The sequence below is a fragment of the Sphaerisporangium flaviroseum genome (assembly GCF_039537005.1).
In the GTDB taxonomy this organism is placed as follows: domain Bacteria; phylum Actinomycetota; class Actinomycetes; order Streptosporangiales; family Streptosporangiaceae; genus Sphaerisporangium; species Sphaerisporangium flaviroseum.
Genome location: NZ_BAAAZR010000006.1, coordinates 1 through 57,671, shown reverse-complemented (window position 1 = coordinate 57,671; position 57,671 = coordinate 1). Strand labels below are relative to the sequence as shown.

The 57,671-nt window shown below is 70.1% G+C and carries 47 protein-coding genes and 1 tRNA gene (1 of these 48 running past the window's edge); 11 read left to right on the top strand and 37 right to left on the bottom strand.

Annotated elements, in window-relative coordinates:
* The 6 genes from ABD810_RS14735 to sucC all read right to left on the bottom strand — a co-directional run.
* Positions 1 to 1,022 carry the 5' portion of an aldehyde dehydrogenase family protein gene (locus tag ABD810_RS14735; RefSeq protein WP_344939230.1) on the bottom strand. It extends 556 nt beyond the left edge of the window, so the window shows 1,022 of its 1,578 coding nt (coding positions 1-1,022); it begins with the start codon at positions 1,020 to 1,022; the stop codon falls past the left edge of the window.
* Between the two features lie 43 nt (positions 1,023 to 1,065).
* The gene (gcl, locus tag ABD810_RS14730; RefSeq protein WP_344939227.1) at positions 1,066 to 2,790 is read right to left on the bottom strand and encodes a glyoxylate carboligase; all 1,725 of its coding nucleotides are present in this window, start codon (positions 2,788 to 2,790) and stop codon (positions 1,066 to 1,068) included.
* The gene (locus ABD810_RS14725; protein WP_344939224.1) at positions 2,787 to 3,656 is read right to left on the bottom strand and encodes a 2-hydroxy-3-oxopropionate reductase; all 870 of its coding nucleotides are present in this window, start codon (positions 3,654 to 3,656) and stop codon (positions 2,787 to 2,789) included. The genes gcl and ABD810_RS14725 overlap by 4 nt, the downstream gene beginning before the upstream one ends.
* A 16-nt stretch (positions 3,657 to 3,672) precedes the next feature.
* Positions 3,673 to 4,482, bottom strand: coding sequence for a hydroxypyruvate isomerase family protein (locus tag ABD810_RS14720; RefSeq protein ID WP_344939221.1), 810 nt, complete (start codon positions 4,480 to 4,482; stop codon positions 3,673 to 3,675).
* The gene (gene sucD, locus ABD810_RS14715; RefSeq protein WP_344939217.1) at positions 4,479 to 5,372 is read right to left on the bottom strand and encodes a succinate--CoA ligase subunit alpha; all 894 of its coding nucleotides are present in this window, start codon (positions 5,370 to 5,372) and stop codon (positions 4,479 to 4,481) included. Before sucD ends, ABD810_RS14720 begins: the two co-directional genes overlap by 4 nt.
* Before the next feature lie 88 nt (positions 5,373 to 5,460).
* Positions 5,461 to 6,633: an ADP-forming succinate--CoA ligase subunit beta gene (gene sucC / locus ABD810_RS14710; RefSeq protein WP_344939214.1), complete on the bottom strand. Its 1,173-nt coding sequence runs from the start codon at positions 6,631 to 6,633 to the stop codon at positions 5,461 to 5,463.
* 97 nt (positions 6,634 to 6,730) lie between these two features.
* Here sucC and ABD810_RS14705 point away from each other — a divergent pair, with 97 nt between their 5' ends.
* The 3 genes from ABD810_RS14705 to ABD810_RS14695 all read left to right on the top strand — a co-directional run bounded on the left by ABD810_RS14705 (position 6,731) and on the right by ABD810_RS14695 (position 9,253).
* Positions 6,731 to 8,026 carry an MFS transporter gene (locus ABD810_RS14705; protein WP_344939211.1) on the top strand — a complete coding sequence of 432 codons (1,296 nt, stop codon included), beginning with the start codon at positions 6,731 to 6,733 and terminating at the stop codon, positions 8,024 to 8,026.
* 117 nt (positions 8,027 to 8,143) lie between these two features.
* Positions 8,144 to 8,884, top strand: a complete 741-nt coding sequence (locus tag ABD810_RS14700; RefSeq protein WP_344939208.1) for a GntR family transcriptional regulator — start codon at positions 8,144 to 8,146, stop codon at positions 8,882 to 8,884.
* Positions 8,885 to 9,073: 189 nt separating this feature from the next.
* Positions 9,074 to 9,253 carry a hypothetical protein gene (locus tag ABD810_RS14695; RefSeq protein ID WP_344939205.1) on the top strand — a complete coding sequence of 60 codons (180 nt, stop codon included), beginning with the start codon at positions 9,074 to 9,076 and terminating at the stop codon, positions 9,251 to 9,253.
* Between the two features lie 49 nt (positions 9,254 to 9,302).
* Here ABD810_RS14695 and ABD810_RS14690 read toward each other — a convergent pair whose 3' ends face one another.
* The 6 genes from ABD810_RS14690 to ABD810_RS14665 form a co-directional block, all read right to left on the bottom strand.
* Positions 9,303 to 10,301: a TerC family protein gene (locus ABD810_RS14690; protein ID WP_344939202.1), complete on the bottom strand. Its 999-nt coding sequence runs from the start codon at positions 10,299 to 10,301 to the stop codon at positions 9,303 to 9,305.
* Positions 10,298 to 10,840: a hypothetical protein gene (locus ABD810_RS14685; RefSeq protein ID WP_344939197.1), complete on the bottom strand. Its 543-nt coding sequence runs from the start codon at positions 10,838 to 10,840 to the stop codon at positions 10,298 to 10,300. The genes ABD810_RS14690 and ABD810_RS14685 overlap by 4 nt, the downstream gene beginning before the upstream one ends.
* Positions 10,837 to 12,339 carry an Nramp family divalent metal transporter gene (locus ABD810_RS14680; protein ID WP_344939194.1) on the bottom strand — a complete coding sequence of 501 codons (1,503 nt, stop codon included), beginning with the start codon at positions 12,337 to 12,339 and terminating at the stop codon, positions 10,837 to 10,839. Before ABD810_RS14680 ends, ABD810_RS14685 begins: the two co-directional genes overlap by 4 nt.
* A 79-nt stretch (positions 12,340 to 12,418) precedes the next feature.
* The gene (locus ABD810_RS14675; protein ID WP_344939190.1) at positions 12,419 to 14,554 is read right to left on the bottom strand and encodes an acetate--CoA ligase family protein; all 2,136 of its coding nucleotides are present in this window, start codon (positions 14,552 to 14,554) and stop codon (positions 12,419 to 12,421) included.
* Positions 14,554 to 15,780, bottom strand: coding sequence for a formyl-CoA transferase (frc, locus tag ABD810_RS14670; RefSeq protein WP_344939187.1), 1,227 nt, complete (start codon positions 15,778 to 15,780; stop codon positions 14,554 to 14,556). Before frc ends, ABD810_RS14675 begins: the two co-directional genes overlap by 1 nt.
* Before the next feature lie 12 nt (positions 15,781 to 15,792).
* Positions 15,793 to 17,496, bottom strand: a complete 1,704-nt coding sequence (locus ABD810_RS14665) for a thiamine pyrophosphate-binding protein (protein WP_344939182.1) — start codon at positions 17,494 to 17,496, stop codon at positions 15,793 to 15,795.
* 212 nt (positions 17,497 to 17,708) lie between these two features.
* On the opposite strand from ABD810_RS14665, the gene ABD810_RS14660 reads away from it, so the two are divergent.
* From ABD810_RS14660 to ABD810_RS14635, 6 genes are all read left to right on the top strand, one after another.
* Positions 17,709 to 18,698 (top strand): 2-dehydropantoate 2-reductase, encoded by a 990-nt coding sequence (locus ABD810_RS14660; protein WP_344939179.1) that lies wholly within the window; start codon positions 17,709 to 17,711, stop codon positions 18,696 to 18,698.
* Between the two features lie 64 nt (positions 18,699 to 18,762).
* Entirely contained in the window at positions 18,763 to 20,688 is a 1,926-nt protein-coding gene (locus tag ABD810_RS14655) for a molybdopterin oxidoreductase family protein (protein WP_344939176.1), read from the top strand.
* Positions 20,689 to 20,694: 6 nt separating this feature from the next.
* Positions 20,695 to 22,575, top strand: a complete 1,881-nt coding sequence (locus tag ABD810_RS14650; RefSeq protein WP_344939173.1) for an NAD(P)H-dependent oxidoreductase subunit E — start codon at positions 20,695 to 20,697, stop codon at positions 22,573 to 22,575.
* Positions 22,572 to 23,483: a 2Fe-2S iron-sulfur cluster-binding protein gene (locus ABD810_RS14645; RefSeq protein ID WP_344939170.1), complete on the top strand. Its 912-nt coding sequence runs from the start codon at positions 22,572 to 22,574 to the stop codon at positions 23,481 to 23,483. The genes ABD810_RS14650 and ABD810_RS14645 overlap by 4 nt, the downstream gene beginning before the upstream one ends.
* The gene (gene fdhD / locus ABD810_RS14640; protein WP_344939167.1) at positions 23,480 to 24,334 is read left to right on the top strand and encodes a formate dehydrogenase accessory sulfurtransferase FdhD; all 855 of its coding nucleotides are present in this window, start codon (positions 23,480 to 23,482) and stop codon (positions 24,332 to 24,334) included. Before ABD810_RS14645 ends, fdhD begins: the two co-directional genes overlap by 4 nt.
* A 211-nt stretch (positions 24,335 to 24,545) precedes the next feature.
* Entirely contained in the window at positions 24,546 to 25,352 is an 807-nt protein-coding gene (locus ABD810_RS14635; protein ID WP_344939164.1) for an SSI family serine proteinase inhibitor, read from the top strand.
* A gap of 196 nt (positions 25,353 to 25,548) precedes the next feature.
* Here ABD810_RS14635 and ABD810_RS14630 read toward each other — a convergent pair whose 3' ends face one another.
* Together ABD810_RS14630 and ABD810_RS14625 are read right to left on the bottom strand one after the other, a co-directional pair.
* Entirely contained in the window at positions 25,549 to 26,934 is a 1,386-nt protein-coding gene (locus ABD810_RS14630; RefSeq protein WP_344939160.1) for an FAD-binding protein, read from the bottom strand.
* Positions 26,935 to 27,131: 197 nt separating this feature from the next.
* Positions 27,132 to 28,025 carry a LysR family transcriptional regulator gene (locus ABD810_RS14625; RefSeq protein WP_344939157.1) on the bottom strand — a complete coding sequence of 298 codons (894 nt, stop codon included), beginning with the start codon at positions 28,023 to 28,025 and terminating at the stop codon, positions 27,132 to 27,134.
* Between the two features lie 95 nt (positions 28,026 to 28,120).
* On the opposite strand from ABD810_RS14625, the gene ABD810_RS14620 reads away from it, so the two are divergent.
* The gene (locus ABD810_RS14620; protein ID WP_344939154.1) at positions 28,121 to 28,486 is read left to right on the top strand and encodes a YybH family protein; all 366 of its coding nucleotides are present in this window, start codon (positions 28,121 to 28,123) and stop codon (positions 28,484 to 28,486) included.
* Between the two features lie 130 nt (positions 28,487 to 28,616).
* Here ABD810_RS14620 and ABD810_RS14615 read toward each other — a convergent pair.
* From ABD810_RS14615 to nadD, 4 genes are all read right to left on the bottom strand, one after another.
* Positions 28,617 to 28,689: transfer RNA gene (locus ABD810_RS14615), tRNA-Ala, on the bottom strand.
* Between the two features lie 152 nt (positions 28,690 to 28,841).
* Positions 28,842 to 29,498 (bottom strand): histidine phosphatase family protein, encoded by a 657-nt coding sequence (locus ABD810_RS14610; RefSeq protein ID WP_344939151.1) that lies wholly within the window; start codon positions 29,496 to 29,498, stop codon positions 28,842 to 28,844.
* Positions 29,495 to 29,899: a ribosome silencing factor gene (gene rsfS, locus ABD810_RS14605; RefSeq protein WP_344939148.1), complete on the bottom strand. Its 405-nt coding sequence runs from the start codon at positions 29,897 to 29,899 to the stop codon at positions 29,495 to 29,497. The genes ABD810_RS14610 and rsfS overlap by 4 nt, the downstream gene beginning before the upstream one ends.
* 51 nt (positions 29,900 to 29,950) lie before the next feature.
* Positions 29,951 to 30,556 carry a nicotinate-nucleotide adenylyltransferase gene (gene nadD, locus ABD810_RS14600; protein WP_344939144.1) on the bottom strand — a complete coding sequence of 202 codons (606 nt, stop codon included), beginning with the start codon at positions 30,554 to 30,556 and terminating at the stop codon, positions 29,951 to 29,953.
* Positions 30,557 to 30,844: 288 nt separating this feature from the next.
* Between nadD and ABD810_RS14595 the strand changes: the two genes are divergently transcribed.
* On the top strand, positions 30,845 to 31,858 hold the full coding sequence (locus ABD810_RS14595; RefSeq protein WP_344939141.1) for a M48 family metallopeptidase: 1,014 nt from the start codon (positions 30,845 to 30,847) through the stop codon (positions 31,856 to 31,858).
* A gap of 230 nt (positions 31,859 to 32,088) precedes the next feature.
* Here ABD810_RS14595 and ABD810_RS14590 read toward each other — a convergent pair whose 3' ends face one another.
* From ABD810_RS14590 to ABD810_RS14500, 19 genes are all read right to left on the bottom strand, one after another.
* Positions 32,089 to 33,981, bottom strand: coding sequence for a serine/threonine protein kinase (locus ABD810_RS14590; protein ID WP_344939137.1), 1,893 nt, complete (start codon positions 33,979 to 33,981; stop codon positions 32,089 to 32,091).
* 164 nt (positions 33,982 to 34,145) lie between these two features.
* Positions 34,146 to 34,325 carry a hypothetical protein gene (locus ABD810_RS14585; RefSeq protein ID WP_344939133.1) on the bottom strand — a complete coding sequence of 60 codons (180 nt, stop codon included), beginning with the start codon at positions 34,323 to 34,325 and terminating at the stop codon, positions 34,146 to 34,148.
* Between the two features lie 293 nt (positions 34,326 to 34,618).
* Positions 34,619 to 35,905 (bottom strand): glutamate-5-semialdehyde dehydrogenase, encoded by a 1,287-nt coding sequence (locus ABD810_RS14580; RefSeq protein WP_344939130.1) that lies wholly within the window; start codon positions 35,903 to 35,905, stop codon positions 34,619 to 34,621.
* A complete protein-coding gene (proB, locus tag ABD810_RS14575) occupies positions 35,898 to 37,049 on the bottom strand; it encodes a glutamate 5-kinase (protein WP_344939127.1) in 1,152 nt (383 codons plus the stop codon). Before proB ends, ABD810_RS14580 begins: the two co-directional genes overlap by 8 nt.
* 752 nt (positions 37,050 to 37,801) lie before the next feature.
* Positions 37,802 to 39,151, bottom strand: a complete 1,350-nt coding sequence (gene obgE, locus ABD810_RS14570; protein ID WP_344939124.1) for a GTPase ObgE — start codon at positions 39,149 to 39,151, stop codon at positions 37,802 to 37,804.
* Between the two features lie 188 nt (positions 39,152 to 39,339).
* Positions 39,340 to 39,597 carry a 50S ribosomal protein L27 gene (gene rpmA / locus ABD810_RS14565; RefSeq protein ID WP_344939121.1) on the bottom strand — a complete coding sequence of 86 codons (258 nt, stop codon included), beginning with the start codon at positions 39,595 to 39,597 and terminating at the stop codon, positions 39,340 to 39,342.
* Positions 39,598 to 39,609: 12 nt separating this feature from the next.
* Complete coding sequence (gene rplU, locus ABD810_RS14560) at positions 39,610 to 39,924, bottom strand: 50S ribosomal protein L21 (protein ID WP_344939118.1); 315 nt, start codon at positions 39,922 to 39,924, stop codon at positions 39,610 to 39,612.
* A 185-nt stretch (positions 39,925 to 40,109) separates the two neighbouring features.
* Positions 40,110 to 43,007, bottom strand: a complete 2,898-nt coding sequence (locus tag ABD810_RS14555) for an Rne/Rng family ribonuclease (RefSeq protein WP_344939115.1) — start codon at positions 43,005 to 43,007, stop codon at positions 40,110 to 40,112.
* A gap of 104 nt (positions 43,008 to 43,111) precedes the next feature.
* Positions 43,112 to 43,885 carry a TIGR03936 family radical SAM-associated protein gene (locus ABD810_RS14550; protein ID WP_344939112.1) on the bottom strand — a complete coding sequence of 258 codons (774 nt, stop codon included), beginning with the start codon at positions 43,883 to 43,885 and terminating at the stop codon, positions 43,112 to 43,114.
* A gap of 197 nt (positions 43,886 to 44,082) precedes the next feature.
* Complete coding sequence (locus ABD810_RS14545) at positions 44,083 to 46,005, bottom strand: TIGR03960 family B12-binding radical SAM protein (protein WP_344939109.1); 1,923 nt, start codon at positions 46,003 to 46,005, stop codon at positions 44,083 to 44,085.
* A gap of 93 nt (positions 46,006 to 46,098) precedes the next feature.
* Complete coding sequence (gene rodA, locus ABD810_RS14540; protein WP_344939106.1) at positions 46,099 to 47,262, bottom strand: rod shape-determining protein RodA; 1,164 nt, start codon at positions 47,260 to 47,262, stop codon at positions 46,099 to 46,101.
* Entirely contained in the window at positions 47,259 to 49,307 is a 2,049-nt protein-coding gene (gene mrdA, locus ABD810_RS14535; protein ID WP_344939103.1) for a penicillin-binding protein 2, read from the bottom strand. The genes rodA and mrdA overlap by 4 nt, the downstream gene beginning before the upstream one ends.
* The gene (gene mreD, locus ABD810_RS14530) at positions 49,304 to 49,834 is read right to left on the bottom strand and encodes a rod shape-determining protein MreD (RefSeq protein ID WP_344939099.1); all 531 of its coding nucleotides are present in this window, start codon (positions 49,832 to 49,834) and stop codon (positions 49,304 to 49,306) included. The genes mrdA and mreD overlap by 4 nt, the downstream gene beginning before the upstream one ends.
* A gap of 4 nt (positions 49,835 to 49,838) precedes the next feature.
* Positions 49,839 to 51,014 carry a rod shape-determining protein MreC gene (gene mreC / locus ABD810_RS14525; RefSeq protein WP_344939096.1) on the bottom strand — a complete coding sequence of 392 codons (1,176 nt, stop codon included), beginning with the start codon at positions 51,012 to 51,014 and terminating at the stop codon, positions 49,839 to 49,841.
* 16 nt (positions 51,015 to 51,030) lie between these two features.
* Positions 51,031 to 52,062, bottom strand: coding sequence for a rod shape-determining protein (locus ABD810_RS14520; protein WP_363921266.1), 1,032 nt, complete (start codon positions 52,060 to 52,062; stop codon positions 51,031 to 51,033).
* Positions 52,063 to 52,358: 296 nt separating this feature from the next.
* Positions 52,359 to 52,769: a nucleoside-diphosphate kinase gene (gene ndk / locus ABD810_RS14515; RefSeq protein WP_344939093.1), complete on the bottom strand. Its 411-nt coding sequence runs from the start codon at positions 52,767 to 52,769 to the stop codon at positions 52,359 to 52,361.
* A gap of 71 nt (positions 52,770 to 52,840) precedes the next feature.
* On the bottom strand, positions 52,841 to 54,439 hold the full coding sequence (locus ABD810_RS14510) for a hypothetical protein (protein WP_344939090.1): 1,599 nt from the start codon (positions 54,437 to 54,439) through the stop codon (positions 52,841 to 52,843).
* A gap of 17 nt (positions 54,440 to 54,456) precedes the next feature.
* The gene (locus ABD810_RS14505; protein WP_344939087.1) at positions 54,457 to 54,792 is read right to left on the bottom strand and encodes a DUF4233 domain-containing protein; all 336 of its coding nucleotides are present in this window, start codon (positions 54,790 to 54,792) and stop codon (positions 54,457 to 54,459) included.
* A gap of 272 nt (positions 54,793 to 55,064) precedes the next feature.
* Positions 55,065 to 56,357 carry a bifunctional folylpolyglutamate synthase/dihydrofolate synthase gene (locus tag ABD810_RS14500; RefSeq protein WP_344939084.1) on the bottom strand — a complete coding sequence of 431 codons (1,293 nt, stop codon included), beginning with the start codon at positions 56,355 to 56,357 and terminating at the stop codon, positions 55,065 to 55,067.
* Between the last annotated feature and the right edge of the window lie 1,314 nt (positions 56,358 to 57,671).

Below are 57,671 nucleotides of genomic sequence, written 5' to 3'. Positions count from 1 at the left end.
AGCGGCCCGAAGTCCAGCTCGGGCAGTGGGTCGTCCGGGGACTCCACCGCGAGCGGGTGGCCGAAGCGGACCGAGCGGACGGCCGACAGGTAGGCGTCCAGGAAATCGTGGAACAGCGACCGCTGCACCACGAACCGGGGGTAGGCGGTGCAGCGCTGCTTGCCGTAGTCGAAGGTCCTGCGGATCTGGGCCGAGAGCCGCTCCCAGCCGCCGTACTCCCAGACTCCCCAGCAGTTGAGCCCTTCCTGCTCCAGGACGTGCCGCCGGTCGAGATCCGCCAGAGAGGTGGCCACCTGGGCACCGGAGCCACGCCCGCCCACGAACGACACGCACCCGAGGTCGGGCCCGCGTACCAGTGCCGCGGACAGCTCTCCTCCCCCACCGCTCACCAGCGTGATCGGCACGCCCTCGTGGGCGGCGAGCGCGCAGGCCAGCGTCAGGCACGCCAGCCCGCCGTCCGTGGGCGTCTTGGCGATGACGGCGTTCCCGGCCAGCGACTGGACCAGCATCCCGTGCATCAGCACGCTCATCGGGTAGTTCCAGCTCGCGATGTTGCTGACCGGGCCCTCCAGCGGGGTGCGGCCGGAGACCATGCCCTCGATCTCCGCCACGTACCAGCGGACGCCCTCGACACACCGGTCGACGTCCGCGCACGCCGTCTTCCACGGCTTGCCGATCTCCCACACCAGCAGCAGGGCGAGCAGGTCACGGTGGGCGCTGATCGCGTCCAGCGCCGCCGTGACCCGTGCCGCCCGTTCCTTCAGCGGCACGTGCCGCCACTGCCGGTGCTCGTCGACGCTCGCCCGTACCGCCCGGAACGCGGTGGACCGGTCGAGCCGGGGCGGGCCGGCGAGGACGGTGCCGTCGACGGGGGAGAAGTCCGGCGCCGGACGGCCGTCCCGCCGCCAGGCCCCTCCCCACCGGTTGAGCACGCGATCGTCGTGGAACGCCTCGGGCGCCACCGCGAGGCACCGGTCGTAGGCGTCGGACCAGGCGGTGGCGGGTTTGAGCGCGAGCGGCATGCGGGGCCTCCTCGATCAGGGGACGTGACGGACGTGGCCGGGGTCAGTCCGACCAGTCGATGGCGAGCGCCATCTCGGGCAGCGGCTCGTACTCGGTGATCGCGTCGAGCGACGGCCCCATGGCCGCGTTGGCCTCCCGCTCGACCATCACCTCGACGAGCACCGGGAGCCGCTCCCGCTCGGCCTCGGCGCCGGCCCACGCCAGGGCGTCCCGCAGGTCACCCGGCAGTTCGACCTTCCTCGCCGGGCAGCCGAAGGCCTCCATGACCTTGACGTGGTCGATGCCGCCCTCGCCGTAGTGGAGGTCGACCGCGTAGTTCATGTCGTACGGCATCTCGGCCTGGCGGATCAGCCCGAGGTACTCGTTGTTGATCATCACGATGACGAAGGGGATGCGGTACTGGGCGGCCACCGCGATCTCCTCCATCAGGAACTGGAAGGAGTAGTCCCCGACGACGGCCACGACCTGCCGTTCGGGATGGGCGCACTTGACGCCGATCGCCGCGGGCACCTCCCAGCCCAGCGGGCCGGCCTGCCCGCAGACCAGGTAGCGCCGGGGCAGGTAGGTCTTCTGGAACTGGCCCGACCAGATCTGGTAGAGGCCGATGGCCGTGACGAACGTGGTGTCCCTGCCGAAGAACTCGTTGATCTCCTTGAACACCCGGGGCGGCTTGATCGGCACGTCGTCGAAGTCCTCGCGCCTGGAGAGCGTGCCGCGCAACTCGCCGACCCGCCGCGTCCAGCCACCCGTGCCACGGGGCTTGACGGTACGGCGCGCCACCTCCGCCATCGCCTTGAGCGTGGGCCGCGCGTGGCCGACCACGCCGAGGTCGGGCTCGAAGACCCGGCCGATCTGCATGGGCTCGATGTCGACCTGGATGAAGCGCCGCCCGCGCCGGTAGACCTCCAGGTCGCCGGTGTGCCGGTCGCCGAACCTCGCCCCGACGGCCAGAACCAGGTCGCTTTCCAGGAACGCGGCGTTGCCCCAGCGCGTCTGCGTCTGGATGCCCGCCATCCCGGCGAACAGGGGATGGTCCTCGGGGAACGCGCCCTTGCCCATGAGGGTGACCTGAACCGGGATCTCGAGGTGCTCGGCGAGCGCGCGCAGTTCCTCCGCGGCGTCGGCGATCACGACGCCGCCGCCCGCCAGGATCAGCGGCCGTGCCGCCTCGGTCAGCATGCCGACCGCCGCCCGTACGGCCGCCGGGGCCGGTTCGGGCACGTCCACGGGGAAGGGCTCGTCCAGTTCCCTGTCGTAGAGGCACGTGCCGCGCTGCACGTCGATGGGCAGGTCGATGAGCACCGGGCCGGGGCGCCCGGACCGCGCGATCCTGAACGCCTCGCGGAACACCCAGGGGGCCTGGGCCGGCTCCTTGAGCTGCACGGCCCACTTGGTGACCGGCCTGGCGATCTCCACGATGTCGACCGCCTGGAACGACTCCTGGTGGAGCTTGTTCCTGACGGCCTGGCCGGTGATGCAGATGATCGGGATCGAGTCCGCCAGCGCGGTGTACAACCCCGTGATCATGTTGGTGCCCGCAGGGCCGGAGGTGCCGACGCAGACGCCGACGTTGCCGGTGACGCGGGACCACCCGTCGGCGGCGTGGGTGCCGCCCTCTTCGTGGCGGACGGTGATGTGCCGTATCGAGCTGTTCCGCATCGCGGCGTACAGCGGGAGGATCGCCGCCCCGGGGATGCCGAAGACGGTGTCCACGCCTTCGGACTCCATGACGGCGACGGCGGCTTCCATGCAGGGGATGCGCTTCACCCGTTGATCCTTTCGATGACCTTGAGCAGCGCGGAGTGGTCGAGGGAGCCGTGGCCCTGTGCCCTGGCCGCGGCCATCAGTTCGGCGACGAGGCCGGTGAGGGGAAGGGACACGCCCGCCCGGCGCGCGGCGGCGATGGCGATCCCCATGTCCTTGTGGTGCAGGTCGATCCGGAAACCGGGCGCGAACTCCCTTTTGATCATGGAGTGCCGCCGCAGTTCGAGGATGCGGGATCCGGCCAGCCCGCCCGCGAGCACGTCCAGCCCGCTCTCCGGATCGACTCCGGAGGCCTCCAGCAGGACGATCGCCTCCGCGACCAGGCCGTAGATCCCGCCGACCACGAGCTGGTTCGCCGCCTTGACGGTCTGTCCCGCGCCGGACGGGCCGACGTGCCGGACCGTCGTGCCGAGGACGCCGAGGAGCGGGCGGATCGCCTGGAAGTCGTCCGGGTGGCCACCGACCATGATCGACAGCGTGCCGTCGACCGCCCCGCGTTCCCCGCCGCTCACCGGGGCGTCCAGCGGCCGGATCCCCCTGATCGTCGCCGCCTGCGCCACCCGGCAGGAGGTCTCCGGCTTGATGGTGCTCATGTCCACGTGGAACATGCCCGGGGCGCCGTGCTCCAGCAGCCCCTCAGCCCCGAAGGCCACCTCCTCCACCTGCGGGGAGTCGGGGAGCATGGTGATCACCACATCGGCGCCCGCCACCGCCTCGGGCACCGACCCGGCGGCCCTGCCCCCGGCGGCGACGAGTTCCGCCACGCGCTCTCGGCTCGTGTCGTATCCGGTGACGTCGTACCCTGCCCGGACCAGGTTGGCCGCCATCGGGCTGCCCATGATCCCCAGCCCGACGAATGTCGTCTTCACTGCGCTCGCTCCGTGGTCATGTCGTCTCCTTCAGCCAGGTGAAGCTGTCGGCGCTCGGGCCGGTCGGCCGGTATTCGAGCCCGACGTGGCCGCGGTATCCCGCCGCGCCGAGGCGCTCGAAGATCAGGTCGTACGGCATCGCGCCGGTGCCGGGCCGCCCCCGGCCGGGGTCGTCGGCGACCTGGATGTGGCCGAACCGGCCCGCGCTCCGGTCGATGAGCGCCGGCACGTCTTCCCCCATGCGGTGCAGGTGGTAGAGGTCGGCGAGGAAGGCCATGTTGGCCGCGCCCGTCTGCTCGATGAGCGCGAAGGCGGCGGCGGAGGAGGTGATCGGGTACCGGGGGTTCTCATGGGAGTTGAGCGCCTCGACCACGACCGTGGCGCCGATCCCGGCCGCCGCCTCGGCCGCCCGCGACAGGGTGTCCAGCGCAAGCTCACGCTGGGCCCGCTCGGGCACGCCGGTGACGCGGTTGCCGTACAGCGCGTTGAGCACCCGGCAGCCGAGCGATCCGGCCAGTCCCACCGCGACGTCGATGTTGGCGAGGAACCGGGCCGCGTCCCCTGGACGTGACAGCAGCCCGCGCTCGCCGGCGGCCAGGTCGCCCGCGTCGAAGTTCAGGCCGGTGAGACGCACCCCGGCGTCCTCGATGGCCCGCCGCAGGGCGTCGAGCTCGGCATCGGCGGGGTCGGGCCGGTCGAAGGGCCACCACAGCTCGACGGCGCCGAACCCGGCCTTGGCCGCGGCCTGCGGCCGTTCCAGCAGCGGCAGCTCGGTGAACAGGATGGAAAGGTTGACGGCGAACCGGAACGCGCCGGATTCGATCATGCCCTTCCTCCCCGGGCGAGAAGCTCGCGCATGAGCCTGGCGGTGTCGCTGGGGGTCTTTCCGACGCGGACGCCGGCCTTCTCCAGCGCTTCCTTCTTGGCCTGGGCCGTGCCCGCCGAACCGGACACGATCGCCCCGGCGTGGCCCATTGTCTTGCCCTCCGGAGCGGTGAACCCCGCCACATAGGCGACGACCGGCTTGGTGACGTGCTCCTCGATGTAGGCCGCGGCACGCTCCTCGGCGTCCCCGCCGATCTCGCCGATCATCACGATCGCCTCGGTCTCGGGATCGGCCTGGAAGGCCTCCAGCGCGTCGATGTGCGTGGTCCCGATCACCGGGTCGCCACCGATGCCCACCGCGGTGGAGAACCCGATGTCCCGCAGCTCGTACATCAGCTGGTAGGTCAGCGTGCCCGACTTGCTCACCAGGCCGATGCGGCCCGCCGTGGTGATGTCCGCCGGGATGATCCCCGCGCTCGACTGGCCGGGGCTGATCAGGCCCGGGCAGTTCGGGCCGATGACGCGGGTCGTCCCGGTGGCGCGGGCGCGGGCCACGAAGCTGATCGTGTCGTGGACGGGGACGCCCTCGGTGATCACGACGCAGAGGCCGACGCCGGCGTCGATCGCCTCCTCGACGGCGCTCCGGGTGAACCTCGGGGGCACGAACACCACGGACACGTCCGCGCCGGTCCCGGCGACGGCGTCGGCCACCGTGCCGAAGACCGGCAGGCGCCGCTCGCCGAAGTCGACCGCCTGGCCGCCCTTGCCGGGGGTGACCCCGGCCACGATGTCGGTCCCGGCGGCGAGCATCCGGGCCGTGTGACGCGCGCCCTCCGAGCCGGTCATGCCCTGGACGAGCGCCTTGCTGTCCTTGGTCAGGAAGACGGCCATCGTCGCTGCTCCTCTCGGCGGCCCGCACGGCCGTCCTCGTGTGCCACCTCGCCGGGCCCGCTCATGCCTCCGGCCCGGCTCCGCCCGCTCACGCGGCGGCCAGCCTCGCCGCGAGCTCCGCGGCGTCGTCCATGGTGGTGACCACACGGACCAGCGGATGCCGGGCCGCGTCGAGGATGGCGAGGCCGGCCTCGGCGTTGTTGCCGTCCAGCCGCACCACGATCGGGTGGCGCACCCCGTGCTCGCCGAGCATCCCGAGGGCGGAGACGATGCCTTCGGCGACCGCGTCGCAGGTGGTGATGCCGCCGAAGACGTTCACCAGGACCGACCGCACGTCCTGATCGGACAGGACGATCTCCAGCGCGTCGGCCATCACCTGCGCGGACGCTCCTCCTCCGATGTCGAGGAAGTTGGCCGGCCGCGCTCCCCCGGCCCGCTGTCCCGCGTAGGCCACGACGTCGAGGGTGCTCATGACCAGCCCGGCGCCGTTGCCGATGACGCCGACCTCACCGTCGAGCTTCACGTAGTTGAGCCGCCTCGCCCTGGCCCTTGCCTCCAGCCCGGCCGCGCCGTCCCCCGCCGGCGGGTCGGCGAAGGCCTCGCGCTCGTGGCGGAAGGCGGCGTTGTCATCGAGGGTGACCTTCCCGTCGAGGGCGAGCACCCGGCCGTCCGACGTGCAGGCCAGGGGGTTCACCTCCACCAGGAGCGCGTCCTCCTCGACCAGCACCCGCCACAGGCGGACCAGGACCCCGGCCACCGTGTCCTGGACCTCGGCGGGCAGCCCGGCCGCCGCCGCCAGGAGGCTCGCCGTCTCGGCGTCCATGCCGCAGGCGGGATCCACCGGAACCCGGGCGAGCGCCTCCGGCCGGGTGGCCGCCACCTCCTCGATGTCCATCCCGCCCTCGCTGGAGACCATCGCGAGGAAGGTGCCTTTCGCCCGGTCCACCAGGTAGGCGGCGTAGTACTCCTCGAACGGGACGGTGGCCTGCTCCACGAGCACCGTCCTCGCCGTGTGCCCCTTGATGTCCATGCCGAGCACCCGTCGCGCTTCCACCTCCGCGGACGCGGGCCCGGGCGCCGGGCGCACCCCGCCCGCCTTGCCACGGCCGCCGGTCTTCACCTGGGCCTTGATCACGGTGGGGGTCCCCAGCTCCGCCGCGATCGACCGGGCATCTTCGGGCGTGGACGCGACTCCGCCGCTGGGCACGGGGACCCCATGCCGCGCGAAGAGCTCCTTGGCCTGGTACTCGTACAGGTCCATCGCCACTCCTTATGCGGTTCTTCCATACGGTATACCGTATGGAAGAACGGTCGTCCAGACCTCGACAGACGGCCTCGACGGGTATATTCCATACAGTATGGATAAACCACAACTGGTCCGCGACTGGCGCGGACGCCCCTATCTCGTGGGGCAGAGCGACCAGGACCTGATCAACCGGTCGAGGTCATGGATGTTCTGGTTGCCGTGGGCCGCGATGCTCGCCATCGCCCCACTGCAGTACGGCTACGCCGCGTCGGCGTCCGCCCTGATCACCCTGCACCGGGGCTCGGCGCTCACCGCCCTGACGCCGCTGGCCGTCTGGATCGTCTGCCAGGCCACCGCCGCCGTCCCGGCGATCCATCTGGTGCGGAGCGGCAGGCTCGGCGTACGCCCCGCGCTGTACGCCGGGGCCGCGCTGAGCGGCACGGCGCTGCCGGCGGTGGCCCTGGCCGGCGGTTCCACGGCCGTCCTGGCCGGCTACGCGCTGCTCGGCGGGATCGGCGGAGGCCTGGTCTACGGCGTCTGCACCGAAGTGGTCGCGCGGTGGTACCCCGAGCGGCCCGCCACCCGCGTCGGCTTCGTGACCGGCGCGTTCGCGTACGGCGCCGCACCGCTCGCCGTGGTCGCCGGTGTCGCACCGGGCCTCATCCAGCCGGCGTTCGCCGTCTCCGGCGTCGTCGCACTGGCGGTCATCGGGGTCGCGGCCCGGTTCGTACGCTTCCCCCCTCGGCACTGGTGGCCGCCGGAGATCGACCCCCGGGCGCACGCCCTTGACCGGCTGATCCTGCGCAGGACGCCCCCCGCCGTACGGCAGTTCTCCACGGGCCAGGCCCTGCGGACCGGCACGCTGTCGGCGCTGGTGGCGATCCTGGTCTGCGCCGGCGCGGTGTCCATCTTCGACGTCATCGCGCTCGCGACCATGGGCGGGGTGGTGCCATGGGTGGCGCTCACCCTCCTCATCACGCTGAACGGGGCCGGGCGGGCCTGCGCGATGCTGGCCTCGGAGGTCTTCGGGCGCAGGCGGGCTCTCAGCGTGGTCCTCGCCCTGCTGGGCGTGGGACAACTGCTGCTCGCCGCCGGAGCGGCCGAGCGCTCCGCGGCGCTCATCGTCATCGCCGGGGTCGTCGCCGGGCTGGGCGGAGGGGCGTTCTACCCGCTCATCGCCTGCCTCGTGCGGGAGTTCTTCGGCGAGGAGCGCACCGCGGAGATCCACGGGGTGGTGTACAGCAGCAAGGCGGTCGCCGGGGTCCTCGGCGTGGCGCCGGCCGCGGTGGCCGTCACGTCGCAGACCCACGCAGGGGCGTTCTTGTTCATGGCGCTGCTCGCGCTGCTCTCGGCGGCCGTCAGCCGGGGCCTGCGCACGCCAGGCCGCCCCGCCACCCTGCCCGTGTGATCAAGCTCACCGCGGGCGGCACATTGGCAGACTGTATGCTGTAGGCAGTCGACGACAAACACCAGAGGGTGCGGGCACGTAGAATTCCCCCTGTCGTCTCTTTCTGGAGTTGAACAAATGTTGCGATCGGACCTGGCAATTCAGGGGGCGGCACCCAAGATCGCGCGCCCCGTGCCCCTTCGGGAGAGCGTCTTCGAGGCGCTCTTGGAGCTTATCGTCACCGGGCACCTCCGTCCTGGCCAGCACCTGGCGGAAAGCGAGCTCGCGGAGCTTCTCGGGGTCTCACGCCAGCCGATCAGGGAAGCGCTCCAGCTTCTCAGCGGTGAGGGATGGGTCGACCTCCACCCCGGCCAGGGCGCGTTCGTGCACGCCCCGACCGTGGAGGAGGCCGACCAGCTCCTCGCCGTGCGAGCGTTGCTCGAGGCCGAGTCGGCACGGCTCGCCGCCCGCCACGCCGACGACGAGGGCGTGCGGCAGCTCCAGGCGCTGTGCGACCGCGGCTTCGCGGCGGTCGAGGCGGACGACGTCGACGCGGCCGTCACCGCGAACTCCGAGCTGCACGCCCTGGTCACCGCCCTCTCCGGCAACAAGGTGCTGGCCGAGCTCGCGGCCCAGGTCTCCCGGCGAGTGCGGTGGTACCACACCCCGGTCGCCCGCCGGCGCGGCGCCGCGTCCTGGGAGGAGCACAGAGCGCTGATCGAGGCCATCGCCGCCGGAAACGAGGACCGCGCGGCCCAGATCATGCGTGACCATACCGAGCACACACGCCACTCCTACCTGGAGCAGCGCGCGGCCGAGCCCGTCGAGTCGGCCCCCCAGCCGACCCGGCGCCGCAGACCTCGCTCCGCCGCGAATTGACACGGAGTTCATGAATTCTCCGTTTCCCAGAAACACCACGGGTAGAGAAATAACTGGCATGTCCGATAAGTCGCTGGTCGAACGCATATGTCCGACAATGGCCGGCGACCGCCACAGCGCGGCCTCAATTCGAAGGTCCGTGGCCGAGGCTCGCACTGATACGGGCCACGAGCAGGAAGGAACATTTCCATGAAAGCGTTTCTGAATCGGTTCCAGGCGTTGCTGGACGACCCCGCCGGCCATCGGGCCGACGGGCGCGCGATGGGCCTCGGGCTCGCGACCGCCTTGCGCAAGCAGGGCTCCGCCGACGACGTCGAGCGTTATCTCGGCAGCCGGGCCACCGACCGCCGGATCGACGTGTCCCGATGACGGCAGGCGGGAGGCTCCAGAAGGGAGCCGTCCCGCCCGTGTCCCGGGTTCAGTTGTCGACGGACACCTGGTCCGCTACCGCCGCGACCTCCTCGCGCTCGCTCTTCTTACGGCCGCTGCGCGACTTCAGCAGGCTGACGACCGTGGTGAGCGCCAGCGTGCCGAGAATGACCCCGAGGGAGACCATGATGGGCACCTCGGGCGCCCACGACACCCCATCGTGGTGCAGGGCCTCCATCACCAGCTTGACGCCGATGAAGGCCAGCACGAACGACAGGCCCTTGTTGAGATAGACGAGGCGATCCAGCAGCCCTCCCACCAGGAAGAAGAGCTGGCGCAGCCCCATCAGGGCGAACACGTTGGCCGTGAACACGATGTAGGGCTCCTTCGTCAGCCCGAAGACGGCCGGGATGGAGTCCAGGGCGAACAGCAGGTCGGAGGTGCCGATCGCCACCATCACGATCAGCATCGGGGTGACGAGCCGGCGGCCGTCGATCCGGACCACCATGGCGGCGCCGTGGTAGGCCTTCGTGGACGGCAGGATCCGCTGGACCGTGCGCAGTGCGAGGTTCTCCGAGAAGTCGGCCTCCTCCTCCTTCTCGGTGACGAACTTCCACGCGGTGTAGACCAGGAAGGCGCCGAAGATGTAGAAGAGCCAGTCGAACCGGGTGACCGCCTCCGCGCCCACCGCGATGAAGACGCCCCTCATGCCGATCGCCAGGACGATCCCGGTCATGAGCACCTTCTGGCGGAACCGGTTCGGCACCGAGAAGCGGCTCATGATGACGAGGAACACGAAGAGGTTGTCGACGCTGAGCGAGTACTCCGTGATCCAGCCCGCGAAGAACTCGCCGCCGAACTTCGGCCCGGCGAGGAGCACCACGCCGATGCCGAAGGCCACCGCGAGCAGCACGTAGAACGTGACCCACCGGACACACTCGCGGAAGGCGGGCTGCCGCGGGTCGCGTGCGACCAGATAGAAGTCGACGGCCAGCATGAGCGCGAACCCGCCGATCGTCACCAGCCATACCCACGTGGGCAGGTTCATCCCGCTCCCTTCTCCCCGCGCCTGAGTGCCCTCCGCCGGCCACGCACCCGCCAGAGCGCTTCGGCATGCCCGATGTACCGGTCGAGCACCTCACGGGCCACCGGGTTGCGGCCGGCCACGTGCATGAACCAGTGCGGCGCGAGCCGTTCGTGCATCCAGACGAAGCCGATCGCGAAGCCGAGGCTCACGATGGCCTGGTACGCCAGGAAGGCCGGTAGGTCCTCGGTCAGCGTCGCCCGGCCCAGGATCACCGTGCTCGTGACCGTCTCCTGGACCAGGCGGGAGATCGGGAAGCCGATCAGCCAGTAGAGCCCGGCCGGGGCGAACACCCCCGGCTGGAACACGTTGCGGCCGAGCAGCACGCCGTAGCCCGCCCCGAGCAGGCCCATCGGCACCGCCAGCGAGAGGGCGGAGATGGCCGCCCAGCCTGGCCGGTGCCCCGCGAGCAGGGTGAGCCCGCCGGCCATGAGGCCCGCGACCACGCCGACCACCAGACCGGGCAGAGCGACTTCCGCGTGGTATCGGACGCGTTCGGTCACAGGACCACGCCGAACTTGAACAGGCTGTAGAACAGCATCCCGAGATAGAACACCGCGCCGAAGCCGATGATCAGGTTGGTCCAGAGCTTCGGGCGGATCGGCTTGGGCAGCATGCGGTTGTTGACCAGCAGGAGCGTGACGCAGTAGGCGCCCATCGCGAACGTCGACAGGAACGCCAGCGTGTCGAGGATCGCACCGGGGCCGTCCGCGGGGCCGAACAGCAGGATGAGGATGCCGAAGGTGATCACGCCCCACAGGAAGCCGGCGTACAGCTTGGATACGCCGAACTTCTTGGCGCCGGGCACGAAGTGGTAGGTCATGTCCGACTGGCCTCTGGAGAAGGAGTCGAACAGGCCGAGCGTCGCGTTGAGCCCGATCATCGCGATGAACCCGAGGAACACCACCCCGAGCACCGCGCTGCCCGCGGAGGCGAAGGAGTCCGACATCGCGTTCAGGGAGGCCTCCCGGTCACCGGCCAGGATCAACTGCTTGACGTCGCTGTTCTGCCGCGCCGCCGCCTGGGCGAGGACGGTGAACGAGACCGTCACCAGCATCGTGATGCCCCAGAAGAGCATGAACGCGTCGAAGGTCACCCACCGCCGCCAGCCCTTCCACTTGCGCATCTCCTCGGGGTCGTCGGTGTCGAACATGAAGCCGCGCGAGGGCATGGACTCCTCTTCCCCGGCGTGGCGCAGCCCGCGGACCTGCGGGATGTGGGCGCCCATTCCGGCGCCGGAGTCGCGCAGGTGCAGCGTGTACCACATCTGCTGCATGCCCGAGGGGCCGGCGAAGGCGATCGAGCCCACGATGACCGGGAACCACGTCGGCGACAGCGCCTCCTGTGGCAGGTAGCCGAAGGCGAACATGCCCGTGATCGTGCTCGACAGGTCCGCCCAGCTGCCCACCATGGCCGCGATGATCGCCGTTCCGATCACGAGCGTGCCGATGAGGATCGACAGCACGTTCTCGAGCAGGTTGTAGATGACCTTGGCCAGGCTGAACACGATGCCCACGAGCACCAGCCCGACGCAGGCCGTGACCACCCACGGTATCCCGGTGATCTTCTCGAAGGCCGCGGCGCCCGCCGACAGGTGCCCTGGCCAGATGTAGACGAGGATCGCCACGGTGAAGAAGAACCACATGAGGGGCTTGAAGACCCGCGCGGCGCCGAAGAAGATGCTCTCCCCCGTGGCCATGGCGTACCGGGCCATCTCCAGCATCACGACGGCCTGCAGCGTGACGCCGATGAGGAAGAGCCAGCGGATCTCCGGCCCGAAGAGCAGCACCAAGCGGGGCCACATGTACGACTCGCCCATGCCCACGCCGAGTGCCACGAGGAACACGGTCGGCCCGAGGATGTGCACCGAGGGCGGCGCGTCGGGGAGCGGCCGGATGGGCATCGGTTCCAGCCGGCCCGCTTTCCATACTCGCTCGTCGGCTGCCGGCGAGACGCCGACCTCACCACTTTCCGAGGTCACCGGCTGTCTTGAAATCTCCACCTAGAACCCTCCTGGAGAGTTGATCGATCCCGATTCGTTGTGTGGACACGCCCCCTCACTGGCCCCGATAGCGGCTGACTCAGCCGCCCAGCAGTCCGGCCGCCCTCGCCCAGCGGTATTTCGCGCCGAGCACGGCGACGGGCTTCTCCGTCGTGTACGGGTACGCCACCACGCCGTGGTCGAACAGGTACTCACAGGCCTGCTCGACCTCCGTGTCACCGGCCAGCGACGCCACCACCGGCTTGTCGTTGCCCTTCGCCCGCTCCTCCGCCACCACGCGGGCGATGAGTTCGGCGAAGACCATCGGCGGGGTCACGATCGTGTGCCAGTAGCCGAGCACCAGCGCGTGGATCCGCGGGTCGGACAGGCCCAGCCGGACGGTGTTCGCGTACGTGCTCGGCGGCTCGCCACCGGTGATGTCGATCGGGTTGCCCGCGGCCCCGAACGGCGGGATGTACGCGCGGAAGGCCTCGTCGAGGTCCTGAGGGATCTCCATGAGGGACAGCCCGTTGTCCACGCAGGCGTCGGAGAGCAGGACGCCCGATCCTCCCGCCCCGGTGATGATGACGACGTTCTCCCCGCGGGGGGTGGGCATGAGGGGCAGCGAGCGGGCGTACTCGAGCATGTCGTTCAGCCCGGGAGCCCGCACGACCCCGGCCTGCCGCAGGATGTCGTCGTAGACCTTGTCGTCGCCGGCCAGCGCGCCGGTGTGCGAGCCCGCGGCACGCGCGCCCATCGCCGTGCGCCCGGCCTTGAGCACGATCACCGGCTTCTCGCGCGAGACCCGCTTGGCCGCCTCGACGAAGCCGCGCCCGTCCTTGAGGTCCTCCATGTGCATGGCCACGCAGCGGGTGTTCTCGTCCTGCTCGAAGAAGGTGAGCAGGTCGTCCTCGTCGATGTCGGCCTTGTTGCCGACGCCGACGATCGCGGAAACGCCCATCTTGGTGGTGCGGCTGAAGCCCAGGATGGCCATGCCGATGCCGCCGCTCTGCGAGGTGAGCGCCACGCTGCCCTTGACGTCGTAGGGCGTGCAGAACGTGGCGCAGAGGTTCTCCGGCGTGTAGTAGTAGCCGTAGATGTTCGGGCCGAGCAGCCGCACGCCGTGCCTGCGGGCGATCTCGACGATCTCCGCCTGGCCCTCGTGGTCGCCCGTCTCCGCGAATCCCGACGGGATCATGATGGCGCCGGCGACGCCCTTGCGCCCGGCCTCCTCCAGCGCGGCCGCCACGAACTTCGCCGGGATGGCGAAGACCGCGACGTCGACGTCGTACGGCACCTCGGCGATGCCGGCGTAGGCGGGCAGGCCCATGATGTCGGAGGCCTTGGGGTTGATCGGGAAGACCTGGCCCCGGTAGCCGCCGTCGATGAGGTTGCGCATGACCGAGTTGCCGATCTTGCCGGTCTCCGCGGACGCCCCGATGACCGCCACGGACCTCGGTTTGAATATGCGGTTCATCGAGGCCAGGATCTGCTCACGGGGCAGCCGCTCGACGGGGCGCACCGGGTGGGGGTCGAGCAGGATGCGCACATCCGCCGCGGTCGCCCCGCTCGCGCCGGCGAAGACCGGGTTGAGGTCGACCTCGGAGATCTCCGGGAAGTCCGCGACGAGCGCGCCGACCCGCTCGATCATGCCCGCGAGCGCGTCCCTGTCCACTCCTTCCGCGCCGCGGACCCCGCGCAGCACTTCGGCGGCCTTGATGTCGTCCAGCATTCCGAGCGCCTCGCCGGTCGACAGCGGCGCCAGGCGGAAGGTCACGTCCTTCAGCACCTCGACCAGCACGCCGCCGAGGCCGAAGGCGACCACCTTGCCGAAGGTCGGGTCCGTGACCGCCCCGATGATCACCTCGTGCCCGTCTCCGAGCATCCGCTGGACCTGCACGCCGTCGATCGCCGCGTCCGGGTCGTACGCGCCGGCCGCCGCCATGATCCGGTCGAATCCCGAGCGGACCTCCTCGGGCGTGCCGAGCCCGACGATGACGCCACCGGCCTCCGTCTTGTGCAGGATGTCCGGGGAGACGATCTTCATCACGACGGGGAGGCCGACGTCCCCGGCGATGGCGACCGCCTCGTCCGCCGTGGTGGCCAGCCCCTCGCCCGGCGTGGTGATGCCGTACGCGTCGCAGATCTTCTTGCCCTCCGGGGCGGTCAGCGCCGTACGGCCCTCCGCGCGGGCCTTCTCCAGGACCTCGCGGACCCTGTCACCGCTGGGCGCCATCAGATCACTCCGTTCCTTCGCAGCTCCGCCAGGCTGTCGGCGGAGAGGCCGAGCCCTGTGTAGACCTCGTCGTTGTGCTCGCCCAGCAGGGGCGGGGTGGTCACCGTGACCGGGGAGTCGGAGAGCTGGATGGGGCTCCCCACCGTCGCGAAGGTGCCGCGCTCGGGATGGTCCACCTCGACGATCACGCCCTGGCTCCGCAGCGTCTCGTCCTCGATGAGCTCCTTGGTGGACAGGATCGGCCCGCAGGGGATGTTCTCGGCGTTCAGCGCGTCGAGCACGGCCCACTTGCTGTGCAGGCTCGTCCACTCCTCGATCAGCTGGAACATCTTGTCGAGCTTGGCGAGGCGGGCCTCGGGGGTGGCCCACTCGGGGTCGTCGGCCAGCTCGGGGCGGCCGATGATCCGGGCGATCGGCTGCCAGCCGGGCGGCTGCACGATCACGTAGATGTAGTCGTTGGGGCCGCCGGGGGCGCACCGCACCGCCCACCCCGGCTGCCCGCCTCCCGAGGCGTTGCCCGACCGGGGGACCTCCTCGCCGAAGGTCCGGTTGGGGTACTCGTTCAGCGGCCCATGGGACAGCCGCTGCTGGTCGCGCAGCTTGACACGGCACAGGTTGAGCACGGCGTGCTGCATGGCCACCTGGACCCGCTGTCCCCTGCCGGTGTGCTCGCGCTGGTAGAGGGCGGCGAGGATGCCGGCCACGGTGTGGACGCCGGTTCCCGAGTCGCCGATCTGGGCTCCGGTCGCCAGCGGCGGGCCGTCCTCGAACCCGGTGGTGCTCATCGAGCCGCCCATCGCCTGGGCGACCACTTCGTAGGCCTTGAAGTCGGCGTAGCGGCCGGGGCCGAATCCCTTGATGGAGGCGTAGATCAGGCGGGGGTTGAGCTCCTGGAGGCGCTCCCAGGTGAAGCCCATGCGGTCGACGGCACCGGGGCCGAAGTTCTCCACCAGGACGTCCGATTCGCTCACCAGCCGAGTGAAGAGCTCCTTGCCTGGCTCGCTCTTCATGTTGAGCGTGATGCTCCGTTTGTTGCAGTTGAGCATGGTGAAGTAGAGGCTGTCCACACCTGGGACGTCGCGCAGTTGCCGGCGGGTGATGTCGCCGGAGGGCGACTCCAGCTTGACGACGTCGGCCCCGAGCCAGCCGAGGATCTGGGTGCAGGAGGGCCCCGACTGCACGTGGGTCATGTCCAGGACGCGGACGCCTTCGAGTGCTCTGCTCATCGCGTGGTTCCCCTACTTGTACATCGTCTGGTTCATGGTTCCGGGGGCGTAGACGTCCGGGTCGATCCATACGTTGATCAGCGCGGGCTTGCCCGACTCGCGGGCCCGGTCGAGCGCGGGACGGATGCCGGCCGGATCCCGGACCTCCTCGCCGTAGCCGCCGAGCATGCGGGCGAACTCGTCGTACCTGACGTCGCCGAGGGTGTTGCCCACGCGGCCCCTGGCCTCGCCGTACTTGGCGGCCTGGCCGTAGCGGATCTGGTTCATCGAGGAGTTGTTGCCGATGACGCCGATGAACGGCAGGTCGAAGCGGACCATCGTCTCGAAGTCCCAGCCCGTGAGGCTGAAGGCGCCGTCGCCGAAGAGGCAGAGCACGTCCTTGTCCGGCCGGGCGTACTTGGCCGCCATCGCGAAGGCCACGCCGACGCCGAGCGTGCCGAGCGGGCCCGGGTCCATCCAGTGGCCCGGCGACTTGGGCTGCACGACCTGGCCGGAAAAGGTGACGATGTCACCGCCGTCGCCGATGTAGATCGTGTCCTCGGTGAGGAACTCGTTGATCTCGTGGACGAGCCGGTAGGGGTCGATCGGCCGGGAGTCAGAAAGCCGGCGGGGAAGGCGCTTCTGGTACGCCTTGGTCTCGACCTCGCGCAGTTCCTCCATCCACCTCTTGCGCCGGGCGCTGCCGTTGTCCTCACGGCCGGTCGCCGCGGCGGCGGCCGCGGCGAGCACCAGCCCGGCGTCGCCGACGATGCCGAGGTCGATGTCGCGGTTCTTGCCCACCGTGCGGTAGTCGAGGTCGATCTGCACGACGGTCGCCTCGGGCGAGAGCCGCTTGCCGTACCCCATCCGGAAGTCGAAGGGCGTCCCCACGATGATGATCAGGTCGGCGTTGGAAAAGGCGTAGCGGCGCGAGAGCTGGTAGTGGTGCGGGTCGCCGGGCGGCAGCGTGCCACGGCCGGAGCCGTTCATGTACGCCGGCACGTTGAGCGCGCGGACGAAGTCCACGGCGTCGTCGGTGCCCCTGCACGTCCACACCTGGCTGCCGAGCAGGACGCACGGCTTCTCGGAGTGCGCGAGGAGATCGCCCAGGCGCTCGATGGCCCGCGGGTCGCCCGCCTGGCGGGTGGAGGCCCGATAGCGTCCGGCCTGCGGGATCCGCGCCTTGTCCAGGGGGACCGTGGCGTCGAGGACGTCGCGCGGGATCTCCAGGAACGAGGGGCCGGGCGCGCCGTGGTAGCACTCGCGGAACGCCATGGACACGATGTCGGCCACCCGCTCGGTGGAGGGCACCGTGGCGGCGAACTTGGTGATCGGCGCCATCATGTCGACGTGCGGCAGGTCCTGCAGCGAGCCCATCTTGTGCTGGCTGAGCGCCCCCTGACCGCCGATGAGTAGCATGGGGCTCTCCGCGCGGAAGGCGTTGGCGACCCCGGTGACCGCGTCGGTGGTACCGGGCCCCGCCGTCACCACCGCGCATCCCGGCTTGCCGGTGACCCTCGCGTAGCCGTCCGCGGCGTGCGCCGCCACCTGCTCATGGCGCACGTCGATCACGTCGATGCCCTCGTCGACGCAGCCGTCGTAGATGTCGATGATGTGGCCGCCGCAGAGCGTGAAGATCACATCCACGCCCTCCGCCTTCAGGGCCTTGGCCACCAGGTGACCGCCCGATATGCGGTCCGGAGCCGGGTCGGCGGACTGGGTCGCTGATTCGGACATCTAGGTAGTCCTCCCAAAGTGCATACTGCATACCGTATGAGTTCCATCGTTATCCCGGGCGCCATGTGTTGTCCAGACCCATTCGCGACAAGGTCCACTGCGATCCCGCGGCCCCCAAGGGCCTGAGGGTTCGCACGGGCAAGAAACCTTGACCGACATTTGCCCATACTGTATACCGAATACAATCGTCGACGCGAGGACGGAGCTCTTTCGTGAAGGTCGCTGTTCTTGGCGCCGGCGCCATCGGCGCGTATGTGGGTGCCGCCCTGCAGAGGGCAGGCGTCGAGGTGCATCTCATCGCTCGCGGGACGCACCTCGACGCCATGCGCGAGTCCGGTGTGCGCGTGCTGAGCCCCAGAGGTGACTTCACAAGTCACCCCCACGCCACCGACGACCCCTATGAGGTCGGCCCGGTGGACTACGTCTTCCTCGGCCTGAAGGCCAACGCCTACGCGGCGGCCGGGCCGATGATCCGGCCGCTGCTGCACGAGGCCACCGGCATCGTGGCCGCACAGAACGGCATCCCCTGGTGGTACTTTCACCGGCTGCCCGGTCCCTACGAGGGCTATCGCATCGAGAGCGTGGATCCGGAGGGGAGCGTCACCGCCGCCCTGCCGCTGGAGCGTGCGATCGGATGCGTGGTCTACGCCGCCACCGAGATCGAGGAGCCGGGTGTGGTCCGCCACCTGGAGGGCACGCGGTTCTCGATCGGCGAGCCCGGCGGCTCGGCGTCCGCCCGCTGCACCGCCTTCAGCGAGGCCATGGTCGAGGGCGGCCTCAAGTGCCCGGTCGAGCCCGACCTGCGGCAGGACATCTGGATCAAGCTGATGGGCAACATCGCCTTCAACCCGATCAGCGCGCTGGCCCGGGCCACGATGGCGGGCATCTGCCGCCACCGGCGCGCCCGGGAACTGGTCGTCGCGATGATGCGCGAGACGGTGGAGGTGGCCAGGCGGGTCGGCTGCGACCCCAAGATCTCCATCGAGCGCAGGATCGCCGGGGCCGAGAAGGCCGGCGAGCACAAGACCTCCACCCTCCAGGACCTGGAGAAGGGCAAGCCCCTGGAGCTGGACGTGCTCCTGGCCGCGGTGGTCGAGCTCGCCGACCTGACCGGCACCGATGTGCCCACGCTGCGGTCCATCCACGCGGTGACGGACCTGCTGGACGAGCAGGTCCGGCACAACCTTGTCCCCTCGCCTTGAGACCACATACCGTAGATTGCATACGGTATCCCCTCACTGTCATCCCACTCGGAGGACACCGACCGTGAAGAAGAATCGAGCCGAGCACTACGACCGGCTGACCCATCCCCTCGTACGGGAGGACGGCGTCCTGCGGCGGGCCACCTGGGAGGAGGCGCTCGACCGCGCCGCCGACGGCTTCCGCCGCAACCTCGCACGCCACGGCCCCGACGCGTTCGCGATGCTCTCGTGCGCCCGCTCCACCAACGAGATGAACTACGTGGCGCAGAAGTTCACCCGCGTCGTGGTCGGCACCAACAACGTCGACTCCTGCAACCGCACCTGCCACGCGCCGAGCGTCGCCGGCCTCTCCGCGGCCTTCGGCAGCGGCGGCGGCACCTCGTCCTACCAGGAGGTGGAGGACACCGACGTCATCATCATGTGGGGCTCCGCCGCCCGCAACGCCCACCCGATCTTCTTCCACCACGTGCTCAAGGGCATCCACAAGGGCGCCAAGATGTTCGCCGTCGACCCCCGCAGGACCGGCACGGCCCAGTGGGCCGACCGCTGGCTGGGGCTGAACGTCGGCACCGACATCCCGCTCGCCCACGCGGTCGCCCGCGAGATCATCCACGCGGGGCTGCACAACACGGCCTTCATCGAGCGCGCCACCAGGGGCTTCGAGGAGTTCGCCGCCTCCGTGGAACCGTGGACCCTGACCGTCGCCGAGCAGGTCACCGGGGTCCCTGCGGAGGCGATCAGGGAGCTCGCCCACGCCTACGCCCGCGCCGACCGCGCCCAGCTGTGCTGGACCCTCGGCATCACCGAGCACCACAACGCCACCGACAACGTGCGCGCGCTGATCAACCTCTCCCTGCTCACCGGGCACGTCGGCCGGTACGGCTCCGGCCTGTCACCCCTGCGCGGGCAGAACAACGTGCAGGGCGGCGGGGACATGGGGGCCATCCCCAACCGGCTGCCCGGGTTCCAGGACATCCTCGACCCGGCGATCCGCGCCAGGTTCGAGGCGGAGTGGCAGGCGCCGATCCAGCCCAAGTACGGCCTGACCCTCACCGACATGCTGGAGGCGATGGGCGAGGGCAAGGTCACCACCTGCTACCTCATCGGCGAGAACCCCGTGCAGTCCGAGGCCGACTCCCTGAGCTGCGTCAAGCGGCTGAGCATGCTCGACCACCTCGTCGTCCAGGACATCTTCCTCACCAAGACCGCGCAGATGGCCGACGTCGTGCTGCCCGCCAGCGCCGCGTGGTGCGAGACGGAAGGCACCTTCACCAACAGCGAGCGGCGCGTGCAGCGGGTACGGAAGGCGGTGTCGCCGCCGGGTGAGGCCCGTGACGACATCTGGATCATGTGCGAGCTCGCCCGGCGCCTCGGCCACGACTGGAGCTACGAGAGTTCCGAAGAGGTGTGGGACGAACTGCGCAGGCTGTCGCCCGCGCACACCGGGATGACCTACCAGCGCCTGGCCGACCTGCAGGGCATCCAGTGGCCCTGCCCGTCCGAGGACGCCATCGAACCCCCGTTCCTCCACGGGCGGCTGTGGGAGACCGACCCCGCCAGACGGGGTGCCCCCGCTCCCTTCGCCGTGCTGCGCCACTCACCCCCCGTCGACCTGCTCGACGAGGAGTACCCGCTGCGCCTCACCACCGGCCGCACGCTCGACTCCTACAACACCGGGGTCCAGTCGTCCGGCTTCGCCTCCCCGCTGCGCACCGGCGAGCACATCGAGCTCTCGCCCGAGGACGCCGCCGCGCTCGGGGTCACCATGGGCGAGGAGGTCAGGATCAGCTCCCGCCGGGGGTCGGTGACCGCCCCCGTGCGCATCGATCCCGGCCTGCGCCCCGGCCTGGTCTTCATGTCCATGCACTTCCCCGACGAGGTGGACACCAACGCCCTGACCATCGAGGCGACCTGCCCCATCGCGGGCACCGCGGAGTTCAAGGCGGCGGCCGTGCGCGTCGACAAGCTCGTCCCCGCGAAGGCCGGGTGACGCGCGGTGGATCTCCGGTTCCGCGACGCCGAACCCGGCGGCGAGGAGCGCGCGGCCGTCGACGCGCTCCTCGGCGCACCCCCCTCGGGCTGGCACGGCGGGGACCGTACGGAGGAGGACCTGCGCTTCGCCATGGGAGGGCACGAGGCCCGCGAGCGGCGTGACCTCCTCCTGCCGGCCCTGCACGCCGTCAACGACCGCATCGGATGGATCAGTGAGGGCGCGCTCGACTACATCTGCCGCCGGCTCACGGTGCCGCCCGCCGAGGCCTACGGCGTGGCGAGCTTCTACTCGCTGCTGTCGCTGAAGCCGCGCCCCGCCCGGGTGCTGCACGTCTGCACCGACCTGGCCTGCCACGCACGCGGCGCCGAAGAGGTGCGGCGGCGCGTCCAGGAACGGCTCGGCCCGGCCGGCTCGTCATGGATGCCGAGCCCTTGCCTCGGCCTGTGCGAGCGGGCGCCCGCCGCCGTCGCGCTGGAGGCCGGGGAGCGGCCCAGGGCCATCGTGTACGGCCCGGCCGAACCGGAACCCGCCCCCTCCCCCACGCCTCTTCCGTCGTCCGGGGAGCAGCGGGGCAACGACGGTCTCGCCGAACGGGAGGAGCCCGACGTCCGGGCGGCCGTCCCGCAGGCGGGCGACCCGTCCCTGGTCCTGCTGCGCCGGGTGGGGACCGTCGATCCTGCGAGCCTGGACGACTACCGGGCCGCCGGTGGCTACGCCGCGCTACGCCGGGCCTTCCAGCTCGGCCCGCTGGGGGTCGTCCAGGAGGTCGCCGAAGCCGGCCTGGTCGGCCGGGGCGGAGCGGCGTTCCCTGCGGGACGCAAGTGGGCGGCCGTCGCCGGGCAGCCCGACCGGCCCCACTACCTGGTGTGCAACGCCGACGAGAGCGAGCCCGGCACCTTCAAGGACCGCGTGCTCATGGAAGGGGATCCCTACGCCCTGGTGGAGGCCATGACCATCGCGGCGTACGCCACCGGATGCGCCAAGGGGTACCTGTACATCCGGGGCGAGTACCCGCGCGCCACCAGGCGACTGGAACACGCGATCGCCGCCGCCAGGGCCCGCGGGCTGCTGGGCGATGACCTCCTCGGCCAGGGATTCGCCTTCGACATCGAGATCCGCAGAGGGGCCGGCGCCTACATCTGCGGCGAGGAGACGGCCATCTTCAACTCCATCGAGGGCTACCGGGGCGAGCCGCGCAGCAAGCCGCCGTTCCCCGTCGAGAAGGGGCTCTTCGGCAAGCCCACCCTCGTCAACAACGTCGAGACGCTGGTCAACGTGCTGCCCATCCTGCTGCACGGCGGCGCCGCCTACGCCAGGACCGGGACCGAGGCCTCCACCGGCACCAAGCTCTTCTGCGTCTCCGGCAACGTTCCCCGACCCGGGGTGTACGAGGTGCCGTTCGGCGTGACGCTGCGCGAGCTCCTCACCCTCGCCGGAGGCACATCCCCCAGCCTGCGGGCCGTGTTGCTGGGCGGGGCGGCGGGGGCCTTCGTCCGGCCCGGGGAACTGGACATCCCGCTGACCTTCGAAGGCACCCGGGCGGCCGGGGCCACCCTCGGATCCGGCGTCGTGCTGGTTTTGGACGACAGCGTCGACCTGGCCCGCATCCTGCTGCGCATCGCCGAGTTCTTCCGCGACGAGTCCTGTGGGCAGTGCGTGCCCTGCCGCGTCGGCACCGTACGCCAGGAGGAGGCCCTGCACCGCCTCAGCCGCGCCCCGAGATCTGAGGACGTCACGCTGCTCCGCGAGGTCGGCCAGGCCATGCGCGACGCGTCGATCTGCGGCCTCGGCCAGACGGCGTGGAACGCGGTCGAGTCCGCCATCGACCGGCTGGGCGTCTTCCCGGCGCCCTCCCCCGTCCCCTCATCCCCGGAGGCGTCATGACCGTCCCGCTGTCACCACCCCGGCGCCTCGTCGAGCTGACCGTGGACGGTGAGCCCGTCCGCGTACCGGAAGGTGCCACGATCCTGGACGCCTGCGGCGGGGCCGGCCAGGAGATCCCCACCCTCTGTTACGGCGACACGCTGACCCCCAAGAACGCCTGCCGGGTCTGCGTGGTGGAAGTGGACGGCTCGCGGACCCTCGTACCGGCCTGTTCCAGGAAGGCCGAGGCCGGAATGGTCGTCGGCACCTCCACCGAGCGCACCCGGCACAGCCGCAAGGTCGTGCTGGAACTGCTCGCCTCCTCGGTCGACCTGTCCACGACGCCGGGCGCGGCCGGGTGGATCGAGGAGTACGGCGCCCGGCCCGGCCGGTTCGGGGCGGAGGCCGCCACCGTCGAACAGCCGGTGAAGGTGGACAACGATCTCTACGTGCGCGACTACGGCAAGTGCATCCTGTGCTACAAGTGCGTCGACGCCTGCGGGGACCAGTGGCAGAACACCTTCGCCATCGGGGTGGCGGGCCGGGGGTTCGACGCCACGATCTCCACCGAGTACGACGCCCCGCTCACCGACTCGGCGTGCGTCTACTGCGGCAACTGCGTGGAGGTGTGCCCGACGGGCGCTCTGTCGTTCAAGAGCGAGTTCGACATGCGCGAGGCGGGCACCTGGGACGAGTCACGGCAGACCCAGACGACCACGATCTGCAGCTACTGCGGGGTCGGCTGCAACCTGACCCTGCACGTCCAGGAGAACCAGATCGTCAAGGTGACCTCACCCCACGACAACCCGGTCACCCACGGCAACCTGTGCATCAAGGGCCGCTTCGGCTACCAGCACGTGCAGAACGTCGCCCCGCCCGCCGACACGTCCGCGCCCGTCTCCGGCGTCGCCACAGGAGGCGGAACGTGAGCCGGGTCACCGTACGCCGTCCCATCCTGCGGCTGCGCGACACCGCGCTCAGCCGCCGGGTGGACGTGCTCGCCGCCGAGGAGCCGCTGGAGATCCGCCTGGACGGCAGGCCGCTGACCGTCACCATGCGCACGCCCGGGGACGACTTCGACCTGGCGGCCGGCTTCCTCGTCAGCGAGGGCGCCATCGGAGCCCCTGGAGAGATCTCCTCCATCCGCTACTGCGCGGGCGCCACCGTGGAGGGGAGCAACACCTACAACGTGCTCGACGTGCGGCTCGGTCCAGGCGCCGTCACCCTGACCACCTCGCTGGAGCGCAACTTCTATACCACCTCCTCGTGCGGGGTCTGCGGCAAGGCCTCGCTGGACGCGGTCCGCACGGTCGCCCGCTGGCCGATCGAGGACGACCCCGTACAGCTGGCCGCCGAGGTCATCGTGGCGCTCCCCGACCGGCTGCGCGCCGCCCAGCGGGTGTTCGACCGCACCGGCGGCCTGCACGCCGCCGGGCTGTTCACCCCGGACGGCGAGCCGCTGTGCGTACGGGAGGACGTCGGCCGCCACAACGCCGTGGACAAGCTCCTCGGCTGGGCCCTGCGCGACGGCCGGCTGCCCCTGCGCTCCACGGTCCTGATGGTGTCCGGACGGGCGTCCTTCGAGCTGGTGCAGAAGGCCGTCATGGCCGGCGTCCCCGCCCTCGCCGCCGTCTCGGCCCCCTCGTCCCTCGCCGTCGAACTGGCCGCCGAGTCCGGCCTCACCCTCATCGGCTTCCTCCGCGGCGACTCCATGAACGTCTACACCGCCGACCACCGCCTCGCCTTCCCACCCCCACCGCAACGGACCGACCACACTTGACGATGGCCTCGCGGTGGCCGAGGCAGGTCGAGTGCGCGGCCGACCGGGTCGTGGAACTCGCCGGTGACGGTACGGCCGGCCGGCCGTGAGAGTGAATCTCGGCCCATGGTCACTCCACCCGGTACGAAAGTCGGAGACCGAACGCGTGTGGAAGAGCGTCGGTCTTTGATCTCGGCGCGCGGGGACGGGAGGCTGGAGACCGCTCAATGTCATGATGACTCGGGGGAATCACATGCGACGTCTTCTCATCGGCCTGAGCAGTCTGGCCTTGGCAGGCACGGCTGCCACAACCGGCTCGGTCGCCAGCGCCTCATCGACCTGGGATCCACCGCCAGAGGGTACCCACCAGTGGTCCGAACCGGGGAACGAAAGCGGTCGGGCAACAGACCCGTATTGGGGATCGCCACAGTCGGCACCGCGGCCTCGATACGAGCCGACACCGCCACCGGAGCCCAACATCAGGCCACTTCCGATAAGGCCACCGGAACCACGACCGACGCTGCCCCACCCACGACCCACGCCGCCCAACCCACAACCGACGCCGCCCAACCCACGACCGACGCTGCCCCATCCACGGCCGACGCTGCCACCCGGACCTCACATCAGCCCGCGGCCGACACCACCGGGGCCGAGGCCATGGCCTCCCCTGCCGCCAGGGCCCCACATCGGGCCATTGCCGCCGGGCGGCGTGTTCCCGACCGATCGGCGGATCCGTTTCCTGGTCCTGACCAGGAAACATGGTTCCACGCCGTTCCCTGCCGATCGCACCGTGACGCTTCGATGCGCGCCCGCCGGGGGGACGCACCCCATGGCGCACAGCGCCTGCCGCACGCTCATCCTGGTCGGAGGGGACCCGACCAGATTGAACGTGTCCCCGTCGACCTTCTGCAGGAGGATCTTCGACCCTGTGACGGTCACCGCCGTCGGAAGCTGGGACGGCCGCCGTATCCGGGCACAGCGCACCTTCAGCAACTCGTGCACCCTGCGAGCCGCGACTGGCCCGGTGTACGACTTCTGACGGCGAAGGAGCAGAGCAGAGGGCCCGGCCGGACGGTCGGGCCCCTTTCGCGGCTACTTACTTAGCGATGAACCGCCCGGGAAGGGCCTGGCTCCGCTCGGGCTGTTCTTTTCGGAGCCGGCGCCCCGTCCCTGCCGGCTATGAACCGTAGGCCGGCAGCGAAGGCCCGCGCGTCTTACGAGAGGCCGGGACCTGCTCAGGCCTCGCCGAAGACGTAGCGGGCGACGAACTCGTTGGTGAACTTGCCCGCCGGGTCGTAGCCCTGGGCGAGGGTGCGGAAGTCCGGTAGCCGTTCGTACCGGGATCCCAGTACCTCCGGTGCGACGGTGAACAACTTGCCCCAGTGGGGCCGGACCTCGAAGGGGGCCAGCCGCCCCTCGATGAGGGCGAGGACGGGGAGCACCGCTTCCGGGTTCTTGACCCAGGTGAAGTGGAAGGCCACGCTGTCGCGCTCGTAGAAGGGGCTGAGCCACTGGCGGTCCGCGGCGATCGTGCGGATCTCGGAGATCTGCAGCACCGGGGCGATGTGGTCGCGCAGTTCCTCCAGCGCGTGCAGCGCCGCCACCGCGTCCTGCCGGGCCACCATGTACTCCGACTGCAGCTCCTCGCCGCTGCTCGGGGTGAAGTCGGCCCGGAAGTGCGGCAGCCGTTCGAACCACGGCCCTGGGACGCCCATCTGCTCTGTGCAGTGGACGGCGGACATGCCCGGCACGGGGTGCCGGGGGCCCTCCGCCGGCGTGGCGCCGAACAGACTCGGGACGGGCACAGGGGTGGCGGCGGAGCCGGTGGCGGCGGAACCGGTGGAGTCGGAACCCGTGGAACCGGTGGTGGTGGAACCGGTGGAGTCGGTGGCGGTGGAGTCGGGGAGGCTGGGGGAAGGTGCAGCGGTGATCTGGTCGAGGCGTTCCTTGACCCATACCTGGTTGATCCGCGAGGTGCGCCAGTCGGTGAACATGCTCACGCTGTAGGCGCGGGCGACGATCTCCTCGAAGTGGTCGTCCAGCACCTCCACCGGCAGCGCCTCGTAGACGTACTGCCGCACGTCGAAGGCGGGCACTATGTCGAGGGTGAGGCTGACCACGGCTCCCAGGGCGCCGAGCGCCACGACGGCCCCGTCGAAAACCTCGCCGTCCGTCTCCCGGCCGAGCGTCACCAGGTCGCCGCCGGCGGTGACCATCTCGATCGCCGACACGGCCGTCGCCAGGCTCCCGTTGGCGCCACCGGATCCGTGGGTCGCCGTGGCGCAGGACCCGGCGACGGAGATGTGCGGAAGCGACGCCATGTTCCGCACCGCGTACCCCTTGTCGTGCAGCCGGCGCCCCAGCTCGGCGTACCGCACGCTGCCGGAGACCCGGACGGTGGCCGAGGTGGTGTCGATCTCCACCACCTGCGGCAGCCCGTCCAGCGAGACCAGGGCACCCTGCGAGTCGGCGATCCGGTTGAACGAGTGCCCGCTCCCCAGCACCCGCACCTTGTGACTCTCCGCGATCACGCTGCGCAACTCGTCGAGGGAAGAGGGCATCTCGATGCGCTCCGCCTGGAAGGAGATGTTGCCGGCCCAATTAGTCAGCTTCTGAGTCAACTGCGGCTTCCTTCGGCTTCCACGGCAAAGGCCCTCTTCAAACGCTGACTGCACTCTAGACGCACGCCGGCGCCGCGCGGAGCCTCCGGGCCGCCGCGTGGGAGCCCTGCTCACCTACGTGGGGAGCGGCTTCTTCGTCACCGACGACGGCGATCCGGTGGTCGACGTGGTCTTCTCGGCTCCGATGCCGCCGACGATCAGCGGGGTGAGGTCTCCGTACCGAACGCGCGCCGGGCGTGGGCCAGCAGTTCACGCACCGCCGGGCCGTGCGCGCCCTTCCAGATCAGGGCGAGCAGCGCGGGCGCTTCGACGTCGGCGATGGGCAGGGCGGTGAGCCGGTCGCGGTAGTGCTCGGCCATGGACTCGCTGAGGACCGCGACGCCGAGTCCCCGGCCGGCCAGGTCTGCGATGGCGTCGGCGGCGCTCGCCTGGAGCGCGACCGCCGGGTGGAGGCTCAGCGCCGCGCATCCTTGGTCGAAGACGGTGCGAAGGCCGGTGCCGGGGGGCATGCAGATGATCGGCAGGTCGACGAGGTCGCGCAGCGTCACACGGGACCGGGCCGCCAGGGGGTGGCCGACCGGGACCGCCGCGACGAGACGCTCGCTGATGATGGTCAGCGCCTCCAGGCCCTCGGGAGTGGTGGTCGCGGTGCCGACGAGGGCCAGATCGAGGGCGCCCGCGCGCACGCCCTCGGTGAGCCGGTCGGAGTTGTCCTCCAGCAGCGAGATCTCCACGCCGGGATGCGCCCGGTGGAAGGCGGCGAGGGCGTCGAACAGCGGGGTGACGGTGCAGCCGACGACCATCCCTATCGTGAGCCGCCCCCGGATCAGGTCGGCGACCTCTCCCACCGCCTGGCCGAGCGCCCCGGCGGCGGCGAGCGCGGCGCGGGCGTGTCCGAGCGCCGCCTTCCCCGCGACGGTGAGGGTGGCCGCCCGTCCCGACCGGTCGAACAGCTCGGCACCGAGCTCCCGTTCGAGCCGACGGATCTGGGCGCTGACACCGGACTGGCTGATGTGCACCCGCTCGGCCGCCCGGGTGAAGTTCCGCTCCTCGGCGACCGTGACGAAGTATTCGAGCTGCCGCAGTTCCATAACTGCAGATTCTAGTTTCCAGTAGAACCATCTGTTGGACTTCTGAACCGGTCGCACGCCACGCTGGGGGTATCGCAACTTCTGAAGGGGGAACCATGCCGGAATATGAGAAGGCCATGCGGCCAGAGGACGTCACCCGCCTGTTCGTCGAGCGGTCCAACGCCGGCGACGCGGCCGGAGTCGCCGAGCTCTACGAGGAGGACGCGGTGATGGCCTTCCCGCCCGGCTCCCGGACGGTGGGGCGGGAGGCGATCCGCGCGCTGTGGGAGAAGGTGCTGGCCGGTCGGCCCCACTTCGAGCCGGAAGAGCCGCTGCCGACGCTGATCAGTGGCGACATCGCCCTCACCTCCACCGCGCCCAAGGACGGAGCGGGCGCCCGCGCGCAGGTGCTCAGGCGCCGCCCGGACGGGAGCTGGCTGCGCCTGCTCGACCAGCCCGAGTTCGTCTTCCCCGACCGCTGAGTCCACGCAAGCGGCCACCCTCGGCAGGGGATGGGTCCACCGGCGGCCGCATGGAGGCGGAAACGCCGAGATCCCGCCCGATGAACAGCTCGGACGGGATCTCGGTGACTTCTCGCAGGCCCTCTACAGGTGGAGCTATGGGGATTCGAACCCCAGACCTCCTCCATGCCATGGAGGCGCGCTACCAGCTGCGCCATAGCCCCTGGTCACCGCTCAGGGTGTTCCCCTCGCGGCGCTCGGAGAGCATATAGCGACTTTCGGCCGTTCACCTAATCGGCATCCGCACGCTCCCGGAGAGCCGTGGGTTCGTACGGCTTGCGCGGGTTGTGCCCGGCGCAAGCCGTACCGAGGCCGGCTAGGTCGCGGCGGAAGCGGATTCGGGCCGGTCGTCGCTGTTCACCGGCTCTGGGAGCGTTCCCGCGTTGTGCTCCAGCAGGCGCCAGCCCCTGCGGCCTTCCTGGATGACCGACCAGGAGCAGTTGCCGAGGCCGCCGAGGGCGGGCCACAGCTCCTCGGGAAGGCCCAGGATGCGCGCCACCCCGAGCCGGATCGCCGCCCCGTGGGAGGCGATCACCATCAGGCCTCCGTCCTCCAGCCGGTCGACCCAGCGCCGGGTGGCGGCGGCCACGCGGTCGGCGACGTCCGTCACGGACTCACCGCCGGGGGCCTCCCACTCGGCGTACTGGACGGGCCAGCCGGCGGCGATCTCCGCGCGGGTCAGGCCCTCCCACTCGCCTCCCCCGCGCTCGCGCAGATCCTTGTCGACGGCGACGTCCAGCCCCACGATGCCCGCGAGCGTGGCGGCCGTGTCATGAGCCCGCCGGAGGTGGGAGGAGACGATCAGCGACGGGCTCAGGGACGCGAGCAGGGAAGCGGCCCTGCTCGCCTGGGCGAGGCCGGTCTCGTCCAGCGGGATGTCGGTGTGGCCCTGGAAGCGCTGCTCCAGGTTCCACCGCGTCTGGCCGTGACGCCAGAAGACGACGCGGCGGCCACCGCCCTTCCCCTCACTCACCCTTCCATCCCGCGGCCCCGCTGGGCTCGGACCTGCGTGACGCTGTCCGGGAGCGAGATGGCGGGGCAGTCCTTCCACAGGCGTTCGAGGGCGTAGAAGGTGCGGTCTTCTTCGTGCTGGACGTGGACCACGATGTCGAGGAAGTCCAGCAGGACCCAACGACCCTCGCGTTCCCCCTCTCGGCGGACCGGCTTGGCATGGGCCTCGATCCGCAGGCGCTCCTCGATCTCGTCGACGATTGCGCGCACCTGGCGGTCGTTGGAGGCGGAGCAGAGCAGGAAGGCGTCGGTGATGACGAGCTGCTCGCTCACGTCGTAGGCGATGATGTCATCCGCCAGCTTCTCGGCCGCGGCCTCGGCGGCGAGCCGGACGAGCTGGAGGGATCTCTCCGATGCGGTCACGATGTGGGTTTTTCCTCCTTGTGAGGGTACGAGGTTCCGCGCTTCCCATTATCAGGATGCCCGGTAAAGACCACGCTTGTTTATGTACTGGACAATCCCGTCCGGAACGAGATACCAGATTGGTTCTCCGGCGGCCACACGTTGCCGGCACTCTGAGGAGGAGATCGCGAGCGCCGGTATCTCGATCAGGCTGACCTTTCCTTTCGGGAGCCCGGGGTCGTGCAGCACATGACCCGGACGAGTACAGCCTACGAAATGTGCGATGGTGAAGAGCTCGTCGACATCACGCCAGCTGAGGATTTGCGCAAGAGCGTCGGCCCCGGTGATGAAGTACAGCTCCACATCCGGTTCGTACATTCCCGCGATCTCGCGCAGCGTGTCGATCGTGAACGTCGGCCCGGGACGGTCGACGTCGACCCGGCTCACCGAAAACCGCGGGTTGGACGCGGTCGCGATGACCGTCATCAGATACCGATCTTCCACGGCGGAGACGGTCTTGTCCGCCTTCTGCCACGGCTGCCCGGTCGGGACGAACACCACCTCGTCCAGGTCGAAGTGGTGGGCGACTTCGCTGGCCGCGACGAGGTGGCCGTGGTGGATCGGGTCGAAGGTTCCGCCCATGATGCCAAGCCGCCTGGTAGGGGCCCCATTCCTCATGCGAGGGACCCTAACGTGCCTCCTCCGGACGACCCCGGACCACCCCCCTGAAGAACTCCGAACCCCAGCAAACCACCCCATTCCAGAGCCCGATGACCAAGAGCCGTTCTCTTCTCCCAAGATTTCCGCGCGGGCTGAACGGCCCATGTGGAAAGCGCTGATCCCGCCCGATGGCCCTCCAGCCGGGACCGGTCACGACCGGGCCGTCCCGTGCCGGAAGGGTCCAACCGCAGCAAACCGCGGCCTAAGGCCGCGCGCGGGCATCCGCCCCGACGTAGCATGCCGACCATGACCACCACCACCCCGGATCGCAACCGTGTACAGCTGCCCGGCATCAGCTCCCGGGCCTACGAACATCCAGCTGACCGGTCGGCCCTGGTCGCGATGCGCTCCCTGTCGGGATTCGACTCGGTGCTCAAGCGCATGTCGGGCCTGTTCAGCGAGCGCCGCCTCCGGCTGATGTTCCTCGCCTCCTCTGTACGCGCGAGCGAGACCCAGTTCCGCGCCCTGTACGACATGGGCCGCGACAGCGCGTACCTGCTCGATCTCCACCGCATTCCGGAGATCTACGTCCAGCAGGACCCGCAGCCGAACGCGATGGCCATCGGTTTCGACGACCCGTTCATCGTGATCAACACCGGCCTGCTCGACCTGATGGACGAGGAGGAGCTCCGCTTCGTCGTCGGGCACGAGACCTCGCACATCCTGTCCGGCCATGCCGTCTACGGCACGATGCTCGCGATCCTGACGCGGCTCGCCACCCGTGTGGCGTGGATCCCGCTCGGCTACATCGGGCTGCGGATCATCGTGACCGCGCTGGAGGAGTGGCACCGCAAGGCCGAGCTCTCCGCCGACCGTGGCGGCATGCTGTGCGGCCAGGACCCCGAAGCCGCCATGCGCTCCCTGATGAAGCTGGCCGGCGGCTCCCGCCTCCACGAGATGAACATCGAGGCGTTCCTCGACCAGGCCCGCGAGTACGACACCGCCGGCGACGTGCGCGACGGCCTGCTGAAGGTGCTCAACCTTCTCGGCACCACCCACCCGTTCGCGGTGATGCGCGTGGCCGAGCTCGACCGGTGGCGGCGCGAAGGCGAGTACGAGTCCATCCTCGCCGGCAACTACCCCCGCCGGGAGGACGACGCCAACGCCAAGGTCTCCGAGGAGGTCAAGGCCGCCGCTCGTTCCTACCGCGAGTCGTGGGCGCAGTCCCAGGACCCGTTCATCGGCGTCCTTCGCGACGTGGCCGAAGGTGCCGTCAACGCCGGCGAGCGCATCTTCAACCGATTCGCCCGCAGGGACTGAGGCGCTCCGTGGTCCACGGCTCACGAGCGATGGACCACGGTCGAGCCGCCTGACCACCGGCGGCTCGTAGATCACGTTCCTGTCCCGGCCTGTTCGTGCCACCACCACGCTTCCCGAAACGCGGCTCGGGAGGCGAGTACGGAGTCGGCGCCTCCTGGGCGGAGATCCATTCTTGGAGACGGGTGTCCCGCCCCCAGGCTGCTCTGGCGCCTGGGGGGCCGGGCCCGTCGTCAGAAGGCGTGAGGAAGGACCCAGGCCAGCACACGTACGGCCGCGGCGCACAGGGCGACGAAGCCACCGAGGACCGAAAGCGCGCGGAGCCCCTCCCTGCGCAGGTCGGGCACGTGGATGCCTACTCGCTCGACCTCGCGGCCCACGATCCCCCCGCACACGACGCCGAACACCACCCCGGCGACCGTCATGGGGCCGGGCTGCATCCACCACCCGTCGTCCACTTGCCCCCCGGCCGCCACCCAGAACGCCGAGGCGGCGATGGCGGAAGCGGGTAGTCCTGGCCAGACCGCGGCGCTGAGCACCGATCCGGCCAGCGTGAGCGGGAACGACATCACCCGCAGCGTCCCACGCACCCGCGGTGACCTGCGGTTCCTGACGATCCAGTGCCCGCTCCACCAGGCCCGGGCCAGCACGCAGAAGGTCGCCGTGATCACGAACGTCGCGAGCGGCCAGATCACGGACGCCACGACGCAGGGCACCGCCACCATGGCGAGCACGATCAGCACCGCGCTTCCCGGCGGTGAGGACGTGGTCGTCCCCTGGACCACCTCGGCCGCGAGGGCCGACTCCTTCACGGCCGTGGTGGTACGCCGCACCTTGTCCTCGCCGACCGTACGACGCTCGGAGCCCTCCGCCTTCGTACGGCGTGCACGTGCGGCCTGGGATGCCACTGGGCGAGAGGCGCGGCGCGGCGCTGGGAGGGCCTTCTTCCGCGGCCCGGATCCCGTGTCGCTCTCGGAGTCACCGGCCGCCCGGGCACGCGCCCTGACCGGCTCGGCCGGCGACGCCTCCTCACGACCCCGCGCACCCGCCGCATCATCGCCACGCCCATCCGAGGGGTCATCACGGCCACGCCCGCCTGGGGAGTCATCGCCACGGCCCCGGCCGCCCGAAGGCGCCTCTGCGCGGCTTCTCGCCCCCGGGGCGTCGTCGGACCTGCTTCGGGCTCCCGAGGGCCCCTCCGTGCGGCTCCGCGCCCCCGGCGGCTCATCGCCCCGGCCGCGGCCGGTCGAAGGCTCGTCGTTCCCGGACCTGGTCCCTGGCGCCTCGTCCCCACGTACACGTCCCGCGGCGGGCGCCGTGGCACGGGCGAGGCGGGACAACCGGTCCGACAGCAGTGCCGCCGTCGGCCGCTTGGCCGGCTCACGGTTCAGCGACGCCCTGATCAGGGGCAGCAGGGAACCCGGCACCCCGGCCAGGTCCGCACGCCCGTTGAGGACGGCGTACATCTGCGCCTCGACGGTGCCCCTGCCGAACGTCGGCCGCCCGGTGGCCGCGAACGCCACCGTGGCCGCCCAGGAATGGACGTCAGAAGGCTCGGCCACCACCTCATCGGCGAACACCTCGGGCGCCGAGTAACCCGGGGTGCCGAGGAACGTGCCGGTCATGGTGAGCCGGGTCGCGTCCGACACCTGGGCGATGCCGAAATCGATCAGTACGGGGCCGTCGGGACCCAGCACCACGTTGGCGGGTTTCACGTCCCGATGGACGACCCCCGCGGCGTGGATGATCGCGACCGCGGTGGCCAGCCCCCGGGCGAGGTCGATCAGGACGGCACCTGACAGGGGACCGCTCCGCCGTACAGCGTCGAGAAGGGTCTCCCCCTCGATGTGCTCCATGACGAGATAGGGCCGGTCGCCGGACAGGTCGGCGTCGAGAACGCGGGCGACGTACGGGCTCTCCACCCGGCGCAGGGCCTGAACCTCGCGGTCGAGCCTTAATCGCGCCTCGGGATCGTCCTCGATGGGATCGCGGAGCAGCTTGATGGCGACCTTCACCCCGCGCCGGCCGACGGCGAGGTAAACCTCGCCCATGCCGCCGCGGCCGAGGCGCTCCACCATGGTGTACGGGCCGACTCGCCCGAGCCCGCCCACTCGCCGTCCGCCCATAGGAGACGCCACCATAGCGCCGATCGACCGACGAACCTCGGCGGCGCGCCGGAAGCGATGGCACGGGTTCTATCGGACACGTAGGGACATGAGCCCCATCCCTACTCACTATCGTCACGCCCGTAGGGGCGAGTTACGAGGCGGGGCTGTGGGCGGTCCAGGAACTATCGTGACCGGGGAGACTCCTCGAAGAAGCTGTCGAGCCGGGCGCTCGGGCTCGCAGAGAGCACTTTCCTGCCGTTACGCCGCCAGTTCACATGGCCGCGACTCTCCAGCCAGAGCATCAGCCGATCGGCCGCCACCACCACACCGATGGCATAGCCGAAGGCGAAGACAATCCCCATACCCCTAAGTCAACCAGCCACTGTTTGCTCCTACCGAGAGCAACACGCCGACCACTTAGAGTATTAACAAGACGACAGCACCCACGGCCTCTCGTCTTATGTAAACCAAGATCGCAAGCGATCGACCAACACCCCCTATGCCCTCCCGGCACCCACTCGATCAGCGAACCCACGGCTACCCACCCAGCCCACGACAACCAGCCACCGCACAGCGGGGCCCAACCGCGGCGATGGCCGGCGTGGGTCCGCCAGTGGCCCGTACTCAGGACCGCCGAAGACGGGAGGTGGTCGGGTCAGTTGCCGGCGATCACGGTGCCGGTGGAGGTGCGGAGGTGGCCGTCGCCGGTGTAGACCCACTTGGTGGAGGTCAGTTCCGGCAGGCCCATCGGGCCCCGAGCATGGAGCTTCTGGGTGGAGATGCCGATCTCGGCGCCGAAGCCGAACTCCCCTCCGTCGGTGAACCGGGTCGAGGCGTTGACCGCCACCGCCGCCGAGTCGACCAGGGCCACGAAGCGCCGGGCCGCCTTCTGCGAGCGCGTGACGATCGCGTCGGTGTGCGCGGAGCCGTACCGTCTGATGTGCGCCACGGCATCCTCCAGCGACTCGACGACCGCGGCCGCGATGTCGAGTGAGAGGTATTCGTTGCCGAAGTCCTCCTCCGTGGCGGCCGGCACGTCGCCGGCGCCGTACGACGCGATCCGCTCGTCTCCGTGCACGGTCACGCCCTCTTTGGCGAGCCGGGCCAGGGCCGCCGGTACGAACGCGTCGGCCACCGCCGCGTGGACCAGGAACGTCTCCGCCGCGTTGCACACCGAGGGACGCTGGGTCTTGGCGTTGACCAGGATCTCCAGTGCCAGATCGAGGTCCGCGTCGGCGTCCACGTACACGTGGCAGTTGCCGACGCCGGTCTCGATCACCGGCACCGTGGACTCCTCCACGACGGAGTTGATCAGAGACGCGCCGCCACGCGGGATCAGGACGTCGACCAGCCCTCTGGCCCGCATCAGGTGCTTGACGGAGTCGCGCGTGGTTCCCGGCACCAGTTGCACCGCGCCCGGAGGCACCTCGGTGTCGCCGAGGGCGTCCTGCATGATCTGCACCAGGGCGGTGTTCGAGCGGTAGGCGCTGGAGGAGCCGCGCAGCAGCACCGCGTTGCCGCTCTTCAGGCAGAGGGCGGCGGCGTCGACCGTGACGTTGGGCCGGCCCTCGTAGATGATGCCCACGACGCCGAGAGGCACGCGGATCTGCCGCAGCTCCAGGCCGTTGGGCAGGGTGCTCCCCCGGATGACCTCACCGACCGGGTCGGGCAGGTCCGCGACCTCGCGCACCGCGTCGGCGACGGCCTCGACCCGCTTCTCGTCGAGCCGGAGACGGTCGATCATCGTCTCGGGCGTACCGCTCTCCCTGGCGGCGGCGACATCGAGGGCGTTCGCCTCGATGATCTCCTTGGCGCGGGACACCAGAGCGTCCGCGATGGCCCGCAGGGCGACGTCCTTGGCAGCGCGCGGCAGCGGCGCCAGCTCTGCGGCGGCTTCCCGGGCGGCGCGGGCGACCTTCAGAAAGTCATCGGCCTCAGACATGCCTCGCACTCCTGCTCTCGGTGGTGGGATCCAGTATGACGATGTCGTCGCGATGGATCAGCTCGCGCTCGTACTCCGGGCCGAGGTTCGCGGCCAGCTCGCGTGTGGAGCGGCCGAGGAGCTCGGGGATCTCCGTCGCGTCGAAGTTGACCAGGCCGCGGGCCACGGGGGTGCCGTACGGGCTGTAGAGATCGACCGGGTCCCCCGCGGTGAAGTCGCCCTCCACGAGCGTCACCCCGGCGGGGAGCAGGGACTTGCGCCGCCTGACCACGGCCTCGACCGCTCCGGCGTCCAGGTGCAGACGGCCCCTGCCGGTGGTCGCGTGGGCGAGCCAGAGCAGGCGGGTGCCGGGGTGCCGGCCGTCCGGCTGGAAGTACGTGCCGACGTCCTGCCCGGCGAGAGCCTGCGCGGCATGCGCGGCGGCCGTGAGCACGACGGGGACGCCCGCTCCTGTGGCGATGCGCGCGGCCTCCACCTTGGTGATCATGCCGCCGGTGCCGACCCGGCCCGACTTGCCGATCTCGACGCCTTCCAGGTCCTCCGGCCCGCTGACCAGCGGAATCCTACGAGAGCCAGGCAGCCGGGGGTCGCCGTCGTACAGCGCGTCCACGTCGGAGAGCAGGACGAGCGCGTCGGCGTGGATGAGGTGGGCCACCAGCGCCGCCAGGCGGTCGTTGTCGCCGAAACGGATCTCGTCGGTGGCGACCGTGTCGTTCTCGTTCACGACCGGGACGATGCCGAGCTCCAGGAGCCGTGCCAGGGTCCGTTGCGCGTTGCGGTGGTGGGATCGGCGCATCATGTCGTCGGCGGTGAGCAGCACCTGGCCCACGCGGCGGCCGTACCGGGCGAAGGAGGAGGTGTAGCGGGCGACCAGCACGCCCTGTCCCACCGAGGCGGCGGCCTGCTGGGTGGCAAGGTCACGTGGCCGGGCGGTCAGCCCGAGCGGGCCGAGACCGGCGGCGATCGCGCCGGAGGACACCAGCACGATCTGGGTGCCGTTCCCGCCACGGGCGGCGAGCACGTCGACGAGGGCGTCCACGCGATCGACGTCGATCGTGCCCTGGGGGGTCGTCAGCGAGGACGAGCCCACCTTGACGACGAGACGCGTCGCGGCGGCGACCCGCTCCCGACCAGCGTTGTCCACCTTCTACACCCTTCGCTCGTTCACCTGGCTGAACCCACCTCGCGTATCCGTGAACCGCCGGCCACCGGCACCGACCCCAAGCGGTCACCCTCCGGCCACCGGCACCGACCTCGATCGGTCATCCTCCGGCCACCGGCACCGACCATGAGTGGTCCTCATCCGGCAACGGCGACGTCCCGAATGTCCACCGGGTCACCCGCCGTAGAGGGCGCCGACATCGCCGTACATCTCCTCATCGTCGCGGCGCCCCATGCACCCCCACAACCCCGGACCGAGGTAGGGGCGCACCCGGCAAAGTCAGGGGCCACCCGATGAAGCGAGAGCCCACCCAGCCCATGAAAGCCACCCAACCGGCCCACAGCCCACTCAAAACACCAGCAACCACCCAAGAAATCCACAACCCACCCAACCAACCAGCAGCCACCCAGCGAAACCGCAACCCACTCACAAGACAACAAGCCACTCGGCCACAACCCACTCGTAAGCTCACAACCCGCCCGAGGAAGCCACGACCTACCCGGACGACCAGGAGCCACCCGACCAACCCACAACCCACCCGGTCGAAGAGAAACCGCCCGACCAAGCCACAACCCATCCGAAAGGCCAGGACTCACCCCACGAAGCCACAGTCCATCCGGACCGAAAGCCACCCGGCGAAGCCGCAACCCATCGGAAGACCGAGACCCACCCCGTGAACCCTCAACCCGCCAAGCAGGTGAGAGGGCGTTCGATCGAGGTGGGTGGTCATTGTGCTAGCCGAGGCGGTTGTCGGAGCCGCGGGGGCCCTGGTGGGCCTCCGCGTCGAGGGTGGGCTCCCAGTCGAAGATGTAACCGCCCTCCATCGGACCAATGACCACCTCGGCGCCGTCCTTGGCACCGGCCTCGCTGAGCGCCTTCTCGATGCCCAGCCGCTCAAGGCGGTCGGAGAGGTAACCGACGGCCTCGTCGTTGCTGAAGTCGGTCTGCTTGATCCAGCGTTCCGGCTTCTCGCCGGTCACCTGGAAGGTCTTGTCGTTGATCCGCTTGACCGTGAACCCGGCGTCGCCGAACTGCTTGGGGCGGATGATCAACCTGGTGGGCTCCTCGACGGGCTTGGCGGCCCGTGCGGCCGACACCATCTCCCCCATGGCGAACGTCAGCTCGCGCAACCCCTGATGGGTGGCCGCGGAGATCGTGAAGACGGTGAGGCCCTTCTCCTCCAGCATCGGCCGCACCATGTCGGCGAGCTCGCGCGCCTCCGGGACGTCGGCTTTGTTCAGCACCGCGAGACGGGGGCGGTCGTCCAGCTCTCCGTAGGCGGCCAACTCGGCCTCGATCACCCCGAAGTCGGTCAGCGGGTCACGGCCGGGCTCGATCGTCGCGCAGTCGAGCACGTGGATGATCGTCGAGCAGCGCTCCACGTGACGCAGGAACTCGTGCCCGAGCCCACGCCCTTCCGAGGCGCCCGGGATGAGCCCCGGCACGTCGGCGACGGTGAACACCGTCTCACCGGCCGTGACGACGCCGAGGTTGGGCACCAGCGTGGTGAACGGGTAGTCGGCGATCTTGGGCCGGGCGGCACTCAGCGCCGCGACCAGCGACGACTTGCCGGCGTTCGGGAAGCCGACGAGCGCCACGTCAGCGACGGTCTTCAGCTCCAGCACGGCCTCGACCTCGTCACCCTGCTCGCCGAGCAGCGCGAACCCGGGGGCCTTGCGCTTGGCGGAGGCGAGCGCGGCGTTGCCGAGACCCCCGTGACCGCCCTGGGCCACGATGTACCGTGTGCCGGCGCCGACGAGGTCGATCAGCACCTCGCCGGTCTTGGCGTCCTTCACGACCGTGCCGTTGGGAACCGGGAGGACCACATCCTCGCCCCAGGCGCCGTCGCGGTTCGACCCCGCGCCCTGCTTGCCGTTGGCGGCCTTGCGGTGAGGCCTGTGGTGGTAGTCGAGGAGGGTGGAGGTGTTGGGGTCGACCTCCAAGATGACGTCGCCCCCGCGCCCGCCGTTCCCCCCGTCCGGACCCCCGAGCGGCTTGAACTTCTCACGGTGGATGGACGCGCAGCCGTTTCCCCCGTCACCGGCCTTGATGTACAGGACCACCTGATCGATGAACTCAGCCACCGTTACTCCCTTTCACAAGCGTGTCCATCTGGTCCACGCCGTGCCACCGCCACGCTGCCCGCACCGGTGGTACCCCCTTCACGACGATGAGGCGGATCGATAAGTCGATCCGCCTCATCAACGTTCTGGCCGGGCCTACGTCACCACGCTCCGCGTGGCCTGACGGCGGCCCTCCCCGATCGGCGGAACTACTCCGCGACCGGGACGATGCTCACAGCGCGACGGCCGCGCTTGTTGCCGAACTGCACGTGGCCCGCGGCCAGCGCGAACAGCGTGTCGTCGCCACCACGGCCGACATTGTCGCCCGGGTGGAAGTGGGTGCCACGCTGGCGGACGATGATCTCGCCGGCGTTCACGAGCTGGCCACCGAAACGCTTGACCCCGAGCCGCTGGGCATTGGAGTCACGGCCGTTCCGGGTGGACGAGGCGCCCTTCTTGTGTGCCATGGTTCGCTACCACTACTTCCCGGGGTTGATGCCGGTTACCTTCACCTGGGTGTACCGCTGGCGGTGACCCTGGCGCTTCTTGTAACCAGACTTGTTCTTGTACTTGAGAATACGAATCTTGGGGCCCTTGGTCTCGCCGAGAATCTCGGCGGTCACCTCGAACTTGCCAAGCGTGGCAGCGTCTGTGGTGACATCGCCGTCGTTGACGACGAGCACCGGCGCCAGCGACACCGTGGAGCCGACCTCACCGGCGACCTTGTCTACCTCGAGGACGTCACCGACGGAGACCTTCTGCTGCCTGCCGCCGCAACGAACGATCGCGTACACCGCGGAACCCTTCTTCTGGCTAATTGCTCGCTGAACGCGCGCCCCTGCATCCAGCTCTCGTCGAGAATTACGACCGGCGAACCGGGTAGGCGCGCGAAGCTAGGCGCGCCACCGGACGCACCGATTGACTAGGATACCGGATTGCGGGTGCCCTGGTCGAACCGGACGGAACGCCGGTTGCCGGCCTACTCGGCCGGCCCGGCTGGTCTGGTGGCCTTTCGGGAGCGTCGCCGCCCCCGGACTGAAGGCTGTGCGGCTTGCGCCTCGTCACCTGCGAAGCCGTCAAGCGCATCAGTCACGCTATCACGGCTGCCCTCGCCGTTAGCGGCCACCGCCACACCGCTGTCCTTGAGAAGCCTGTCACCGCCGGCCTTGTCGAGCTTCTCGGCCACCGTCTTCTCGATCGCCATCTTGCCCTGCGTGGGCCTGGGCTCGATGGCCTTGCTCTCCACCGGCTCGGTCGAGACGATCAGGCCGCGCCCGTTGCAGCAGTCACACGGCGTCGAGAAGGCCTCCAGGAGGCCCTGTCCGACCCGCTTACGGGTCATCTGGACCAGGCCGAGAGAGGTGACCTCGGCGACCTGGTGCTTGGTGCGGTCGCGTGCCAGGCACTCGAGCATGCGCCGGAGCACCAGGTCACGGTTGCTCTCCAGCACCATGTCGATGAAGTCGATGACGATGATGCCGCCGATGTCCCGCAGGCGGAGCTGACGGACGATCTCCTCGGCCGCCTCCAGGTTGTTCCTGGTGACGGTCTCCTCCAGGTTGCCGCCCTGGCCGGTGAACTTGCCGGTGTTGACGTCGACGACGGTCATCGCCTCGGTGCGGTCGATCACCAGGGAGCCGCCGCTGGGCAGCCACACCTTGCGCTCCATCGCCTTGGAGATCTGCTCGTCGATGCGGTAGGCCGCGAAGACGTCGCCGTCCTCCCACTTGGCCAGGCGGTCGACCAGGTGCGGCGCGACGTACCGCACGTACTCGTCGACCGTGCCCCAGGCGTCGTCACCCGCCACGACCAGCGACGCGAAGTCCTCGTTGAAGACGTCGCGGACCACGCGGATGGTCAGGTCGGGCTCGGAGGAGAGCAGCTCGGGCGGGCTGGCCGACTTGGCCTTGCGCTGGATGTTCTCCCACTGCGCCGACAGGCGGGCCACGTCACGGCTGAGCTCTTCCTCGGACGCGCCTTCGGCGGCGGTCCGCACGATCACCCCGGCGTTCTCCGGCATGACCTTCTTCAGGATGGTCTTCAGCCGGGTGCGCTCCTTGTCGGGGAGCTTGCGGCTGATGCCCGTCATGGAGCCGTCGGGCACGTAGACCAGGTAACGGCCGGGCAGGCTGATCTGGCTGGTCAGGCGGGCGCCCTTGTGCCCCATCGGGTCCTTGGTGACCTGGACGAGCACCGACTGCCCCGACTTCAGGGCCGCCTCGATGCGCTTGGGCTGGCCTTCCAGGCCGGCGGTGTCGAAGTTGACCTCACCGGCGTACAGGACGGCGTTGCGGCCCTTGCCGACGTCGATGAAGGCGGCCTCCATCGACGGCAGGACGTTCTGCACCTTGCCGAGATAGACGTTGCCCACGTACGACTGGCTGGCCTCGCGGTCGACGTAGTGCTCCACGAGCACTCCGTCCTCGAGCACCGCGATCTGGGTGCGACCGCCCTGGCGGCGAACCACCATCACGCGCTCGACGGACTCGCGACGGGCCAGGAACTCCGACTCGGTGATCACCGGGGGACGGCGGCGGCCCTGCTCGCGGCCCTCGCGGCGACGCTGCTTCTTGGCCTCCAGGCGGGTGGAGCCGCGGAAGCCCTGGACCTCGTCCACCGAGGTGGTGCGTCCGGCCCGGGGCGCGCGGATGCGCACGACCGTGTTGGGCGGGTCGTCGGCGGGCATCTCGGCCTCGTCGCCACCCCTGCGACGGCGACGGCGGCGACGGCGGGACGAACCCGAGTCCTCGTCGTCCTGGTCACGGTCTGCGTCGCGCGCCGACTCGCTCTCGGCCGGCTCGGCGGCCTGACCGGCGGTCGCGGCACGAGGCTCGTCGTCGGTGTCCTCGGTGTCCTCGGACTCGTCCTGGTCGCGGACCTTCCCGCGGCCACGGCCTCCCCGGCGACGGCGGCGGCGACGGCCGCTCGCGTCGTCCTGGTCGTCGTCCTCGTCCTGCGCCGTCTCAGCCGAGTCCTCGGCCTCATCGGGCTCCTCGGCGGCGGGCTCGGCCTGCTGCTGGGGCTGCGGGTGGGGCTGGGCCACGACGGGCGGCACGGCCGAGCGGGGCTCGGGAGCCTGGAAGATCGGCTGGAACACCGCGGCGGGAGCCTGGAAGGTGATGCCGGGGGTCACCGCACGCGCCTCGACCATCGCGGTCAGGCCGAACGGATCGACGAAGACCGAGGTCTGGGGCTGGGGCTCCTCGGCGATGTCCTCGCCGGCGGGCTCGTCGTCCAGCGGCTCTTCCTCGGGCAGCGTCTCCAGGATCGCCTCGGCGATCGCGGACTCGGCGGGGCTCTCGACGCTGGACCGCTCCGCCGCGACCTCGGGGGCCGCGGCGACCTCGGCGACCTCGGCGACCTTCCTGGTGCGCCGGCGCTTCACCGGGGCGGCCTCCGCTACGGCGGCCTCCTCGACCGGGGCGATCTGCTCGGCCTGGGCGATCTGCTCAGACGAGGCGATGCCCTCGGCCGGGGCGACGTCCTGCGGGACGGCGGCCTTCTTGGCCGTGCGCGTGCGGCGCGGGGTGGCGGGCGCGTCGGGGTCCTTGACCGCGGCGCGGCGCGTCCGGGTGCGCTTCGGAGCCGCCTCGGCCTCCACGCCGGGTGTGGCCTCAGGAGCGGACGCCGGCTCAGGAGCGGGCGCGGCCGTCGCCGGGGCGGTATCCGCCGCAGGGGCATGACCTGCCTCCGGCGTGGCCGTCGAGGCCGCCGTTCGGGGCGGGCTCACCGGCGCGGCGGGGCGCTCGGCCTCCTCGGGCGGCGGACCGGCCGGACGGCTCGCCGCGCGGCGGCGCCTGACCGTCTTGCCTTCGTGCTGTGCTGTTGTGTCCCCATCAGGGCCAGAGGCCCCGACGATGGGCTCGTTGTCGAGCATGCGGGCGTTCTCCCGTCAGGCTCCCGGGCACGTCACCGCGCCGCGCGGGAGCTCTCGTCTCTCGCTGTACGCCAGGCCACCTGTCGGGGGTCCGGCGCCAAGTCCTATATGTGGTCACTGACGTGCCGCACAGCCGGTCCCGGCTCGCCGCCGCGAATGTCGCGGTCCAGGTCGAGCGGGTCGGCGGTTCCACCGGTGCGCGCGTCGAGCGGACCCTGCGCCAGCCTGGTCACCGCGGGGGGTGACGGCGGCGCGAAATCAGCCACAAGACGCAGACCCGTGAGCACGTCGTCAGGTCGAACGGCAGGCGTAACGTGCCGGACAACCATACGAAGTATCGCACATGGCTGACCCGGCTCCCGGCCCGCAGTTCCTTCGGGTACTTCATCGGCCGTCAAAGCGATCACGGCCTCCCGCGCGTCGAAGCGGCGCAGGCCCTTCTTCGTCAGGCGTTCGACCTCGACACGCTCGGCGGCCAGGAACCGCTCGACCGCCGCCTTCGCCTCGTGTCCACTCGCTCCGGGAAGGCGGACCTCCCAGACCGAGCACTCCAGCCTGTCGGCCAGGCTGCCCACGCGCGCCTCGACGACGTCGAGCACGTCAAGGCCAGGTGGCAACGATGAATCCAGATCGGCACGGAGCCGTTCGGGCTCGTACGCCGACACGACACCGATCTCGAGATATTCGGCTTCGCTGGCGACCCCGGTGGGGGCGGCTCCCGCGTAGGAGATCTTCGGATGGGGGGAGAATCCCGCGCTGAAGCCAACCGGTATACCGGCCCGGCGTACCGCTCTTTCGATGGCACGCGAGATGTCTCGGTGGCTGGTGAACCGCAGACGGCCACGCTTGGCGTAGCGCACCCGAAGGCGCTGCACCACTGGCGCGGGCGGGGGCCCATCAGGAACAGGGTTCTTCAGCTACGTCATCCTTCCTGTGTCATCGCTGGTCATCTTCCCAGGATAGGGGCCGTTCGTGGCCACCTGGTCGCACGTCGTACGGGATGAGGCTAGACCACCGTGACCGCATGGCCTATAGCGTCAACGGTTACCGGCGGTATTTGCTTCCATCCGGCGGGTCAGACGACCGTCAGCGGGAGGAGTTTCCTTCCCGTCGGACCGATCTGGATCTCGGTGCCCATCGTGGGGCAGACTCCGCAGTCGTAGCAGGGGGTCCACCGGCAGTCCTCGACCTCGGTCTCGCTGGTGGCGTCCTGCCAGTCCTGCCAGAGCCACTCGCGGTCGAGCCCGGCGTCCAGGTGGTCCCAAGGAAGCACCTCGACCTCGTCGCGCTCGCGCGTGGTGTACCAGGCGACGTCGACCGGCTGGCCTTCCAGCCCGCGCTCGGCACCCGCCATCCAGCGGGCGTAGGAGAAGTGCTCGCTCCAGCCGTCGAAACGGCCGCCGTCCTCCCACACGGCCCTGATCACCGCGCCGACCCTGCGGTCACCCCGGGACAGCAGGCCCTCCACGATCGACGGCTTGCCGTCGTGGTAGCGGAAACCGATGGACTTGCCGTACTGCTTGTCGAAGCGCAGGGAGTCCTTGAGCTGCTTGAGCCGGCGGTCGACCGTCTCGTGGTCGCACTGGGCGGCCCACTGGAACGGGGTGTGCGGCTTGGGCACGAACCCGCCGATGGACACCGTGCAGCGGATGTCACGGGAACCGGTGACCTCGCGGCCCGCCTTGATGACCTTCTTGGCGAGGTCGGCGATGCCGAGCACGTCCTCGTCCATCTCGGTGGGCAGCCCGCACATGAAGTAGAGCTTCACCTGCCGCCAGCCCTGGCTGTACGCCGTGGTGACGGTGCGGATCAGATCTTCCTCGGTGACCATCTTGTTGATCACCTTGCGCATGCGCTCGGAACCGCCCTCGGGCGCGAACGTCAGGCCGGAGCGCCGGCCGTTACGCGAGAACTCGTTGGCCAGGTCGATGTTGAACGCGTCGACCCGGGTCGAGGGGAGCGAGAGGCTGGTGTTGGTGCCTTCGTAACGGTCGGCCAGGCCCTTGGCGACCTCGGCGATCTCGGAGTGGTCGGCGCTCGACAGCGAGAGCAGGCCGACCTCGTTGAAGCCGGACTCCTTGACGCCCGCCTCGACCATGTCGCCGATCGTGGTGATCGACCGCTCTCGCACGGGACGGGTGATCATGCCCGCCTGGCAGAACCGGCAGCCTCGGGTGCAGCCGCGGAAGATCTCCACGCTGAAGCGCTCGTGCACGGTCTCGGCCAGCGGGACCAGCGGCTTCTTGGGATAGGGCCACTCGTCGAGGTCCATGACGGTGTGCTTCTGCACGCGCCACGGCACACCGGACCTGTTGGGCGCCACCCGCTTGATCCGGCCGTCGGGGTGGTAGTCGACGTCGTAGAACTTCGGGACGTAGACCCCGCCGGTCGAGGCGAGGCGCATGAGAAGCTCGTCGCGCCCGCCGGGGCTGCCCTCGCCCTTCCACTCGCGGATGACCTCGGAGATGGCGATGCTGATCTGCTCGCCGTCGCCGAGCACCGCGGCGTCGAGGAACTCGGCGATCGGCTCGGGGTTGAACGCCGCGTGGCCGCCCGCCAGCACGATCGGGTCGTCGTCACCGCGGTCGACGGCGGCGAGCGGGATGCCGGCCAGATCGAGAGCGGTCAGCATGTTGGTGTAGCCGAGCTCGGTCGCGAACGAGACGCCCAGCACGTCGAACGCCCGCACCGGGCGGTGCGCGTCGACCGTGAACTGCGGCACCCCGTGCTCGCGCATGAGCGCCTCGAGGTCGGGCCAGACGGCGTAGGTGCGCTCGGCCAGCGTCTCGGGGAGCTCGTTCAGGATCTCGTAGAGGATCTGGACGCCCTGGTTGGGCAGGCCCACCTCGTAGGCGTCGGGATACATCAGCGCCCAGCGGACGGTCGCCTCATCCCAATCCTTTACGGTCGAGTTGAGCTCACCCCCCACATACTGGATCGGCTTCTGCACATTGGGCAGCAGCGCTTCCAGACGGGGAAACAGAGACTCGACAGACATGCGACCAAGCGTAGTTGCTGGCCGCCGGGGCTCGCGCCACCGGACCGCCTCGACCGGGCGGCTCACGCCGGTTGACCTCCCCGGTGACCGGCGCTAGAACGGGCGCTCACGTATATGGACGGCCTGCAGTAATCCCACGGCGATCATGTTGGCGAACGTCGCGGTGCCGCCGTACGACACGAAGGGCAGCGGCACCCCGGTGATCGGCATGATTCCGATGGTCATGCCCACGTTGACGAACGTCTGGAAGGCGAACCAGCAGACGACGCCCCCCACCACCAGCGCCCCGAATCGGTCGTCGCACTGCCGGGCGATGCGCAGGCCCCGCAGCAGCACCACCCCGAGCAGCGCGACCACGGTGATCGCGCCGAGGAACCCGAACTCCTCTCCCGCGACGGTGAAGATGAAGTCGGTGTGCTGCTCGGGCACGAACCGCCCGGTGGTCTGCCCCCCGTGGAACAGCCCCTTGCCGAACAGCTCCCCCGATCCGATCGCGATCAGTGCCTGCGTGCTGTTGTATCCCGCTCCGCGCGGGTCGTTGGCCGGGTTGATGAACGCGGTGAACCGCGCCACCTGGTAGGGCTTGAGCAGGCCGAGCAGCCAGATGGCCACGGCTCCGGCCACGGTGAGCGCGGCCAGCCCGACGATGTAGCGCTTGCGCAGCCCGGCGAAGATCATGCAGCTCCCGGTGATCACGGCGAGGACCATCGTGGTGCCGAAGTCGGGCTGGAGCATGATCAGGCCCATCGCGATGGCCGCGGCGGCGATGCAGAGCAGCAGGTCGAGCGGCCGCGGCCGGTCGGTGCCCGGGGCGGGCTCGGCGAGCAACGCGCTCAGCATGAGGATCAGCGCCGGTTTCGCGAGCTCCGACGGCTGGACCGCGAACCCGCCGCCCAGCAGGATCCAGGAGTGCGACCCGTTGATCGTCGAGCCGAGCGGGGTGATCACCGCGAACAGCCCGAGCAGCGCCACGCCGTACACGGCGGGGGCGTAGATCCGTAGCGTGCGCTGGTCGGCCAGCGCGGCGATCCCGAAGAGCACCCACCCGATGACGAGGTTGAGGATGTGCTTCTTGACCATCCCGGTCGGCGCCCCCGCCGCCCAGGTGCGCGTCGAGGACCACACCAGCAGTGTCCCGATGATCGACAGTGCCAGGACGGCGACCAGCAGGACGCCGTCGATGCGCCACACCGCCGACTGCGCGCCCATGGCCCTGCGGACCAAGGAGCGGCTCTGCGGGACGAGGGTCTGGTTCACTGCACGACCGTCCCGTCTTTCCTGATCGCCGGGAGGCGGTCGACCGGCTTACCCCCCGGCAGCGCCGGCTTGCCCTTGATGCCGTAGATCCCCTCGTAGATCTCGCGTGCCGCCGGGGCGGCGGCCATGGCGCCCTGGCCACCCTGCGAGACCGTGACCACGACCACGAACCTGGGATCGCCCGCCGGCGCGAAGGAGGCGAACCACGAGGTGTCCTCCTTGCCGTAGACCTCGGCGGTACCGGTCTTGCCACCGATCTTCACCACGTTCATCGGGAACCCGCTGAAGGCGCCCGCGGCCGTACCGTCCGAGGTCACCTCGCTCAGCGCGGCGCGGATGTAGTCGCGGGTGCCCGTGTCGATCGGAAGCCGGCCCACCACCGGCGCCTTGATCGCCTGCACCTGGGTGCCGTCGGGCCGCACGATCGCCTTGCCGATCCGCGGGCTGCGCAGTTTGCCGTCACCGACCAGGGCGGCGTAGGCGACGGCGAGTTGCAGCGGTGTGACCAGCACGTCGCCCTGCCCGATGGAGAGGTTGGCGGCCTCGGCGGCCTTCCAGTCGAACCCTTCGAGGCAGTTCTCGTTGGCCAGCCTCTTCAGGTACGCGGCGCGGCCAGGGTCCTTCTTCTCCACCTCCGGATAGCCGGTCTTGGCCCGTGTGCAGCTGAGATGCCGGGTGGCGGACCACATCTCCTTCTTCCAGGCGCGGCCGGGGATGCGTCCCGGCACCTCGCCGGGCAGGTCGATGCCGGTCTTCCTGCCGAACCCGAACGCCTTGGCCGTCTTGGTCATCGGTTCCTTGGGATGTTTCACGGGCTTCAGGCCGCCGTCCCGCCGCCACATCTCGTACGCCGCCCGATAGAAGATCGTGTCACAGGACTTCACCAGCGCCATGTGAAGGTCGAGCACGCCCAGGCCGATGCCGCGGAAGTTGTGAAAGGCCGTGCCCGCGACGTCGTAGACCCCCGGGCAGTCGTACTTGCCCTTCAGCGGGTAGCCGTCCCCCACCATCGCCGACACGGAGGAGACCTTGAACGTCGAACCCGGCGCGTACTGGCCGTGGGTGGCCCGGGAGATCAGCGGCAGCCCCGCCCGCTCGGAGAGCAGCCGCTGGTAGTCCTTCTCGGAGATGCCGCCGGCCCAGACCCCGGGATCGTAGGTCGGCATGCTTCCGATCGCGACGACCCCGCCCGTCTTCACGTCGAGGACGACCGCGGCGGCGCCGTCGGCCTTGGGCGCGTTCTTCATGGCGTTCGCCAGCGCCTGGTCGACGATCTTCTGCACGTTGGCGTCCATGTTGGTGATCAAGATGTCGCCGGCGACCGGGGCGGTCTGGCGCTCGACCCCGAGGACCTTGCCCATGCGGTCGACCTGGACCCTGCGCAGCCCCGGGGATCCGCGCAGCGCCTCGTCGTAGACGTATTCGAGACCGTCCCTGCCGACGAGGTCGACACCGGAGAAGTTCGCCTTGAGCTTGGAGCGCTTCTTCAGCTCCGCCTCGGTCACCGGCTGGAGGTAGCCGAGGGTCTGCGAGGCTCCGGTGCCGAGGGGATACTCCCGTACGGCCTGGACCTCGGCGATGACCCCGGGGAAGTCCTCCTGCCGCTCGAGGATCTGCAGTGCCTGCCGGGGGTTGACCTTGTCGTCGATCGGGATCGGCGAGTAGAGGGACCCGGGCCAGCAGGGACGGGTCACATGCGGCCCGCAGGGGCGGATGCGCTCCCGCAGTTCCTTGACCGGCCGGTCGAGCACCGCCGCCAGTCGCTTGAGCACGGCCATGCCGCCGTCTCGCATGCGCTCGGTCTCGGCGCGGTCGACCGAGACGACCAGCGCGGTGCGGTTGCGCACCAGAGGGCGCCCGCTGGCGTCCAGGATCTGCCCCCGCACGGCGGGGACGATGACGTCGCGGGTGCGGGTCTCGGTGGCCGCCGCCACGAACTGGCCGCCCCGCACGACCTGCACCTGCCACAGCCGCATGGTGAGGACCGCGAGCAGGGTCAGAACGAGGAACTGCAGCACCACCAACCTGGCGCGGACCCGGATCACACCCGCCTCCGTACCGGATAGGCCCCGGTGGGCACGGCCTCGCGCCTGCGCCGCTCGCCGGTGAACCGGGACACCCCCCAGAAGACCAGCGCGGCCAGCGCCAGGTTGTACAGCACCAGCGAGGGCCACAGGTTGAGCAGTGTCCCCCAGTCGGCCCGGGGATCGCCGAGCAGGCCGCCCACCCCCGCCGCCAGGAACGGCGCGACCATCACCGCGACGATGACCGTGACCGCGGAGTAGTCGGGCGCCCGCTCGGAGGCACGGCCCGCCATGAAGCCCACCACGCAGAAGACCAGGGCGTACTGCCCCATGACGTGGGCGGAGGGGGGCAGCAGATCGGTCGTCAGCCCCGTGGCGAAGCCGGTGACGGCCCCCGCCACCGCCCCACGCGCCAGCGCCAACAGCACCACTCCGAGCAGGAGGAGATCGGGGGCGCCACCGCCGGGCAGCGGAAGGCGGTTCACGACGGAAACCTGCACGATCATGATGAAGCCGACCAGCAGCACCGCCGCCATCGCTCGGATCACGCCCTCATGTCCTCTCGCCGGCCTGGTCGTGCTTTCTCGCCTCCGGCCGCTCGCGCGTGCCCGCGGGCTGCTGACGCGGCCCGGCGGGCCGCGCCTGCGCCGGTCGCTGCGGCATGCGGGCCCGCCGGGCGCGGACCGGCTGCCGGCTCGTACCGGACCCCCGCTCGCGGGCGGCGCGCGGCCTCTCGCCACCCTGGTCCCGCACCGTCGTGGACGGGGTCGGTGAAGCGGTCGGCGGGGACGAGGACGGCGGAGCGGTGGGGGTCGTGGCCGGTGGCGTGGCGGCGCGCGCCTTGGACGCCACCGGAGGCGGCGGGGGCAGCATCGCGTCCCGGGGATCGCGCTGCGGCGCTCGTACGACCACCCCGACGACGTCGAGCGCCGTGAAGTCGACGAAGGGCTTGGCGTACGCGACCCGGGTGAGCTCGCCGGGCGTGGCCTCGACGTGCTGGATGGTGCCGACCGGCAGGCCCGGCGCGTACGGCATGCCGTGCTGCGAGCCGAAGCTCACGATGCGGCGCCCGGCGGTCAGCGGTGCGGCCGCGTCGAGGAGCCGGAACCGGATGAGGCGTCCACCGGCGACCGGGCCGAGGCCGGTCACGACACCGACCTGGCTGTTCCCCTCCAGCCGCGCCCCCGCCGACGACGCGGGGTCGGTCAGCAGGACCACGGTGGAGGTGGCCGGACTGGTGTGGACCACCCGGCCGACCAGCCCGTCACCGTTGAGCACGGTCATCTCCGACCTGATCCCGTCGCCCGTGCCCGCGTCGATCTCGACCGCGTCCTCGAAACCAGGGACGCCGCGCCTGGCGATCACCTGTGCTGCCACCACGCGGTAGCCACCGAGGCCGGAGAGCCCCAGCATGCGGGTCAGCTCCGCCGATCGGTGGCGGTCGAGGCTGTGCGCGGTCAACTCCTGCCGCAGCCGGGCGTTCTCCGCCCGCAGCAGCGCGAGCCGCCGCTTGGACTCGGGGGCGGAGGCGAAGGTGTCGATGAAATCACCCACCGGCTTGGCGACGTCCGTGCCCGCCCGCTCGGCCACGCCGAACAACGAGGCCGCCGCCGAGCGGGCCGGCTCGAACAGGGAATCGTCACGCTGCCGGTGGTCGATGGTGATCAGTACGAGCGCCACGGCCAGCAGGAGGCCAAGGATCAACCGCGCACGGCGGGTATCCCTCATCAGTGTCTCTGCTCCATTAGTGTCTCGGCTCCGGCACCAGCACCTGCTGCAGGACTTCGAACTCCTCGACACACTTGCCCGAACCCAGCGCCACCGAGTCGAGGGCGTTCTCCACGAGATGGATGGGCATACCGGTCTCGTCACGCAGCCGGTCGTCCATGCCCTTCAGGAGCGCTCCGCCACCGGTGAGGGCGACCCCACGGTCCATCAGGTCTCCCGAGAGCTCAGGCGGGCACTTGTCGAGGGTGGACTTCACCGCGTCGACGATGGACTTGAGCGGCTCCTCGGTGGCCTTGCGGATCTCGTCGGCCGAGACCACGATCGTCTTGGGCAGGCCGGTGACCAGGTCGCGTCCACGGATCTCCGCGTGGCAGTCGTCACCCATCGGGCACGCCGAGCCGATCGCGATCTTAATCTCCTCGGCGGTGCGCTCCCCGAGCATCAGGGAGTACTCCTTCTTCGCGAAGGCGATGATCGCCTGATCGAGCTCGTCGCCTCCGACGCGGATGGACTGGCTCGTCACGATGCCGCCCATCGAGATGATCGCGACCTCGGTCGTGCCACCTCCTATATCGACGACCATGTTGCCCGTCGGCTCGTGGACGGGCAGCCGGGCACCAATGGCGGCCGCCATCGGCTCCTCGATGATGTAGACCCGGCGCGCGCCGGCCTGGTAACCCGCCTCTTTCACCGCACGCTGCTCGACCCCGGTGATGCCACTGGGGACGGCCACGATGATGCGCGGTTTGGCGAACTGCCGCCGTTTATGCACCCGTTGAATGAAATAGCGCAACATGCGTTCAGTGACGTCGAAGTCGGCGATGACGCCGTCCTTGAGAGGGCGTATCGCCACGATGTTGCCGGGCGTTCGGCCAATCATCCTCTTGGCCTCGATGCCCACAGCCACGATCTTGCCGGTGGTGGTGTTGATGGCGACCACCGACGGCTCGTTGAGCACGATGCCGCGCCCGCGCACGTAGACCAACGTGTTGGCCGTGCCCAGGTCGACGGCCATGTCACGGCCGAGGAATGCCAGCTTGCTGCCCATGGGGAAGGAAACCTTCCTTCAGGTCGTTCGCGAGAGATTACGATTCGCATTCGAATCGTAACGTGACGTACCCACTCGCGAAGGCAACGAGCCGTTCGGCTCGGGAAAATCTTGTCGCACATCCGCGACACGACCCCTGCGACCTGCGATTACAGCGTTTTCACGCCCACGCCGCCGTCGGCGCGCGAAAGGCCCCGGCGCGCACCGCGCACCGGGGCCTCATCTCGCACGAATCACGCTGGAAGGCCACGAATAAGCGTGGATCACGCTTCAAGCGACATGCTCAGCGGCAACGCTCAGAAACGGTCCGGGAAGAAAATCTTGACCTCGCGAGCCGCCGACTCAGGCGAGTCGGATCCGTGGACGATGTTCTCGCCGATCTCCAGAGCGTGGTCACCGCGGATCGTGCCGGGCGCCGACTTCACCGGGTCGGTGGCACCCGCGAGCGCGCGGAAGGCCTCGACCGCACGCGGGCCCTCGAGGACCATCGCGACCAGCGGACCCGAGGTGATGAACTCGACAAGCTCGCCGAAGAACGGCCTCTCGGAGTGCTCGGCGTAGTGGGCCTTGGCGGTCTCGGCGTCCAGCGTGCGAAGGTCCATGGCCACGACCTTGAGGCCCTTGCGCTCCACGCGGGCGATCACGTCACCGATGAGGCCACGGCGGACACCGTCGGGCTTGATCAGGACAAGCGTGCGCTCGGACACGGGTATCTCCTTTGTTGTGATCACCGGCCGCCGCGCGCGACGGCCGACAATAGGGGAAGCGTGTGCGCAGCTTACCGGGCGGAGTCGTCACCACCGTCCTCGCCGGCGGTCCCCTCGGGAGACCGGGCCGGCGGCGGGACCACCGGGATCATCACGGTGTCCTGCCCGCCGGTGGACGGACCGCCGGGCGAACCGTCCTTCTCGGGCTCGGTGACCTGAGCCACGGACGCGGACCGCCCGGCCGCCGGCGAGTGTGGATCGGAGGCGCGGCGCGCGAGGACGGCGCCAAGGACCAGCACCACCACGACGGCGAAGCCCGCGACAAGCGCCCAGATGTGCAACGCCCCGACGAAGCCGTCGACCATGGCCTGCGAGGTGACCTGGCCGGACGTGCTGACCGCACGCAGCCAGGCGACCTGGATGCCTGTGCCGAGCAGGAACCCGCTGAGCACGGCCGGGAAGCAGAGGGAAAGCCCGAACAGCGCCGCCCGCAGCCCCGCGCCACGGACGGCGGAGGTGACCGCCACGGCCGCACCGGCCGTCAGGAGCGCGAACGGCAGAACGAGAGGGATGCCCGAGATCGTGGGGATGACCAGGCGCACCGCGCACAGTCCCGCGACCATGGTCATCAGCCCTCCGCCGATGAGCTTGGGCAGAAGTGCCTCGTCCAGCCGGCCGGCCATCAGCGCCGCAGCGAACGCGATCAGCGTGGCGAGCCCGAACGGGACCCACATGCCCGACAGGCCGGGGCCCCCGAGACCACTGAGCTCGACGTAGGTCATCTGGGCGGCGGTCGGAAGGACCACGAGACCGACGGCGACCATGACGAACGCGAGCGCGCGGCCACCAGGCCCCTCCACCCGGGCGACGGACGCCATCGCGAGCAACATGACCACCGCGACCGCGGCGGCGGCGACGATCAGACCCGAAGGCCAGTCGAAGGTGGTCCCGAAGGCCAGGACGGCGATGCCGGCGGACGGCCCGGCGGCGAGCGCCAGATGCCCGCGATCGGGGGCCGTCTCGGAGCCTCGAACGCCACCGGACTCCCTCGCCATGCGCGCGACGATCAAGTAGACCGCGGCCAGGGCGAGCGCCACACCGGTCAGCAGGGGATACGGCTGAAGCGTCACGCGCCACGACGTCACCTCGTCGAGCGGCCACAGGGCGAGCGCCTGGGCCGCCAGCAGGCTGACGGCCAGAGCCGCCGCCCAGATGGGCATCAGGACGCCCCGGGCCTCGTCCCGACGCTCCCAGCTCGCCGCGAACGTCGCCGGGATGAGCACGCCCGCGCCGACGCCGTGCAGGACACGCAGCGCGCCGACGCTGGGCGTCGAGCCGGCGAAGCCTCCCGCCAGGTCGGCCACGGCGAGGAACGCCAGCCCCACCACGAGAACCGGCGCTGTGGGAAACCATCTCAGCGCCGCCGCCGCGAGCGGGACGACGCACAGCATCACCGGCAGGGCGAGCCCGTGGGCTCTGAGGATTCCCACCCCCGCCATTTCCGGAGGAAGCAGGGCGGAGACGACGGAGATGGTGTTGGGGATGGCGACGATCGCCAGTGGAAGCGCGACCACGGTAAGGAGCCCGACTATCACATCGAGCACGAGCGGCAGACGATTGACCCGGCCAAGACTCGCGAGCCCGGCGGCCTGAGTGGGGGGAACGGCCATACTGGCCGACTTTAGCGTTAAGTCACGCCCTCGACACGCCGAGCAACGAATATTGCCGTGACCCAAAGAACAGCGAACACGACGCCGAGGAAGAACATCATCGGCACCAGGAAACCGGTGGCGATCGCGAGCACCTGCACCACGCTGCCGGCGATGTAGGCGGACGGCCGCTTCAAGATGCCCGCCACGACCACACACGCCAGCGCCAGCCCGACGCCGACCGTGACCGCGACGGCCGGTGCCACCCCGTTGACCATGATGGCCACAGGAATGATCAGGGCAAGCACGATGGCCTCCATGCCCAGCACACTCGCGCACAGGCGCCGCATACCAGGCGTGACGGTGAAGTTCACAAGACCCCTTCCTGGGCGGCACCATCGACAACGGCCCGCGCGTCAACGGCGACAGCGAAGATCACCTGAGCACTCCCTCGTCAGCGTGACGCACGTCAGCCGGCGTACCTGGAGTGGGCGTCGAGTTCACGGGTGATTCGTGGCGGGTGTGGGCAGCTTGGATTCTCGCGGGACTCCCCGGCGTTCCCCGCAGGGCTTGGCGACCTGAAGTCGGGGTCATCGGTCGGTACTCGCCTTGAGCAGCGTGCGGGCGTCGTGGCCTGAAGTCGGGGTCATCGGTCGGTACTCGCCTTGAGCAGCGTGCGGGCGTCGCCGACGGTGACGACCGATCCGGTGATCAGGACTCCGGCGCCGGCGAACTCGCCGGTCTCCTCTGCCAGGCCGAGGGCGATGTCGATGGCGTCGTCGATCCGCGCGGCCTCATGGACGCGCTCGCTGCCGAAGATGCCTTCGGCCAGGGCCGCGAGCTCCTCGGGATCCATGGAGCGCGGTGAGGAGTTACGCGTGACGACGACCTCCTCCACGATCGGCTCGAGCAGCTCCAGCACGCTGGTCACGTCCTTGTCGGCCATCATCGCGATAACGGCGACCAGCCTGCTGAACCCGAAGGACTCCTCCATCGCCTGGACGACCGACTCCATCGCACCGGGATTGTGGGCGGCGTCCACGACGACCGTGGGCCCGCGCCGGATCACCTCCAGCCGCCCTGGCGAGGACACCTGCGCGAACGCCCGCCGTACGATCTCGGAGTCGAGCGGGTCGTCGCCACCGGTGAGCGCCTCGACGGCGGCCAGCGCGCAGGCGGCGTTGCCCGCCTGGTACTCCCCGAAGAGCGGGAGGAAGACCTCCTCGTAAACGCCCTTGAGACCCTGCAGACGGAGAAGCTGGCCGCCCATGGCGACCTCGCGCTGGGTGACGCCGAACTCCAGGCCCTCGCGGGCGACCGTCGCCCCCGCCTCGGCGGCACGCCGCATCAGGACCTCGGCCGCCTCGACAGGCTGCTGCGCCAGCACCGCGGTCGCACCGGACTTGATGATGCCGGACTTCTCACGGGCGATCGTCTCGATGTCGGGCCCGAGGTAGTTGACATGGTCGAGGGAGATGGGGGTGACGACCGCGACGGCACCCTCGGCCACGTTGGTCGCATCCCAGGTGCCCCCCATGCCGACCTCGATGACCGCGACGTCGACCGGCGCGTCGGCGAAGGCCGCGTAGGCCATGGCCGTAAGCGTCTCGAAGAACGACAGCGTGCCCTGCCGCTCGTCGACAAGCTCAAGGTAGGGACGGACGTCCTCATAGATCTCGACGAACTTGTCCTCGCTGAGAGGCTGCCCGTCGAGAGCGATCCGCTCGCGCATCGAGGTCAGGTGCGGGCTGGTGAACCGGCCGACCCGGAGATTGCGCTCCCGGAGCAGGGTGTCGATCATGCGGGCTGTGCTCGACTTGCCGTTGGTGCCGGTGATGTGCACGACCGGATAGGCCCGCTGCGGCTGCCCCAGCAGATCCATCAGAACGTGTATCCGGTCCAGGGTGGGATCGACGACCCACTCCACCCCTCGCTGCAAGATCGCTTTTTCGACCGCCTGATATTCCACAGATGAAGCCTACTTACCAGGGCGAGCGGCTCACGCCGCGCCTCTAATGCGACCCGACCATCCGCGAGCATGAACGCGCGAAGTGGCCGGCGAGAATGGACCCCGGCTCACCCACCCACCCCCGGGGGTGCCCGCCGTACAACGGCGCCGGATTCACCGCGTCGCTCCCCGCCGCATCGGCGCCGAAGCACACCACCGGGGCACCGGAGGCGATCGGCGCCCGCATCCCCCGCGAGTCGACCATCGGCGAGCATGAACCCGCGCAATGGTTCGGCGAGAATGGACCCCGGCTCACCCACCCACCCCCGGCTACCCGCCGTACAACGGCGCCGGATTCACCGCGTCACTTCCCGCCGCATCGGCGCCGAAGCACACCACCCCGAGCACCGGACGTGATCTGCGGCCGTCCCCACCTCAGCAACAAGACCTCACCACAATCCAGCTCTGTGGCCGTCCAGCCGTGTGGGCCGCCTTCAGGTTCCGTACTCGCGATCGTGTCTGATCGCGACGGGCTTGCGGTCGGCAACTCCGTTACCGATGGGATTCCCAACCGGCGCCGATACGGCGGGAGGCAAGGTGATGAACTCGGCGCCATTGTGCGGCGGGGAGCTGGGATGGGTGGGTGAGTCGGGACCCATTCTCGCCGAACCATTCCACGTTCATGCTGGGTATGTTCATGTCGAGCTACGGCTCTGACCGTTGTCCGTCCCCATCGTCTGTCGGGTCGTCTTGCCGACTGGGGTCAGGGTTGGGGACGAGCCTCACGCCAATCCAGGTCTTTGGTAGGGAGGACAGCAAGAACCGATGGGTAGGTCGGTCGGCCAGAATGGGCCCCGACTCGCCCACCCACCCCGGTCCCCACCGCGCATATCGGCACAACCTCCCCCGCCGCCTCCCATCGCATAGCCGCTGCAACACACCATTCGGCACTGGAGGTGATCTGCTCTGGTCCCCTCGACCTCACCAGCAAGACCTCACCTCACCTCCGGTGCCCGGGTGGTGTGGTGCGGCGCCGATGCGGCGGGAAGCGGAGCTGCGAATCCGGCGCCGTCCTACGGCGGGAAACGGGGGTGGGTGGGTGAGCCGGGGCCCCTTCTCGCCGGGCCTTGTTGATCGATTGCTCGCCGCTGTCGGTGGGAGCCTGCCGGCTCCCGGGTGGGGTGGTTGGACGCCAGCCATTGAGGCCGTGTCAAAGGATGACGACGAACCGTGGCAAGCCGCGGCCAACGACGAGGTGCTCGGCGGACATGACGAGGGGGACCTGGACGGTGAAAAGGGGTTCGG

Coding starts and splice junctions, on each gene's coding strand:
- mreC (WP_344939096.1), bottom strand. CDS start 51,014: ATGAGGGATACCCGCCGTGCGCGGTTGATCCTTGGCCTCCTGCTGGCC.
- sucC (WP_344939214.1), bottom strand. CDS start 6,633: ATGGACCTGTACGAGTACCAGGCCAAGGAGCTCTTCGCGCGGCATGGG.
- ABD810_RS14520 (WP_363921266.1), bottom strand. CDS start 52,062: ATGGGCAGCAAGCTGGCATTCCTCGGCCGTGACATGGCCGTCGACCTG.
- frc (WP_344939187.1), bottom strand. CDS start 15,780: ATGAGCAGAGCACTCGAAGGCGTCCGCGTCCTGGACATGACCCACGTG.
- ABD810_RS14645 (WP_344939170.1), top strand. CDS start 22,572: ATGACCGTCCCGCTGTCACCACCCCGGCGCCTCGTCGAGCTGACCGTG.
- ABD810_RS14625 (WP_344939157.1), bottom strand. CDS start 28,025: ATGGAACTGCGGCAGCTCGAATACTTCGTCACGGTCGCCGAGGAGCGG.
- ABD810_RS14545 (WP_344939109.1), bottom strand. CDS start 46,005: ATGTCTGTCGAGTCTCTGTTTCCCCGTCTGGAAGCGCTGCTGCCCAAT.
- ABD810_RS14705 (WP_344939211.1), top strand. CDS start 6,731: ATGGATAAACCACAACTGGTCCGCGACTGGCGCGGACGCCCCTATCTC.
- ABD810_RS14580 (WP_344939130.1), bottom strand. CDS start 35,905: ATGTCTGAGGCCGATGACTTTCTGAAGGTCGCCCGCGCCGCCCGGGAA.
- rpmA (WP_344939121.1), bottom strand. CDS start 39,597: ATGGCACACAAGAAGGGCGCCTCGTCCACCCGGAACGGCCGTGACTCC.
- ABD810_RS14720 (WP_344939221.1), bottom strand. CDS start 4,482: ATGATCGAATCCGGCGCGTTCCGGTTCGCCGTCAACCTTTCCATCCTG.
- ABD810_RS14510 (WP_344939090.1), bottom strand. CDS start 54,439: ATGGCCGTTCCCCCCACTCAGGCCGCCGGGCTCGCGAGTCTTGGCCGG.
- ABD810_RS14675 (WP_344939190.1), bottom strand. CDS start 14,554: ATGGCGCCCAGCGGTGACAGGGTCCGCGAGGTCCTGGAGAAGGCCCGC.
- ABD810_RS14700 (WP_344939208.1), top strand. CDS start 8,144: ATGTTGCGATCGGACCTGGCAATTCAGGGGGCGGCACCCAAGATCGCG.
- nadD (WP_344939144.1), bottom strand. CDS start 30,556: ATGAGGAATGGGGCCCCTACCAGGCGGCTTGGCATCATGGGCGGAACC.
- ABD810_RS14695 (WP_344939205.1), top strand. CDS start 9,074: ATGAAAGCGTTTCTGAATCGGTTCCAGGCGTTGCTGGACGACCCCGCC.
- ABD810_RS14585 (WP_344939133.1), bottom strand. CDS start 34,325: ATGGGGATTGTCTTCGCCTTCGGCTATGCCATCGGTGTGGTGGTGGCG.
- ABD810_RS14690 (WP_344939202.1), bottom strand. CDS start 10,301: ATGAACCTGCCCACGTGGGTATGGCTGGTGACGATCGGCGGGTTCGCG.
- ABD810_RS14635 (WP_344939164.1), top strand. CDS start 24,546: ATGATGACTCGGGGGAATCACATGCGACGTCTTCTCATCGGCCTGAGC.
- ABD810_RS14555 (WP_344939115.1), bottom strand. CDS start 43,007: ATGCTCGACAACGAGCCCATCGTCGGGGCCTCTGGCCCTGATGGGGAC.
- sucD (WP_344939217.1), bottom strand. CDS start 5,372: ATGGCCGTCTTCCTGACCAAGGACAGCAAGGCGCTCGTCCAGGGCATG.
- ABD810_RS14595 (WP_344939141.1), top strand. CDS start 30,845: ATGACCACCACCACCCCGGATCGCAACCGTGTACAGCTGCCCGGCATC.
- ABD810_RS14620 (WP_344939154.1), top strand. CDS start 28,121: ATGCCGGAATATGAGAAGGCCATGCGGCCAGAGGACGTCACCCGCCTG.
- ABD810_RS14590 (WP_344939137.1), bottom strand. CDS start 33,981: ATGGGCGGACGGCGAGTGGGCGGGCTCGGGCGAGTCGGCCCGTACACC.
- ABD810_RS14665 (WP_344939182.1), bottom strand. CDS start 17,496: ATGTCCGAATCAGCGACCCAGTCCGCCGACCCGGCTCCGGACCGCATA.